Source organism: Klebsiella sp. AqSCr, assembly GCF_008452795.1.
GTDB classification, from domain to species: domain Bacteria; phylum Pseudomonadota; class Gammaproteobacteria; order Enterobacterales; family Enterobacteriaceae; genus Klebsiella; species Klebsiella pneumoniae.
In genome coordinates this window covers 823,901-880,733 of sequence record NZ_MJDM01000005.1, presented here as the reverse complement: position 1 = coordinate 880,733, position 56,833 = coordinate 823,901, and the positions used below count along the sequence as shown (strand labels likewise).

55 protein-coding genes and 1 pseudogene (2 of these 56 cut by a window edge) are annotated in these 56,833 nt (G+C 58.2%); 34 read left to right on the top strand and 22 right to left on the bottom strand.

The features are described from left to right. Positions 1–29, top strand: partial view of an ABC transporter substrate-binding protein gene (locus tag BHE81_RS08240; protein WP_073545859.1) — the final stretch only. 949 nt of this gene lie to the left of the window's left edge; 29 of the gene's 978 nt are visible here — the last part of the coding sequence; its start codon lies beyond the left edge, outside the window; the stop codon is at positions 27–29. Further along, a pseudogene (locus BHE81_RS08235) lies at positions 1–928 on the top strand (MurR/RpiR family transcriptional regulator) (it extends 6 nt beyond the left edge of the window). The gene BHE81_RS08240 and the pseudogene BHE81_RS08235 overlap by 35 nt, the downstream one beginning before the upstream one ends. Positions 929–1,020: 92 nt before the next feature. Beyond that, positions 1,021–1,788, top strand: a complete 768-nt coding sequence (locus tag BHE81_RS08230) for a basic amino acid ABC transporter substrate-binding protein (RefSeq protein WP_002908376.1) — start codon at positions 1,021–1,023, stop codon at positions 1,786–1,788. 63 nt (positions 1,789–1,851) lie between these two features. After that, a complete protein-coding gene (locus BHE81_RS08225) occupies positions 1,852–2,616 on the top strand; it encodes an amino acid ABC transporter permease (RefSeq protein WP_004151161.1) in 765 nt (254 codons plus the stop codon). Next, a complete protein-coding gene (locus BHE81_RS08220) occupies positions 2,603–3,325 on the top strand; it encodes an amino acid ABC transporter ATP-binding protein (protein WP_020805118.1) in 723 nt (240 codons plus the stop codon). Before BHE81_RS08225 ends, BHE81_RS08220 begins: the two co-directional genes overlap by 14 nt. Positions 3,326–3,623: 298 nt before the next feature. Continuing rightward, positions 3,624–4,211: a DUF1062 domain-containing protein gene (locus BHE81_RS08215; RefSeq protein WP_024622674.1), complete on the top strand. Its 588-nt coding sequence runs from the start codon at positions 3,624–3,626 to the stop codon at positions 4,209–4,211. Between the two features lie 128 nt (positions 4,212–4,339). Here the strand turns inward: BHE81_RS08215 and BHE81_RS08210 are convergent, their stop codons facing one another. The 4 genes from BHE81_RS08210 to BHE81_RS08195 all read right to left on the bottom strand — a co-directional run bounded on the left by BHE81_RS08210 (position 4,340) and on the right by BHE81_RS08195 (position 8,316). Then, on the bottom strand, positions 4,340–4,732 hold the full coding sequence (locus BHE81_RS08210) for a VOC family protein (protein WP_002908370.1): 393 nt from the start codon (positions 4,730–4,732) through the stop codon (positions 4,340–4,342). A 36-nt stretch (positions 4,733–4,768) separates the two neighbouring features. Further along, a complete protein-coding gene (locus BHE81_RS08205) occupies positions 4,769–6,001 on the bottom strand; it encodes a multidrug efflux MFS transporter MdtM (protein WP_032737854.1) in 1,233 nt (410 codons plus the stop codon). 565 nt (positions 6,002–6,566) lie between these two features. Further along, positions 6,567–7,001 carry a VOC family protein gene (locus tag BHE81_RS08200; protein ID WP_004180313.1) on the bottom strand — a complete coding sequence of 145 codons (435 nt, stop codon included), beginning with the start codon at positions 6,999–7,001 and terminating at the stop codon, positions 6,567–6,569. 115 nt (positions 7,002–7,116) lie between these two features. Beyond that, complete coding sequence (locus BHE81_RS08195) at positions 7,117–8,316, bottom strand: MFS transporter (RefSeq protein WP_004148650.1); 1,200 nt, start codon at positions 8,314–8,316, stop codon at positions 7,117–7,119. Positions 8,317–8,610: 294 nt separating this feature from the next. On the opposite strand from BHE81_RS08195, the gene BHE81_RS08190 reads away from it, so the two are divergent. Beyond that, positions 8,611–9,768 carry a M20 aminoacylase family protein gene (locus tag BHE81_RS08190; RefSeq protein ID WP_004175721.1) on the top strand — a complete coding sequence of 386 codons (1,158 nt, stop codon included), beginning with the start codon at positions 8,611–8,613 and terminating at the stop codon, positions 9,766–9,768. Between the two features lie 42 nt (positions 9,769–9,810). Here BHE81_RS08190 and fdhF read toward each other — a convergent pair whose 3' ends face one another. Next, positions 9,811–11,961, bottom strand: a complete 2,151-nt coding sequence (fdhF, locus tag BHE81_RS08185) for a formate dehydrogenase subunit alpha (RefSeq protein WP_023280222.1) — start codon at positions 11,959–11,961, stop codon at positions 9,811–9,813. Positions 11,962–12,208: 247 nt separating this feature from the next. Beyond that, complete coding sequence (locus BHE81_RS08180) at positions 12,209–13,288, bottom strand: malate/lactate/ureidoglycolate dehydrogenase (RefSeq protein ID WP_004148647.1); 1,080 nt, start codon at positions 13,286–13,288, stop codon at positions 12,209–12,211. A 302-nt stretch (positions 13,289–13,590) separates the two neighbouring features. Between BHE81_RS08180 and BHE81_RS08170 the strand changes: the two genes are divergently transcribed. The 3 genes from BHE81_RS08170 (at position 13,591) to BHE81_RS08160 (ending at position 17,585) form a co-directional block, all read left to right on the top strand. Then, positions 13,591–14,679 carry an ABC transporter substrate-binding protein gene (locus BHE81_RS08170; RefSeq protein WP_023301830.1) on the top strand — a complete coding sequence of 363 codons (1,089 nt, stop codon included), beginning with the start codon at positions 13,591–13,593 and terminating at the stop codon, positions 14,677–14,679. Positions 14,680–14,752: 73 nt separating this feature from the next. Further along, entirely contained in the window at positions 14,753–16,522 is a 1,770-nt protein-coding gene (locus tag BHE81_RS08165; RefSeq protein ID WP_002908294.1) for an ABC transporter permease, read from the top strand. Further along, positions 16,515–17,585, top strand: coding sequence for an ABC transporter ATP-binding protein (locus BHE81_RS08160; RefSeq protein WP_002908292.1), 1,071 nt, complete (start codon positions 16,515–16,517; stop codon positions 17,583–17,585). Before BHE81_RS08165 ends, BHE81_RS08160 begins: the two co-directional genes overlap by 8 nt. Before the next feature lie 7 nt (positions 17,586–17,592). Here BHE81_RS08160 and BHE81_RS08155 read toward each other — a convergent pair whose 3' ends face one another. Further along, positions 17,593–17,964: a VOC family protein gene (locus BHE81_RS08155; protein WP_002908289.1), complete on the bottom strand. Its 372-nt coding sequence runs from the start codon at positions 17,962–17,964 to the stop codon at positions 17,593–17,595. A 501-nt stretch (positions 17,965–18,465) separates the two neighbouring features. On the opposite strand from BHE81_RS08155, the gene BHE81_RS08150 reads away from it, so the two are divergent. The 14 genes from BHE81_RS08150 (at position 18,466) to BHE81_RS08085 (ending at position 31,582) form a co-directional block, all read left to right on the top strand. Further along, positions 18,466–19,221, top strand: a complete 756-nt coding sequence (locus BHE81_RS08150; protein WP_004175724.1) for a gluconate 2-dehydrogenase subunit 3 family protein — start codon at positions 18,466–18,468, stop codon at positions 19,219–19,221. Between the two features lie 2 nt (positions 19,222–19,223). Beyond that, positions 19,224–21,008 (top strand): GMC family oxidoreductase, encoded by a 1,785-nt coding sequence (locus BHE81_RS08145; protein WP_023301832.1) that lies wholly within the window; start codon positions 19,224–19,226, stop codon positions 21,006–21,008. A 10-nt stretch (positions 21,009–21,018) separates the two neighbouring features. Next, on the top strand, positions 21,019–22,359 hold the full coding sequence (locus tag BHE81_RS08140) for a c-type cytochrome (RefSeq protein ID WP_031591384.1): 1,341 nt from the start codon (positions 21,019–21,021) through the stop codon (positions 22,357–22,359). An 83-nt stretch (positions 22,360–22,442) separates the two neighbouring features. Continuing rightward, a complete protein-coding gene (gene ccmA, locus BHE81_RS08135) occupies positions 22,443–23,066 on the top strand; it encodes a cytochrome c biogenesis heme-transporting ATPase CcmA (RefSeq protein WP_004151165.1) in 624 nt (207 codons plus the stop codon). After that, positions 23,063–23,722: a heme exporter protein CcmB gene (gene ccmB, locus BHE81_RS08130; protein ID WP_032428317.1), complete on the top strand. Its 660-nt coding sequence runs from the start codon at positions 23,063–23,065 to the stop codon at positions 23,720–23,722. Before ccmA ends, ccmB begins: the two co-directional genes overlap by 4 nt. Before the next feature lie 49 nt (positions 23,723–23,771). Beyond that, positions 23,772–24,509, top strand: a complete 738-nt coding sequence (locus tag BHE81_RS08125; protein WP_004189553.1) for a heme ABC transporter permease — start codon at positions 23,772–23,774, stop codon at positions 24,507–24,509. Beyond that, a complete protein-coding gene (gene ccmD / locus BHE81_RS08120) occupies positions 24,506–24,736 on the top strand; it encodes a heme exporter protein CcmD (protein WP_021440285.1) in 231 nt (76 codons plus the stop codon). Before BHE81_RS08125 ends, ccmD begins: the two co-directional genes overlap by 4 nt. Then, positions 24,720–25,178 (top strand): cytochrome c maturation protein CcmE, encoded by a 459-nt coding sequence (gene ccmE, locus BHE81_RS08115; protein ID WP_021440284.1) that lies wholly within the window; start codon positions 24,720–24,722, stop codon positions 25,176–25,178. The genes ccmD and ccmE overlap by 17 nt, the downstream gene beginning before the upstream one ends. Then, a complete protein-coding gene (locus BHE81_RS08110; protein WP_021440283.1) occupies positions 25,175–27,127 on the top strand; it encodes a heme lyase CcmF/NrfE family subunit in 1,953 nt (650 codons plus the stop codon). Before ccmE ends, BHE81_RS08110 begins: the two co-directional genes overlap by 4 nt. Beyond that, complete coding sequence (locus BHE81_RS08105) at positions 27,124–27,678, top strand: DsbE family thiol:disulfide interchange protein (protein WP_002908216.1); 555 nt, start codon at positions 27,124–27,126, stop codon at positions 27,676–27,678. The genes BHE81_RS08110 and BHE81_RS08105 overlap by 4 nt, the downstream gene beginning before the upstream one ends. Positions 27,679–27,689: 11 nt before the next feature. Beyond that, on the top strand, positions 27,690–28,136 hold the full coding sequence (locus BHE81_RS08100) for a cytochrome c-type biogenesis protein (RefSeq protein WP_014599186.1): 447 nt from the start codon (positions 27,690–27,692) through the stop codon (positions 28,134–28,136). After that, on the top strand, positions 28,133–28,975 hold the full coding sequence (ccmI, locus tag BHE81_RS08095) for a c-type cytochrome biogenesis protein CcmI (protein ID WP_032428316.1): 843 nt from the start codon (positions 28,133–28,135) through the stop codon (positions 28,973–28,975). Before BHE81_RS08100 ends, ccmI begins: the two co-directional genes overlap by 4 nt. A gap of 397 nt (positions 28,976–29,372) precedes the next feature. Further along, entirely contained in the window at positions 29,373–30,410 is a 1,038-nt protein-coding gene (locus BHE81_RS08090) for a S66 family peptidase (protein ID WP_032428315.1), read from the top strand. Between the two features lie 236 nt (positions 30,411–30,646). Further along, positions 30,647–31,582, top strand: a complete 936-nt coding sequence (locus BHE81_RS08085) for an ATP-grasp fold amidoligase family protein (RefSeq protein WP_004148636.1) — start codon at positions 30,647–30,649, stop codon at positions 31,580–31,582. Here the strand turns inward: BHE81_RS08085 and ccrB are convergent. Further along, complete coding sequence (ccrB, locus tag BHE81_RS08080; protein WP_021440280.1) at positions 31,579–32,640, bottom strand: HAMP domain-containing histidine kinase CrrB; 1,062 nt, start codon at positions 32,638–32,640, stop codon at positions 31,579–31,581. The two genes, BHE81_RS08085 and ccrB, sit on opposite strands and share 4 nt — an antisense overlap. Continuing rightward, the gene (locus BHE81_RS08075) at positions 32,637–33,341 is read right to left on the bottom strand and encodes a response regulator (RefSeq protein ID WP_004151175.1); all 705 of its coding nucleotides are present in this window, start codon (positions 33,339–33,341) and stop codon (positions 32,637–32,639) included. Before BHE81_RS08075 ends, ccrB begins: the two co-directional genes overlap by 4 nt. 282 nt (positions 33,342–33,623) lie before the next feature. Here BHE81_RS08075 and BHE81_RS08070 point away from each other — a divergent pair, with 282 nt between their 5' ends. From BHE81_RS08070 to BHE81_RS08055, 4 genes are all read left to right on the top strand, one after another. Continuing rightward, entirely contained in the window at positions 33,624–34,013 is a 390-nt protein-coding gene (locus BHE81_RS08070) for a hypothetical protein (RefSeq protein ID WP_032414267.1), read from the top strand. Positions 34,014–34,242: 229 nt separating this feature from the next. Then, a complete protein-coding gene (locus tag BHE81_RS08065; protein WP_004151176.1) occupies positions 34,243–35,127 on the top strand; it encodes an ABC transporter six-transmembrane domain-containing protein in 885 nt (294 codons plus the stop codon). 37 nt (positions 35,128–35,164) lie between these two features. After that, positions 35,165–38,281: a multidrug efflux RND transporter permease subunit KexD gene (kexD, locus tag BHE81_RS08060; RefSeq protein ID WP_004151177.1), complete on the top strand. Its 3,117-nt coding sequence runs from the start codon at positions 35,165–35,167 to the stop codon at positions 38,279–38,281. 75 nt (positions 38,282–38,356) lie between these two features. Then, positions 38,357–38,893, top strand: coding sequence for a GNAT family N-acetyltransferase (locus BHE81_RS08055; RefSeq protein WP_004151178.1), 537 nt, complete (start codon positions 38,357–38,359; stop codon positions 38,891–38,893). A gap of 128 nt (positions 38,894–39,021) precedes the next feature. Here BHE81_RS08055 and BHE81_RS28670 read toward each other — a convergent pair whose 3' ends face one another. The 4 genes from BHE81_RS28670 to budA all read right to left on the bottom strand — a co-directional run bounded on the left by BHE81_RS28670 (position 39,022) and on the right by budA (position 43,320). Next, complete coding sequence (locus BHE81_RS28670; protein ID WP_023301838.1) at positions 39,022–39,663, bottom strand: hypothetical protein; 642 nt, start codon at positions 39,661–39,663, stop codon at positions 39,022–39,024. 394 nt (positions 39,664–40,057) lie between these two features. Continuing rightward, complete coding sequence (locus tag BHE81_RS08045; RefSeq protein WP_004151179.1) at positions 40,058–40,828, bottom strand: (S)-acetoin forming diacetyl reductase; 771 nt, start codon at positions 40,826–40,828, stop codon at positions 40,058–40,060. A gap of 23 nt (positions 40,829–40,851) precedes the next feature. Continuing rightward, entirely contained in the window at positions 40,852–42,531 is a 1,680-nt protein-coding gene (gene alsS / locus BHE81_RS08040; protein ID WP_004200174.1) for an acetolactate synthase AlsS, read from the bottom strand. 9 nt (positions 42,532–42,540) lie between these two features. Continuing rightward, on the bottom strand, positions 42,541–43,320 hold the full coding sequence (budA, locus tag BHE81_RS08035) for an acetolactate decarboxylase (protein WP_002908205.1): 780 nt from the start codon (positions 43,318–43,320) through the stop codon (positions 42,541–42,543). Positions 43,321–43,426: 106 nt separating this feature from the next. Here budA and BHE81_RS08030 point away from each other — a divergent pair, with 106 nt between their 5' ends. Continuing rightward, positions 43,427–44,299: a LysR family transcriptional regulator gene (locus BHE81_RS08030; RefSeq protein ID WP_004145376.1), complete on the top strand. Its 873-nt coding sequence runs from the start codon at positions 43,427–43,429 to the stop codon at positions 44,297–44,299. Positions 44,300–44,318: 19 nt separating this feature from the next. Here the strand turns inward: BHE81_RS08030 and BHE81_RS08025 are convergent, their stop codons facing one another. Genes BHE81_RS08025 through BHE81_RS08000 form a run of 6 tightly spaced genes read right to left on the bottom strand, consistent with a single transcriptional unit; the run spans position 44,319 to position 50,043 of the window. After that, positions 44,319–45,089, bottom strand: a complete 771-nt coding sequence (locus tag BHE81_RS08025) for a 3-hydroxybutyrate dehydrogenase (RefSeq protein WP_004189574.1) — start codon at positions 45,087–45,089, stop codon at positions 44,319–44,321. A 23-nt stretch (positions 45,090–45,112) separates the two neighbouring features. After that, on the bottom strand, positions 45,113–46,507 hold the full coding sequence (locus tag BHE81_RS08020) for a GntP family permease (protein ID WP_196543521.1): 1,395 nt from the start codon (positions 46,505–46,507) through the stop codon (positions 45,113–45,115). Positions 46,508–46,551: 44 nt separating this feature from the next. After that, entirely contained in the window at positions 46,552–47,475 is a 924-nt protein-coding gene (locus tag BHE81_RS08015; protein WP_023316960.1) for a 3-hydroxyacyl-CoA dehydrogenase family protein, read from the bottom strand. Positions 47,476–47,486: 11 nt separating this feature from the next. After that, a complete protein-coding gene (locus BHE81_RS08010; protein WP_004151182.1) occupies positions 47,487–48,668 on the bottom strand; it encodes an acetyl-CoA C-acetyltransferase in 1,182 nt (393 codons plus the stop codon). A 9-nt stretch (positions 48,669–48,677) separates the two neighbouring features. Continuing rightward, complete coding sequence (locus tag BHE81_RS08005; protein ID WP_002908192.1) at positions 48,678–49,334, bottom strand: CoA transferase subunit B; 657 nt, start codon at positions 49,332–49,334, stop codon at positions 48,678–48,680. A gap of 1 nt (position 49,335) precedes the next feature. Beyond that, a complete protein-coding gene (locus tag BHE81_RS08000) occupies positions 49,336–50,043 on the bottom strand; it encodes a CoA transferase subunit A (protein WP_023342764.1) in 708 nt (235 codons plus the stop codon). Between the two features lie 140 nt (positions 50,044–50,183). On the opposite strand from BHE81_RS08000, the gene BHE81_RS07995 reads away from it, so the two are divergent. Then, positions 50,184–51,074, top strand: a complete 891-nt coding sequence (locus tag BHE81_RS07995; RefSeq protein WP_004180250.1) for a LysR family transcriptional regulator — start codon at positions 50,184–50,186, stop codon at positions 51,072–51,074. A gap of 45 nt (positions 51,075–51,119) precedes the next feature. On the opposite strand, the gene BHE81_RS07990 is transcribed toward BHE81_RS07995, so the two are convergent. Continuing rightward, positions 51,120–51,260, bottom strand: coding sequence for a hypothetical protein (locus tag BHE81_RS07990; protein WP_002908189.1), 141 nt, complete (start codon positions 51,258–51,260; stop codon positions 51,120–51,122). A 289-nt stretch (positions 51,261–51,549) separates the two neighbouring features. On the opposite strand from BHE81_RS07990, the gene BHE81_RS07985 reads away from it, so the two are divergent. Then, positions 51,550–52,458: a DUF535 family protein gene (locus BHE81_RS07985; protein ID WP_004180248.1), complete on the top strand. Its 909-nt coding sequence runs from the start codon at positions 51,550–51,552 to the stop codon at positions 52,456–52,458. A gap of 82 nt (positions 52,459–52,540) precedes the next feature. On the opposite strand, the gene BHE81_RS07980 is transcribed toward BHE81_RS07985, so the two are convergent. After that, the gene (locus BHE81_RS07980; protein WP_004189586.1) at positions 52,541–53,758 is read right to left on the bottom strand and encodes an MFS transporter; all 1,218 of its coding nucleotides are present in this window, start codon (positions 53,756–53,758) and stop codon (positions 52,541–52,543) included. Positions 53,759–53,935: 177 nt separating this feature from the next. Continuing rightward, a complete protein-coding gene (locus BHE81_RS07975; protein WP_009307678.1) occupies positions 53,936–54,397 on the bottom strand; it encodes a winged helix-turn-helix transcriptional regulator in 462 nt (153 codons plus the stop codon). Positions 54,398–54,457: 60 nt separating this feature from the next. Between BHE81_RS07975 and BHE81_RS07970 the strand changes: the two genes are divergently transcribed. From BHE81_RS07970 to BHE81_RS28665, 3 genes are all read left to right on the top strand, one after another. Next, complete coding sequence (locus BHE81_RS07970) at positions 54,458–54,706, top strand: tautomerase family protein (RefSeq protein WP_004175772.1); 249 nt, start codon at positions 54,458–54,460, stop codon at positions 54,704–54,706. Positions 54,707–54,892: 186 nt separating this feature from the next. Further along, on the top strand, positions 54,893–56,086 hold the full coding sequence (locus BHE81_RS07965) for an MFS transporter (protein ID WP_223177837.1): 1,194 nt from the start codon (positions 54,893–54,895) through the stop codon (positions 56,084–56,086). A 128-nt stretch (positions 56,087–56,214) separates the two neighbouring features. Beyond that, positions 56,215–56,833: chromate resistance protein ChrB domain-containing protein (locus BHE81_RS28665; RefSeq protein ID WP_228268725.1), on the top strand; the 619-nt coding region annotated here is incomplete at its 3' end.

The following is a 56,833-nucleotide window of genomic DNA, read 5'->3' as shown; positions in this document are numbered from 1 at the left end:
GCAGGCCGATCCCGGCGGAGGCCAAATGAAAAGCGCGTTAAAAAAAGAGAAGGGCAAAGTCGATCTTTTCGGCGAACGCTATCGCGCCCGGGCGCACCAGCTCTCCCCCCGGCTGCGGGCGGTGGTCAGCTATATCAACGACAACCGCGAGGTGGTGCTGGAGCATACGGCGATGGAGATCGCCACCGCGACCCAGACCTCCGACGCCACGGTGGTGCGCGCCATCCAGGCGCTGGGCTTCGCCGGGCTGCGCGAGCTTAAGCAGACCATGGAGCGCTGGTTCGGCACCTCGGTCACCTCGGCGGAAAAGATGCGCTCGACGGTTACCGCGCTCTCCAGCGACGTCAACTCCAGTATTGATTTTGTGCTTGAAGGCCATCAGCGGGTGTGCGAGGTCCTGTCGCGGGCCGACAACCGCGCGGCGGTGGCTCAGGCGGTGGCATTGCTCAGCGACGCGCGCCAGGTGGGGATCTTCGGTATCGGCGCCTCGGGGATCCTCGCTGAATACACCGCCCGGTTGTTCAGCCGTATTGGCCTGCCGGCGTACGTGATGAACCGCACGGGCTTTAGCCTTGCCGAACAGCTTATCGGCCTGCAGCGCGGCGATGTGCTGATCATGATGGGGCAAAAATCCCCCCATCGCGAAGGGTTGACCACCCTGCGCGAGGCGAAGCGGCTGGGTATTCCGACCATCCTGCTGACCCAGGCGGTGGACTCGCGCTTCAGCCAGGAGGCGCAGGTGGTGATCGACGTCCCGCGCGGCGGGGACAGTAGCCGGATGCCGCTGCACGGTACGGTGCTGGTCTGTCTCGAGATGATTGTCCTGTCGGTGGCCTCTACCACGCCACAAAAAACGGTGAAATCCCTGAAACGAATCAACGATCTGCATCGGGCTATCGGTAAATCCGGCGGTAAACGGGGCCATTGAGAAGATAATTCACCAGCGGGAAGGTTTCCGGTTGCATATAAAAGTGAGTGTGTGTATTTTTATGCAAAATAAATGCATAAAAAGGAAATCTCATGGTCAAGAATTTGCTCAAAGCGTGTTGCATGATAGCCGCGCTGACGGCTGCCGGACAGGCGGCTGCGGAAACCTATACCGTCGGCTCCGGCGGCACCTACCGGCCGTTTGAATTTGAAAACAGCCAGAAACAGCTGGAAGGTTTCGACATCGACATCATCAAAGCCATCGCCAAAGCCGAAGGCTTTGATGTTAAGCTGGTCAATACCCCATGGGAAGGCATCTTCGCCACGCTGAACACCGGCGACCGCGACATCATCATCTCCGGGATCACCATCACCGATAAACGCAAACAGATGGTCGATTTCTCCGCGCCGTACTTCCCGGCTGAACAGTCTATCGTCGTCGCTCAGGACTCGCAGGTGGATTCGCTGGCGGCCCTGAAAAACGAGAAGGTCGGGGTGGTGAACTCCAGCACCGGCGATATCGTGGTTTCTGAGGTGCTGGGTAAAAACAGCACCGCGATCAAGCGCTTCGACAATACCCCGCTGATGCTCCAGGAGCTGTTTGAGGACGGCGTCAGCGCCGCGGTTGGCGACGTCGGGGTGGTGAAGTACTACATCAAACAGCACCCGGAGAAGCAGTTCAAGCTGGTGCCGGATGCCAAATTTGAGCGTCAGTATTTCGGTATTGCGGTGGCGAAAGGCAACAGCGAACTGCTGGGCAAAATCAACGCCGGGCTGCAAAAGATCGTTGCTGACGGGACTTACGCCAAAATCTATAAAACCTGGTTCGACGACAACGTGCCGACGCTGCCAGCGCAATAATCCACCTTTTTCAGTGACCACGGCTATCGCCCAGGCGATAGCCGTATTTTTTAGGGAAGGACTATGACGGGATTCCGTTGGGAGATCATCGAGGAGTACGGCCCGCTGTTTGTGGACGGCGCCCTGATGACGATTAAATGTACCATTATCTGCGTGATCCTCGGGACGCTGTGGGGGTTAACTCTCGGTCTCGGGCGGATGGCGAAGGCCGAGCACGGGCCGTGGAAATATATTCTCCGCTACCTGGTGCAGTTTCCGGTGCGCTTTTACGTCAGCGCCTTCCGCGGCACGCCGCTGTTCGTGCAGATTATGGTGGTGCACTTTGCGCTGGTGCCGCTGTTTATCAACCCGCGCGACGGCCTGCTGGTGACCAGCGGCCTGATGAGCGCCGACTTTGCCCGCGAGCTGCGCGCCAGCTACGGGGCGTTCCTCTCCTGCATCGTGGCGATCACCCTTAACGCCGGGGCCTATGTGTCGGAGATTTTCCGCGCCGGCATCCAGTCGATCGACAAAGGGCAGATGGAGGCCTCCCGCGCGCTGGGCATGCCGTGGTGGAAAACCATGCGCAAGGTGATCCTGCCACAGGCGTTTCGCCGTATTCTGCCGCCGCTGGGCAATAACGCCATCGCCATTGTCAAAGACTCGTCGCTGGCCTCGGCGATTGGCCTGGCCGATCTGGCCTATGCCGCGCGCACCGTCTCCGGCGCCTACGCCACCTACTGGGAACCCTACCTGACCATCTCTCTGGTCTACTGGGTGATCACCTTCCTGCTGGCGCAGCTGGTTAACCGTCTGGAAAAGAGGTTTGGCAAAAGTGATTCACATTAATAACTTACATAAGCGCTTCGGCGACAGCCACGTGCTGCGCGGCATCAGCTGCGATATTAAACCGCAGGAAGTGGTGTGCATCATCGGCCCGTCCGGCTCGGGGAAAAGCACCTTCCTGCGCTGCATGAACGCCCTGGAGACGGTCAGCGAAGGCGAGGTGGTGGTTAACGGCTTTGCCGCCCACGACCGGACCACCGACCTCAACAAGATGCGCGAAAGCGTCGGCATGGTGTTCCAGCGCTTTAACCTGTTCCCGCACATGACGGTGCTGGAAAACCTGATCATGGCGCCGATGAATCTGCGCAATATGCCGCGCCAGCAGGCTATCGACCTGGCCGAAGCCTTGCTGGCGAAGGTGGGCTTAAGCGATAAGCGCGACGCCTGGCCCTCGAGCCTGTCCGGCGGCCAGCAGCAGCGGGTAGCCATCGCCCGCGCGCTGGCGATGAAGCCGTCGATAATGCTGTTCGATGAGCCCACTTCGGCGCTGGATCCGGAGCTGGTGGGCGACGTGCTGGAGGTGATGAAAAACCTCGCCAGCGAGGGGATGACCATGGTGATCGTGACCCACGAAATGGGCTTTGCCCGCGAAGTGGCCGACCGGGTGATCTTCATCGACCAGGGCGTGATTCAGGAAGAGGGCAAGCCGGGGCAGATCTTTAGCGCGCCGAGCAACCCACGCACCGCCGCGTTCCTCAGCAAGGTGCTGTAAACCGGGCGGGCTGGCGCGATGCCAGCCCGCTGAGCATTCCGGGTGTATTGACGAAGCTTTTAATCATCCGCGCAAACATTGACTGGGCTCATATATCCCGCGATAACCCCTTTGTTAATCTCAGGGTGTCGATTAGGACTTCTCCAGGAAAATAACGTTGGAAATCTTTTTTTAACCCACTGAAAAATAGCGATTAACTATTTTTCATACGCCAAAAATCATGGTCCGTTAATCACGGACTCGGTTTCGTATGGGTTAAAAAAGGTACGTTATGACAGTTACATGGACGGTCACGCCCGTGGGGTATCAGCACATTGCCAAACGCTGCCCCGCCTGCAATGTAAAACGCGACTTTGCGCCTTCCGGCGCCATCCGGGTGAATTCGCAAAAGAAGCTGCTGGATATCTGGAGCATCTATAAATGCACGCACTGCGATTACACCTGGAATATCGCCCTGTTTTCCAGGCTGCACGTCAGCAAGATAAACCGTGAACTGCTTCAGCGCCTGCTGCAGAACGATGCAGCCATGGTTCACTATTATGCCGCTGACCTCGCGACGCTGAAGCGCAACCGCGCCGAGCCGTCGGGGCAACCTGATTTTCGTATTCACGAGCAATGGTCGGTTACGTTGATGGCATATCAGCGGATAACGGTGCGCGTCAGAGTCAGTCAGCCATTTCGCATCAGCCTGCTATCAATACTGAAAAAACAGCTCAAGCTGAGTACGGCTGAAATCCGGTGGTTGGTCGCGACAGGGCATATCGAGGGTATTTCACTAAAACAGCTCAAGACGAAAAAGCTGAAGGCGATGGAATATGATTTTCAGCTGGCGGCGGAAACGCTGTATGCGCGACGCCGGATTACGTTATCACTTTGCGGTAGATAACTTGCCGGGAAGATAAGCCGCAGCGCTTGAGCTGCTGGCTTTTTTATTCCTCGGTGAATAAGGACGGCGAAGTTGGCCGTCCTGACTCCCTTATCTCCGTCTGCATAAGCCACCTCCGCTGCAGCCATTCAATCTGCAGACGCATAGTAAACAAACGCCAGCTTATTGCCGTCGGGATCGCGGACGTAGGCGCTGTGAAAACCGTCGCCATACTGCGGCCGGTGACCGGGACCGCCTTCGTCACGTCCGCCGAGTTGCAGGGCGAGGGCATGCAGTTCCGCAATATGTGCGACGGAGCGGGCGTTAAGCGCCACCATCGTTCCATTACCCACCCCGGCAGGCTGCTGGTCAAAAGGAACACCTACGCACAGCCCGCAGGTGTGATTGCCGTTGAAGGTGCCCCAGGACGCCCCCTGTTCGTTACGGCCGGCTTTGACGTGCCCCAGCAGCGCCATTAACGGGTCATAGAACTTGATGGCGCGTGGCAGATCGTTCGTTCCCAGCATAATGTATGAAAACATAGTGTTCTCCTGTTGCGGGCAAAAAGGCCTAAACCTTCAGGCTGGCTGAAGGAGATGTTGTTGACGGAGTTTTAACAAGCGCGAGACCAGCATGATGACGACGATTCCTGCTATCAGCGCCAGGCAGTGAAAGGCTATTCTGCCGCCAGCCTGGAAGTAAACCCAGCGCGCTACTTCCACCGAGGCCGCCATAAAACTGAGCGCCACAATGTTGATGGTGGCTGAAACCGTCCCTTTCGGCAGGGAGTGGGAAAAAAGCGGAAAACGGAATAATACGGGGAACAACAGGCCTGTTCCGAGGGCATAGAGACTCGTTCCTGAAACGGACCACCACCAGGTATGGGGCCATGCAATATTTCCCGCCAGTAATACCAACAACCCGGTCAGCTGTATCGGGATAGTGCGCCAGATAAAGCGGGGAGAGGTCGGATCCTTGATAAAACGGGCCACGATGATGCTGGCAATAATAACGCCGCCAAAGACAGGCACCTGGGTCCAGGCATAGGCGCCGCGCGACATCCCGCCGTCATCGATCAGGATCACCGGAGAGAGTGCTACCCAGGTGATTATCGGCAGGTTACTGAATGACAACGCCAGCGCGCCCGTGAGCACCACCGGCTGTTTAAAGGCGCGGACAAACTCGGAAAATACCTCTCCCGGACGAAACCCCCGGCCCTGAGAGGTGACCGTTTCTGGCATGTTAAAAATCAGTAACGCCCAGGCCAGCAAGCTCATGGCGCCGATGATCGCAAACAATAACTTCCAGTGCAGGAAATTCATCAGGCCAGCGCCCGCCAGGGGCCCGATTACCGGCGCCAGCAAAACGATGGATGTCAGCGCCGCCATAATGCGGATAGACTCTTTTTCATCAAAAGCCTCCTGGATGGAGACATAACCGACTGTCGAAATGAAGCAGATACTGGTTCCCTGGATAAAACGGGCGATAAGATATTGATCACTCGACGTGACAAAGATCATGCTGAAGCAGGCCAAAGCAAAGATGATGGCTCCGGTCAGTAGTACGGGGCGGCGACCAATGCGGTCGGAGAGCGGCCCCAGCAGCCACTGTAATGCCAGCCCCCCGGCTAAATAGAGGCTGACAGAGGCCGGGGCTAACGCAACATCAGCCTCAAATTCCCGGATGATGTGGATAATACCCGGCTGAATGAGATCGGTAGTCAGATAAGCAGAAAAATCATAGATAACCATCGCCAGCGGAAATAACAAGATTCTGCTAAAACGGATGTACGGTCCCAACGCTAATTTCATACGCGAAGACTCCCTGGTCGGTGACGGTTTCCCTGGTATCGGGGCCTGGTTGATGTGGATCCCTTGCGGCTGTCGTCACAGGCTGGCCGCGGAATGACAAACCGAAAGATAAAATTCGCCTGGCGACTGTCATTGGGTAAGGCAACGCAACGGCATGCAGAGGGAGTGATCGAGCATGGCACAGGGATAACGCACCGGGTTAACTGGCTGGGGGTGACGTTTCTTATGCGAGGGAGGGGTCTCGCTGCCATCGCGTGGATGTGGAGCGTTTGTCCGCAGGGGACGAGAATGAATAAAGTCGCTTGCTCCTGAGGGGAAACATTCATACCGGGAAACCTTTGTCATCATCATGGGCAAAATAGGCGAACACTCGCCAGTGTCCGCATTCGATTTCAGCGCAGTGATAATCAGTCCGGCCAGTGATGGTCGGAAGTCTGATTATCAGATGATTAGGTTTTCCAGCATCGACGCCTCAGCTATGGGTATGAATTATTCATTAAGGAAATGATAACACCCACATTTATTATGGGAATTGCGCAGGTAAGAAAATGTGACTTTCGCCCGCTTACTGCGTGAAGCTGATCGCAACAGACCCGGCGCTGCGCTCAGCCTTGCCATGGTACACCGCCTCAATATTATTCCCCTGCGGATCCAGCACAAAAGCGGCATAGTAACCAGGATGATAGTGTCGTTCGCCAGGCGCGCCGTTATCACGTCCGCCATGGGTCAGCGCCGCATGGTAAAAAGCGTCCACCATGTCACGATCTCTGGCCTGGAATGCCAGGTGGTGGCGCCCAGTCAGTTTCCCGGCAGCCTCCGGGCTGTGGCGTGAGGCCAGCACCAGTTCGTCGGCCAGCAAGTATTCATTGGCGGTGGTGATAACCGGGATCTCCAGCGCCGACAGTACGGCGGTATAGAAGTTTTTGCTTGCCTCAAAGTCTTCGACAACCAGCAGAATATGATCGATCAATCTGCCACGATGTAAGGTATTACTTTCCATGGGATTTCCTCTCGGCTGGGGGCCGGCAATGGTTAACAGCAGTGAGCCAGCAAGAACAGGATACCCTCCGGTGAGGGCCATAAAAAAGGGCTGGCGCCAGGCCAGCCCGTGAGGACTACCGTGCGGACTCCGTCGCCTCGTCCATGTCATCTTCCTGCTCACTGGCAAGCAGGGTTTTCTCGTTTTTGCACAGACACTGAATCAACAGGAACAGCACGCCGCTGGCCACCAGGGTGACGATCAGGCCATCGTAACCAGTGATGCCGATCAGCATGCCGCTGACTACCGGCCCGGCAACGCTGCCGGCGGACCAGAAAAAGCCGAACAAGGCGTTAATCATAATCAGCTTCTGCCCATTGAAGGTTTTCCCCGCCCGCACCAGCGACAGGGTATAAAGCGCGCCCGCCGCGGCGCCCAGCAGCAGACAAATGGCCATCAGCTGAATGCGCGAGCCGAGCATCAGCGGCAGGGCCAGCAGCGACAGGCTGAAAACCACCGCGCAGCTCAGATGCACGCGGCGAATCCCGACCCGGTCGGCCAGCCAGCCGAGCGGGGTCTGGAACATCGCATCTCCGGTCAGCACCACGGTGACCAGCAGCACCGCCAGCCCTTCATTCAGCCCTTTGTCCATGCCGTACAGCGGCAGCAGGGCGAGGATGCTGGCGTCAAAGAAGGCGAAGCAGAAGACCCCGGAGGCCAGTACCGGCAGAAAGGCGCCGAGGCTGCGCCAGCTGGCGCGCTCCCCGAGGCTTTCACGAGTGCCGGTGGGCAGATGGCGCAGCATCAGCAGGCAGACGGCGGTGACCGCGACAATCGCTATCAGCGCTGAGGTCTGCCAGGCGGGGCCGACGGAGATCAGCAGCGGCCCGGCCAGCTGGCAGCCGGTAAAGGCCGAGGCGTAGAGACCGGTGAGGGTAGCGCGCTGGCTGCCCGCCGCGCCGCCGGTGATCCAGCTTTCGCCGAGTACGATAATGACCCCGGAGGCCAGGCCGGTCAGCAGGCGCGGCAGCAAAAGCAGCGTCATATCGGTAGTCATGCATGAGGCGATGGTCGCCAGCGCCAGCAGGATCAGACTGCCGCTCAGCAGCACGCCCATTTCAACGCGCCGGCACAGCGCAGGAGAGAGGAAAGAGGAGATCATCATGCCGGCGGGCGGCAGGGCGGCCAGCAGGCCGACGTACAGCGGCGCGATCTGCTGCTGCGCCAGCTCAAGACTGATTAACGGCACCGTATAGCCGGTGATAAATCCCACAAGCGACGCGGCCATGATCATCGCCAGCGTGGGGGCAAGACGATTCTGGTCTGGGTTAAACATTTTATTTCCGATGACGGAGAGGTCAGTAGTGGATCCTTCGGCAAATTGCCGTCCTGAGTTGCATAATAATTAATCGACTGGCCGTTGTCACCGTTGAAATCACTACCAAAAAAGGGCCGCAGGGCGGCAGGTGGGCTGTACGCCGCGCCGCCGCCGCATTTCATGACGTTGTCAGCGTGGTAACGACAGGATATAACGGAGGGAGCGGTAGCGCCCCGACGCCGGTGAGCGACGGGGAAAACGCGACGCATGACCGATTATTCAGCATTACGCTATGCAGGAAAGGAGTAATACATGGCCGTATCGCCGTCACTGATCGCCGAAGCCGTTGGCTGGCGACGTGAATTTCACGCCGCGCCTGAGCTCGGATATCAGGAGCAGGAGACCTCGCGCCGCGTTGCGGAGCTGCTGGCCTCGTTTGGGCTGCAGGTGCATCGCGGGCTGGCCGGCACCGGCGTCGTGGCGACGCTGGAGAACGGCCCCGGGCCGGTTATCGGCCTGCGCGCCGATATGGACGCCCTGCCGATCACCGAGCTGGGGAGCGTCAGCTACCGTTCACGCCGCGCCGGGGTGATGCACGCCTGCGGCCACGATGGCCATACCGCGATGCTGCTGGCGGCCGCCGCCCATCTGGCGCAGTCCCGCCATTTCAGCGGCACCGTCCACTTTGTCTTTCAGCCGGCGGAAGAGAACCTCGGCGGTGCGCGCAAAATGGTGGAGGAGGGGTTGTTTGAGCGCTTCCCGATGGACGCCATCTACGCGCTGCATAACTGGCCGGGGATCCCTCTTGGCGAAGTGGCGCTCAGCGATGGCGCGATGATGGCCTCACTGGACGCCTTCGAGATAACCCTGCGCGGAAAGAGCTGTCATGCGGCGATGCCGGAGAGCGGGGCCGATCCGATCGTCGCGGCGGCGCAGCTGATAATGGCGCTGCAGACCATTCCGTCCCGCCGCTTGTCGCCGCAGGATTCCGCGGTGGTCAGCATCACCCAGATAAACGGCGGCGAGGCGATCAACGTCCTCCCGGACACCGTGGTGCTGCGCGGTACCTTCCGCTGTCTGAGCAATCGCGTTCGCGCCCGCGTGCGGGAGCTCATCGAAAGCTATGTGGCGACCCAGCCGCAGGTGTCCGATGTGCAGGGCGAGATTAGCTGGTTCCCGGGTTATCCGGTGACCAAAAACCATGCGCTGCAGGCGCAGCAGGTGCGCGAGGTGGCCGTCGCCACTCTCGGCGCGCAAGCGGTGCGCTGGAATCAGGCGCCGTCGATGGCCTCCGAAGATTTTGCCTGCATGCTGGAGGCCTGTCCGGGGGCCTATTTCTGGATAGGCACCGACGGCGAAACCCCGTCGAAGCCGCTGCATAACGCCAGCTATGACTTTAACGATGCGCTGATCGGCCCCGGCGTCGCCATGTGGGTGGGGCTGGTGGAGAAACAGCTGCCGGCGGCGTAACCCACCGGCAGCGGCAGAGGGAGCGCGCTGCGCTCCCTGAGGTCAGACGTCGGCAGCGGCTTTCAGTCGCGCTTTCATGTCGCTGTAGGCCGTCCAGGCATAGCGCTCCGCCCATTGCTGGTCGGCAATCGCTTCCACTTTCACCGCACAGTATTTGGTTTCCGGCGTTTTGGAGATCGGATCGAGGTTATCCTGGGTCAGCTCATTGCAGGCGCCCACCCACCACTGATAGGTCATATAGACCGCCCCCGGATTGATGCGATCGCTGAGGTCGGCGCGGGAGATCACCTTTCCGCGCCGGGAGCTGACCCACACCAGCTGTTTGTCGGCGATCCCCAGTCGTTGCGCATCCGCGGGATTCATCTGCACCCGTCCCGGCTCGTCGGCCAGCGACTGCAGCGCGGCGCAGTTGCCGGTCATCGAGCGGCAGGAATAATGCCCGACTTCCCGCACGGTGCAGAGCACCAGCGGCCACTCGTCATCCGGGCGCTCCGCCGGCGCGCGCCAGGCGGTGGCGAACAGCTGCCCTTTACCCGAGGGGGTGTCGAAGCGGTTGTCTTTATACAGCCATGGCGTACCGGGATGATCGAGGGTCGGGCACGGCCACTGGACATGGCCCATATCGCCCATTTTCTCCCAGGTCACGCCGTAGAACAGCGGGCAGAGCTCGCGCATCTCGTCCCAGATTTGCTGGTTGTTCTCATAGTGCATCGGATAGCCCAATTCGCTGGCCAGCAGGCTAATGATCTCCCAGTCGCGCTTCACATTTCCCGCCGGAGGGATCGCCTGTTCAAACCGCTGGAACCCGCGGTCGGCGCAGGTGAAGACGCCGCCGTGCTCGCCCCAGGAGGTGGCCGGCAGCAGGACATCGGCCATTTCCGCTGTTTTGGTCATGAAGATGTCCTGCACGACCACGAAGTCCAGCGCCTCGATGCCTTTGCGCACCAGGCCGAGGTCGGCTTCGGTCTGCAGCGGATCTTCGCCCATGATGTAATAGGCTTTGATCTCGCCGGTCAGCGCTTTATGCGGCACCTCGGTGATGCGGGTGCCGACCTGGTCGTCCATCAGCGCCGGGTCGATGCCCCAGGCGGCGGCGAATTTCGCCCGCACGGCGGGGTCGGTGACCTCCTGATAGCCGGGGAACAGGTTCGGCAGCACGCCCATATCGCAGGCGCCCTGTACGTTGTTTTGCCCGCGGACCGGCCCCACGCCGACGTTGGGCCGTCCCAGGTTGCCGGTGAGCAGCGCCAGGCTTGCCAGGCCGCGCACCACGTCCACCGCCTGGCCAAACTGGGTGACCCCCATGCCCCACATAATGGTGGCGGATGGGGCGGCGGCGAACATGCGCATCGCCTCCCGGATTTCCCGCGCGCTGACCCCGACAATCCCTTCCATCGCTTCCGGGGCGTAATCCTTCACCGCCTCGCGGTAAGCATCCAGCCCTTCGGTATAGCGTTCGACATAGGTTTTGTTGTACAGCTCCTCCTCCAGCAGCACATAGCCGAAGGCATTTACCAGCGCCATGTTGCTGCCGTTGTTGAGCTGCAGATGACGATCGGCAATGCGCGCGGTTTCAATGCGCCGCGGATCGCAGACGATGATTTTGGCGCCGTTGTCCCGGGCCTTGATTACCCGGCGGGCGACGATGGGATGGGAGTCGGCGCAGTTGTAGCCAAAGACCAGCAGGCACTTCGAGTTTTCGATGTCGCTAATCGAGTTGCTCATCGCCCCGTTGCCCAGCGCCTGCTGTAGCCCGGCGACGGAGGGGCCGTGGCAGACGCGGGCGCAGCAGTCGACGTTATTGGTGTTCAGCACCGCGCGGGCGAACTTTTGCATCACATAGTTGGTTTCGTTGCCGGTGCCGCGCGAGGAGCCGGTGGTCATGATGGCGCGCGGGCCATGCTTCTCTTTGATCTCCCTGAGCTTGCTGGCGGTATAGCGAATCGCCTCCTGCCAGCTGACCGGCGTGAAGGCGCCGCCTTTCTGGTAGCGGATCATCGGTTGTTTAAGACGGGGCGTCAGGAGCTGCGTATCGTTAAGAAAATCCCAGCCGTAGTAGCCTTTCAGGCACAGCTGGTTCTGGTTGGTGACGCCGTCGGCGGCTTCCGCGCGAATGATTTTATTGTTGTCGACAACCAGTTTAAGTTTGCAACCCGCCCCGCAGTAGGGGCACACGCTCGTGATTTTTTTCATCAGTAACAGACCTGTTAACAGTGAACTGAGGATCGCTGTCGCGCCGGGCCCGACGGGCAACGATCGCGGTATCGCCTGGTGGTGATGCAGACGCAGGCCTGTTGCGCTATGCAGGTCTTGTGCCAGAATTTAAACTCTTGATCTGTATTGAAAAATGAAAAGAGATTGATGACGGGAGCATGACCTCGTCACTAATGACGATGACGCAGAGCGCCGACGTCAGACGCTCTGCGGGAGTAAAACGCGGCTAGGCGAGAGGGCGGCAGCGGTCGAAGTGCGATTCGCTCAGGCCGACGTCGCGCGCGGCGGCGCAGATAGCCTGCCAGCTGCCGGCATCCAGCGGGATCCCCTGTGCCAGCCGCGCTTCGCGGTTGGCGGCCTCCCATTCGCCGGGCGCCAGCACCGGGGCATCGGCATCGTGCGGCGACTGCTTACACCATGCGATAAAGGCCTCCGTCTGCGCCTGGCTGTCCGGGGCATCGAACGCGTCCGGGCGCAGGATCACCGTGGTCATGCAGTTAAAGATGGCGTCGACGCTGGTCTGCAGGCTCTCCTGATGGGTGGTTTGCCCGCCGGAGAGCGCGCCGCCGAGCACTTCGCACAGCGTCGCCAGGGCATAGCCTTTGTGCTGGGCGAAGGTGAGCAGGGCGCCCAGCGGCGAGGTCTGCATCACCGCCGGGTCGGTGGTGGGTCGACCCTCGGCGTCAATCAGGCAGCCGGGGGCCACGGCTTCGCCTTTATGCCAGGCGACGCGGGTTTTACCAAAGGCGATGGCGCTGGTGGCGTAGTCCAGCAGCAGCGGCGGATGGCCCGCGCGGGGAAACACCACGCACAGCGGGTTGGTGCCGAAGCGGCTGTCCTTCCCGCGGAACGGGGCGACCATCGGGTCGCCGATGACGCTGACGAAGTGAATGGAGATCAGCCCGGCGGCGGCGCACTGTTCGGCCCAGTAGCCGATGCGTCCGACGTGATGCGCATTGCGCAGGGCGATAGCCGCCATACCATGCTGCTTCGCCTTTTCAATGCCTAACTGCATCGCTTCGTGGGCGACCACCTGGCCGAAGCCGGCGTTGCCGTCGAGGGTGACCACGGCGCCGGCGTCTTTGGTCACCGTGGCGTGGCGGTTGAGCTGCAGAAAACCACCGGCGTGGGATTTGACGTAGCTGGGGATCATCCCGACGCCGTGGGAGTCATGCCCGGCAAGATTGGCGGCGATCAGATGGTCCGCGACGAGGGTGGCTTCCCCTGGGGTACTGCCGAGATGGGTAAACAGTGAGACGACAAACTGATGCAGATCCGTCGCCAGAAAGCGGTGTCCTGTAGGCACTGATTCTCTCCTGTAGTCTGTTGTTATTTTGTTATGTTTGCCGTTTCATGCTGCGCCGCCCGGCGCAGAAGGTCAAGGGCGGCGTCTCCCGGCGACATGCCGCTGCGCCAGCGCCTGCGCATACGACAGACGATAAAAAACCGGGCCGGGATCGCGTTTTAATTAACGCCATAAACACCACATTTTTAAATTCTGCCAGTGTCACAAAAGCCAGAAAAAAGCCATCCCCGTCGTTGCAAGGGGAGCTGATACCACTATATGTTAAATTTGTGTTTATTAATTGATGATTAAAGGTTGGTATCATGTATAAGAAAATAAGTGGTTTAGTGGTTTCACTGACGGCCGTTTTCGCCTGTGCCGCCTGGGCGGAGATGCCTGCGGGCTATCCCGCGGATTATCAAAAAACGGTTGATGCCGCCGTAAAAGAGGGCAAGGTGGTGGTCTATTCCACGACCGATACCAAAGCGGCCGGGCCGTTAATTAAGGGATTTGAAGCGCAATATCCGGGCGTCAAAGTCGAATATAACGACATGAACAGTACCGAGCTGTATAACCGCTATATCAGCGAACAGGCCGCCGGGGGCGGCAGCGGGGATGTGGTGTGGAGCTCATCGATGGATACCGCGCTGAAATTAGCCACCGAATACGCCGAACAATATGCCTCGCCGGAGGTGAAGCAATTACCCGACTGGGCGGTCTGGCAGCAAAAAGCCTATGGCACTACCTATGAGCCGGTGGTGTTTATCTATAACAAACGGCTGATCCCGCAGAATGAGGTTCCGGATTCGCATACCGCGCTGGCAAAACTTATCGCCAGCCAGGCCGATAAATTTAAAGGCAAAGTCACCACCTACGATATCGAAAAATCGGGCCTCGGCTTTATGCTGGCGGTACAGGACAGCCAGGCCGACGCGAACTATTTTGCCGACCTGGCGAATATCGCCAAAGGCGGCCTGACGGTGCAGTCTTCCACCGGCACAATGATGGAGCGCGTCTCCTCCGGCGAAAACCTGATCGGCTATAACATTCTGGGCTCTTATGCCGAAGCGCGGGCGAAAAACGATCCCTCTTTAGGTATTGCCTATCCGAAAGATTACGTGCTGGTGCTCTCCCGCGTCTCGTTTATTAGCCAGGAGAGCGAACATCCCAATGCGGCGAAATTGTGGCTGGATTATGTCCTGTCGGAAAAAGGCCAGCAGATCCTCGCCAGCCAGGCGGATATTCCCTCTATTCGTCGCGATATTGCAGGTAAAAATGATATCGACGGCATGACCGCGCTGCTGGGCAAAGCGTTAAAACCGATCCCGGTCAACGAAACGCTGCTCGATTATTTACAGCCGCAAAAACGTCTGCAGTTTATTAAACAATGGCGCAGCGCCGCCGCGAAATAATCCTCCCCTGGGGCATCGCCGATGCCCCTATTCACACCCGGCGGGTTTATTCACCTGACCGAAGGGATGAACCATGAACGTATTACGCAGAAAGTGGCAGGGGCTGCCGCGCGGCGTGGTGGTGTGCATCACGGCGCTGGTGATTTATGTCCCACTGTTATTTATTGTGGTGCAGAGTTTTCTTTCGGCACCGTTCTTTTCCCGCTCCAAATCGTGGAGTCTGGAAGCCTTCGCCTTTATTTTTACCGACCCGGATTTTTATCTGGCATTAAGGTCAGGTTTTATTCTGGCCTTTGGCCTGGTGATTATCGCCATTCCGCTGGGCGGTATTTTGGCGTTTCTGATGGTGCGCACCGATTTACCCGGCCGGCGGATCATTGAGCCGCTGATCCTGGTGCCGATCTTCGTCTCGCCGATGGTGCTGGGCTTTGGCTACGTGGTGGCCGCCGGGCCGGTAGGCTTCTTTTCCCAGTGGGCGCAGCAGCTGATCGGCTTTGTGCCGTGGAATATCTACTCGATGTTCAGCATTGTGGTCATCGCCGGCTTAACTCACGTTCCGCATGCCTATCTCTATATCTCTTCGGCGCTGCGCAGCGTCGGCTCCGACGTGGAAGAGGCGGCGCGCACCGTCGGCGCCACGCCGCTGCAGGTGATGACCTCGGTGAGTCTGCCGATGGTGCGGCCATCCATTCTTTACGCCTGCGTGTTGCTCTTTTTTCTCGGTCTGGAAGTCTTCGGTCTGATGCTGGTGCTGGGCGACCCCGAGGGCAACATGGTGCTGGCGACCTATCTCTACAAGCTGACTAACAAGCTCGGCACCCCTTCCTACCATCTGATGGCGGCGGTGGCGGTGGTCCTGATCTGCATCACCATCCCGCTGGTGATGCTCCAGCGAAGGCTGATGCGCACCGCCAACCGCTTTGTCACCATGAAGGGCAAGGCGTCCCAGGCGCGGGCGCTGCCGCTGGGCAAATGGCGCTGGGTGGCCGGGGCGGTGGTGGTGGCCTGGCTGACGGTGACCATCGGCGTACCGCTGCTCGGCGTGGCGCTGCGCGCTTTTATCTCCAACTGGGGCGTCGGCGTGTCGCTGTGGGATGAGCTGTCGCTGGCGACGTTCCACAATATCTGGCAGCAGCCCAACCTGCTGCGGGCGATCGTCAACTCCATGGCTATCGGCATCATCGGCGGCGCGCTGGCGGTGATCTGCTATCTGTTTGTCGGCATCGCTATGCACCGCAAAGCGGATAACGTCACCCGCTTTCTCGACTACAGCGTGCTGGTCCCGCGCGCGGTACCGGGGCTGCTGGCCGGCCTGGCCTTCCTGTGGGTATTCCTGTTTGTGCCGATGTGGCTCGATCAGTCGCTGAAGCACGGCTGGCTCTCGGCGCTGCCGGTGGCCGACTGGCTGCGGGAGCACCTTATCGTGCAGCTGCGCGCCCTGCGCAACACCATCTTCAGCGTCTGGCTGGCCTACACCGTGGTGTGGATGGCCTACGGCCTGCGGCTCATCTCCTCGACGCTGCTGCAGGTGGGCCCGGAGCTGGAGGAGGCGGCGCGTAGCACCGGCGCCTCGCGGGGGCAGATAACCCGCCACGTGACCGTTCCGCTGTCGCGCTATGGGCTGATTGGCTCCTGGCTGCTGATGTTCCTGATCTTTGAGCGCGAGTATTCCACTGGCGTCTATCTGCTGTCGCCGGGTACCGAAACCATCGGCTCGATGCTGGTGTCGCTGTGGGCGGCGGGGGCCATCGATATCGTCGCGGCGCTCTCCTTTATCAATATTCTGCTAGTGGTGATTGGCCTTGGTATCGCCCTGCGCTTTGGAGTGAAATTACATGATTGAGTTATCGGTAGAAAATCTGCATCTCACCTATGGCGACAACCCGGTGTTGAAGGGGGTGTCCATGACGCTCGGCCGGGGGGAGGTAGTATCGCTGCTGGGGCCTTCGGGAAGCGGCAAAACCACGCTGCTGCGGGCGGTGGCCGGGCTGGAAAAACCGACGAGCGGACGGATCGCCATTGGCAACCGCACGGTGTACGACGGCACGCCGCGCAGCGAGATCCCGGCCGAAGAGCGTAACCTCGGCCTGGTGTTCCAGTCCTATGCCCTGTGGCCGCACAAAACGGTGTTCGACAATGTGGCCTATCCGTTGAAGCTGCGTAAAGTCGCCGCCGGGGAGATAAAAGAGCGGGTGCAGCGTGTGCTGGATCAGCTGGGGCTGGGGCACCTTGGCAACCGCCATCCGCACCAGCTCTCCGGTGGCCAGCAGCAGCGGGTGGCCATCGGTCGGGCGCTGGTTTACAACCCGCCGGTGATCCTGCTGGATGAACCGCTCTCCAACCTCGACGCCAAGCTGCGCGAAGAGGCGCGGGTGTTTCTGCGCGAGCTGATCATTAAGCTGGGCCTGTCGGCGCTGATGGTCACCCACGATCAGAATGAAGCAATGGCCATCTCCGATCGTATTCTGCTGCTGAACAATGGCGTCATTGAGCAACAGGGGACGCCGCAGGAGATGTACGGCAGCCCGGCGACGCTGTTCGCCGCTGAGTTTATGGGCAGCAATAACCGCCTGCACGGCAAAGTGATGGCGCTGGAGAACGGCAGGGCGCGGATCGAAGGCGCCAGCTGGAGCCTGTGGGGGCGAGCGGGCGAGGGGGTTAGCGTTGGCGAGCCGGCGACGGCGGTGATCCGCGTCGAGCGCCTGCGACTCGACGGCGCAGCGCAGGATAACAGCCTCCAGCTACCGCTGCTGACCAGCATGTACCTCGGCGACCGCTGGGAGTACCTGTTCCGTACCGAAGGCGACGACTTTCCGCTGCGCGCCTACGGAACGGCGCTGCGCGATGCCGAACACTGCCATCTGACGCTCCCGGCGGAGGATGTGTGGATTTTTCCGCAGCGGTAGCCGCCCGTTACCCCGCCAGATGGCACACGGCTTCAATATTGTGTCCGTCTGGCGCAATCACAAACGCGGCGTAGTAACTGGCGTGGTAGTTTGGCCGTAGCCCCGGCGCGCCGTTGTCCTTTCCTCCGGCGGCCAGCGCCGCCTGCCAGAAGGCATCGACCTGCTCGCGGCTGTCGGCGCGAAAGGCAATGTGCAGCGGCGCCGGTTTTTCCGCACTTTGATAGAGGCATAGAGAAGCATCGCCGCTGCCGGCCAGCTCTGCGCCGTAGCTCGGTTCGCCTTCGCCGACCAGCGTTACGCCAAGCGGGGCCAGGGCCTGCAAAAAGAACGCTTTGCTGGCGGCATAGTCGCTAACGCCGAATTTCACATGATCGAATATATCTTCTCTTCTCCTGTGGATGGTATATCACCAGCTGAAGGCGCTAGCCGGACAATAGATACAAGATAGTTAACAACGGTTATTAACTTTTTTAACAGCTCAAAATGTTTAATTATTCCTAATACGAGTATTTACAGACGTTTAATCTGCCATGTACCATAAACAAAAAATAACATTTGTGATACAAGTCACTCTTTTTTGGCGCATGGGTAAGCTCAGCGCGGTGTGAATGCCGCTGGTTTACCGCCTCAAGGTTATGGCAGCACTCTTCTCACGATGACAGACCGGTGAATTTCTCTCCGATTTCCCGCGTTTCGTTGAGAATCGTCTACTATCCAAACGATAACCCTATAAATGATATCGCCTCTGGCGATGTTTTATCCGACTTGCCGGGCCGGGCCAGACGCTAAGCGGTTTAAAAGCGCAATGGTACCGGTTCCAGCACGACATTCACTGGTTTTGTCAGCGACAAAAACAGTAATTTTCAATGACAGGAATGTGATGATGTCGAGCGAGAAAACCAACAATTCCAGGCGTGATTTCCTGGTGAAATCGATGGCGCTGATCCCGACGGTGGTGATCGGCGGCGCGGGAGCAGGGGCTATTGGCGTGGCCACCAGCGCGACCGCGCAGGCGGCCCCCGCTTCAGAGCCAGCCTCCGGGAACACCGCGGCGGCCAGCGACTGGAAGCCGCAGTTCTTCAACGATCGTGAGTGGGCGTTTATCAACGCCGCCGTCGCTCGCTTAATCCCGGCGGATGAACTTGGCCCCGGCGCCAAAGAGGCCGGCGTCCCGGAGTTTATCGACCGCCAGCTCAATACCCCTTACGCCACCGGCTCCATCTGGTATATGCAGGGGCCCTTCAATCCCGACGTGCCGAAAGAGATGGGTTATCAGCTGCCGCTGGTGCCCAAACAGATCTATAACCTCGGGATCGCCGACGCCGAAGCGTGGTGTCAGGACAAATATCATAAAACCTTCGCTGAACTGAGCAGCGAGCAGCAGGACGAGGCGCTCGGCCTGTGGGAATCGGGTAAAGCCGAGTTCAAACAGCTGCCGGCCTCGCTGTTCTTCACCTATCTGCTGCAAAACACCCGCGAAGGGTTCTTCAGCGACCCGATCCATGGCGGCAATAAAGGCATGGTCGGCTGGACGCTGATTAATTTTCCCGGCGCGCGCGCCGACTTTATGGACTGGGTTGAACGGGGCGAACGCTACCCCTTCCCACCGGTATCAATTAATGGGGAGAGGGCGTAATCATGGCCACCGTATTGAAAAAAACCGATGTCGCGATCGTCGGCTTCGGCTGGGTTGGGGCGATCATGGCCAAAGAGCTGACCGAAGCGGGGCTCAACGTCGTCGCGCTGGAGCGCGGCCCGATGCGCGACACCTGGCCGGACGGCGCCTATCCGCAGGTGATTGATGAGCTGACCTACAACATCCGCCGCAAGCTGTTCCAGGATCTGTCGAAAAGCACCGTCACCATCCGGCATAACACCAGCCAACAGGCGGTGCCCTATCGCCAGCTGGCGGCCTTCCTGCCGGGTACCGGCGTGGGCGGCGCCGGGCTGCACTGGTCCGGCGTCCATTTCCGCGTCGATCCCATTGAGCTGCGGATGCGCAGCCACTATGAAGAACGCTACGGCAAAAACTTCATCCCCCAGGATATGATCATCCAGGATTTCGGCGTCACCTACGACGAGCTGGAACCGTTCTTCGATAAAGCGGAAAAAGTATTCGGTACCTCCGGGACCGCCTGGTCGATCAAAGGCAAGGTCGTCGGCAAAGGCCGCGGCGGCAACGCCTTCGCCCCGGACCGCTCGGACGACTTCCCGCTGCCGGCGCAGAAAAACACCTGGTCGGCGCAGCTGTTTGAAAAAGCGGCGCTGGAAGTGGGGTATCACCCCTATAACCTGCCGTCGGCCAACACCTCCGACTCCTATACCAACCCCTACGGCGCGCAGATGGGCCCGTGCAACTTCTGCGGTTTCTGCAGCGGCTACGCCTGCTACATGTACTCTAAAGCCTCGCCGAACGTGAACATTCTGCCGGCGCTGCGCCAGGAAAAACGCTTTGAGCTGCGGACTAACGCCAACGTGCTGAAGGTCAACCTGACCGACGACAAATCCCGCGCCACCAGCGTGACCTACGTCGACGGCCAGGGGCGCGAAATGGAACAGCCGGCGGACCTGGTGATTATCGGCGCCTTCCAGTTCCACAACGTGCACCTGATGCTGCTCTCCGGGATCGGCAAACCGTACAATCCGGAGACCGGCGAAGGGGTGGTGGGGCGTAACTTCGCCTACCAGAACATGACCACCATCAAGGCCATTTTCGACAAAGACACCTATACCAATCCGTTTATCGGCGCGGGCGGCAACGGCGTCGGCGTCGACGACTTCAACGCCGACAACTTCGACCACGGCGCGGCGGGCTTTGTCGGCGGTTCGCCGTTCTGGGTCAACCAGGCCGGGACCAAGCCCATCTCCGGTTTCCCGGTACCGCCGGGCACCCCGGCGTGGGGCAGCAAGTGGAAAGCGGCGGTGGCCGACACCTACACCCATCACCTGTCGATGGATGCCCACGGCGCGCACCAGTCCTATCGGCAGAACTACCTCGATCTTGATCCGAACTACAAAAACGTCTTCGGCCAGCCGCTGCTGCGCATGACCTTCGACTGGCAGGAAAACGACATCAAGATGGCGCAGTTTATGTTCGATAAGATGGCGCCGATCGCCAAAGCGATGAAGCCGAAATATATCCTCGGCAGCCCGAAAAACGCCAACAGCCACTTTGATACCACCACCTACCAGACCACCCATATGAACGGTGGGGCGGTGATGGGGGAAGATCCGAAAACCAGCGCCGTGAACCGTTATCTGCAAAGCTGGGACGTGCATAACGTCTTCGTCATCGGCGCCTCCGCGTTCCCGCAGGGGCTGGGCTACAACCCAACCGGCACGGTGGCCGCGCTGGCCTACTGGTCAGCGAAGGCGATCCGTGAGCAGTATCTGAAAAATCCGGGTCCCCTGGTGCAGGCATAAAGGAAGGCAGATGATGAAAATGCAATGGTTATCGGCCCTGGTGCTTGGGGCATTGAGCTGCGCGGCCTTCGCCGAAGAGGCGCCTGCGGACAGCAATCTGATTAAGCAGGGGGAGTATCTGGCGCGGGCGGGGGACTGTGTCGCCTGCCACACCAACGGCAAAGCGGGGAAACCTTTCGCCGGCGGTTTGCCGATGGAGACGCCGATCGGCACCATCTACTCCACCAATATCACGCCGGATAAAGAACACGGCATTGGCGGGTACACCTTCGAAGAGTTCGACGACGCGGTGCGCAAGGGCGTGCGGAAAGACGGTTCCACGCTCTATCCGGCGATGCCGTATCCCTCGTTCGCGCGGATCAGCGAAGCGGACATGCGCGCCATGTACGCCTACTTTATGCACGGCGTGGAGCCGGTGAATGTCGCCAACAAGGACACCGACATCCCATGGCCGCTGTCGATGCGCTGGCCGCTGGCGTTCTGGCGCGGCATCTTCGCCCCGACGCCGAGCGACTTTGTCGCCAACCCGCAGGTTGACCCGGTGCTGGAGCGCGGCCGCTATCTGGTGGAAGGTCTGGGCCACTGCGGCGCCTGTCATACCCCGCGTAGCCTGACGATGCAGGAAAAAGCGCTCAGCGAAAGCGAAGGCGATGATTACCTGGCGGGCAGCAATGCGCCGATTGACGGCTGGGTCGCCTCCAGCCTGCGCGGCGAAAACCGCGACGGTCTGGGGACCTGGAGCGAAGCCGAGCTGGCCGAGTTCCTCAAAACCGGACGCAACGATAAATCGGTGGTCTTCGGCGGCATGAGCGATGTGGTGGAGCATAGTCTGCAGTATCTCTCTGATGACGACATCACCGCCATCGCCCGCTACCTGAAATCGCTCCCGCCGCGCGGCGGCAAACAGACCCCAGCCCCGGTGGAAGACAGCGTGGCGAAAGATCTGTGGAAGGGTAACGACAGCAAAACCGGCGCCGCGCTGTACGTCGATAACTGCGCCGCCTGCCACCGTACCGACGGCGCGGGCTATAAACGCGCCTTCCCGTCGCTGAAGGGCAACCCGGTGGTACAGACGGAAGATGCCACTTCGCTTATCCACATCGTTCTGACCGGGAGCACCACGCCGGCGGTGAAAGATGCGGTCTCCAACCTGACCATGCCGTCGTTCGGCTGGCGCCTGGACGACCAGCAGGTGGCGGATGTGGTCAATTTCATCCGCACCAGCTGGGGCAACAACGCGCCGGCGGTCAGCGCCAGCGATGTGGCGAAGGTGCGTAAGGAGACCGCGGCGCACGATGAGAAGACGTTAGGCAACGCCGATATCTCGAAGCTGCCGGGGGCCGGACAGTAACCGTCAGGGTTGCGTCGCCCGCGCGGCGCAACCCATACTTAGCGACGACGTAAAATACTGTCTGAATCAAGGAGTTTGCCTTCATGCTGCATGCAGAGCGACTGACCTGCATCGTTGACGATCGACCGCTGTTTGCGGCGCTGACGCTGTCCCTCGCTGCCGGCGAGCTGCTGCAGGTCGCCGGTGATAACGGCGCGGGGAAAACCTCGCTGCTGCGGATCCTCTGCGGCCTGGCGCGCCCGGAAAGCGGGGTGGTGAGCTGGCAGGGCCAGCCGCTGGCGAAGGTCCGGGAGTCATTTCACCGTCAGCTGCTGTGGCTGGGCCATAAACCCGGCGTTAACGCGGCGCTGACCGCCGATGAAAACCTGCGTTTCTTCTTTCCGGCCAGCCGCCTTCAGCAGCGGGAAAGCGCCCTCGCCGCCGTCGGCCTGGCGGGCTATGAAGATCTCCCCTTGAGCCAGCTCTCCGCCGGGCAGCAGCGCCGGGTGGCGCTCACCCGCCTGTGGTTAACCGACGCGCCGCTGTGGATCCTCGATGAGCCGTTCACCGCCCTCGACGCCACGGCGATGGAAACCCTGACCCGTCGCCTGGAGCAGCACGCCCGGCAGGGGGGATGCGCCATCCTCACCACCCACCAGCCGCTGCGGCCGCTGGGCTGTCCGTTGCGCACCCTGCGCCTCGGCGGCGACGCTGGAGGCGGGCAATGATGCGTGCGCTGTTGGCCCGGGAACTGCGCCTGGCGTGGCGCAGCGGGGCGGAGATCCTCAATCCGCTCTGGTTCTTTCTGATCGTCATCACCCTGTTTCCGTTCGGCGTCGGCGCCGCGCCGCAGCTGCTGGCGCAGATTGCGCCGGGCGTGGTGTGGGTCGCCGCGCTGCTGGCGGCGCTGCTGGTGATGGATCGGTTGTTTCGCGACGACTGGCAGGACGGTTCCCTGGAGCAACTGATGCTCCTGCCGACGCCGCTGGTGGCGGTGGTGCTGGTGAAGGTGGTTGCCCACTGGATGATGAGCGGCCTGCCGCTGCTGATCGTCTCGCCGCTGGCGGCGCTGCTGCTGGGGATGAGTCTGCATGACGCCGGTGTGCTGGCGCTGACCTTGCTGCTTGGCACCCCGACGCTCAGTTTTCTCGGCGCGGTGGGGGTTGGCCTGACGGTCGGCCTGAAGCGCGGCGGCGTCCTGCTGAGCCTGCTGGTGCTGCCGCTGGCGGTGCCGCTGCTGATTTTCGCCACCGCGGCCTGCCAGGCGGCGGCCGCCGAGCTCCCGGCCAGCGGCTATCTGGCGATGCTGGCGGCGTTCTTAACCGCCAGCGCCACCCTGTGTCCGTTCGCCACCGCCGCTGCGCTGCGGCTGACCGTGCGATAACTCGCTGCGCCTGCGGGCGCGGCCATCATAACCGTGTGAGTAAGCGTCTATGTGGAAAGCGTTACATCAACTGGCGATCCCCGAGCGGCTGTACCGCCTGTGCGGATGCTGGATCCCCTGGCTGGCGGCGTTGAGCGCGCTGTTGCTGGTCATCGGCCTGGGGTGGGGCTTTGGCTTCGCCCCCGCGGACTATCAGCAGGGGGAAAGCTACCGGATCATGTACCTTCACGTTCCGACGGCGATGTGGTCGATGGGGCTGTACCTGGCGATGGCCGTCGCGGCCTTCGTCGGGGTGGTCTGGCAGATCAAAATGGCCGATCTGGCGATCGCCGCCCTGGCGCCGGTGGGGGCGGTCTGCACCCTGGTGGCGCTGGTCAGCGGCGCGGCATGGGGCAAGCCGATGTGGGGGACCTGGTGGATCTGGGACGCCCGTCTGACCTCGGAGCTGGTGCTGCTGTTTCTGTATGCCGGGGTCATCGCCCTGTGGCACGCCTTTGACGACCGGCGGCTGGCCGGGCGCGCGGCGGGGATCCTCGTGCTGGTCGGGGTGGTCAATCTGCCCATCATTCATTACTCGGTCTACTGGTGGAACACCCTGCACCAGGGCTCGACCAACCTGCAGCAAACCATCGACCCAAGCATGCGTCTGCCGCTGCGGATCTGCATCTTTGCCTTCCTCACGCTGTCGGTCACCCTGACCCTGATGCGCCTGCGTAACCTGATCCTGCAACTGGAGCGCCGTCGACCGTGGGTGGTGGCGCTGGTGAATAAAGGAGCCGCCCGATGAGCCCCGCCTTTTCGTCTTTCGCCGCCTTCCTGAATATGGGCGGCTATGCCGTGTACGTCTGGCTGGCGGTGGCCGTGACCGTCGCCGCCTTTGCCCTGCTGATGGTGCACACTCTGTGGGCGCGGCGGGCGCTGTTCCATGAGGTACGACGCCAGCAGGCGCGCGAGCGGCGGATCGCTGCCGCCCGCGAACATGACAAGGAGGCCGCGGATGCAAGCGCGTCGTAAAATCCGGCTGTATATCGTGCTGGCGGTGCTCGCCGGCCTCGGGCTAACCGTCAGCCTGACGCTGTACGCCCTGAGCAGCAATATCGATCTGTTCTACACCCCGGGGGAAATTATCTACGGTAAAACGGAAACCCGGGCGCTGCCCCATACCGGGCAGCGCCTGCGGGTGGGGGGCTACGTTCAGCCGGGCTCCCTGCAGCGCGACCCGCAAACTCTCGATGTGCGCTTTAAGCTGTATGACGCCCGCGGGGTGGTGGACGTCAGCTATAAGGGCATTTTGCCGGACCTGTTTCGTGAAGGGCAGGGCGTGGTGGCCCAGGGCGTGCTGGACGGCGAGCGGCATATTACCGCCCAGCAGGTGCTGGCCAAACATGATGAAAATTACACGCCGCCGGAGGTGAAAAACGCCATGACGCCGGAGAAAACGGGGACGCAGCCATGATGCCGGAGCTGGGCAACTTTTTATTGTGTCTGGCGGCGGGGCTGGCGCTGCTCCTGAACGTCTATCCCCTGTGGGGCGCGGCGCGGCAGGATCGGCCGCTGATGGCCCTGGCGCGGCCGCTGGCCTGTGGGCTATTCGCCTGTATCGGCGGCGCCTTCCTGCTGCTGGTGCACGCCTTTGTGGTCAATGACTTTACCGTCCGCTACGTGGCGGAAAACTCCAACAGCGCGCTGCCGGTGTGGTATCGGGTGGCGGCAACCTGGGGGGCGCACGAGGGCTCGCTGCTGCTGTGGGTTCTGCTGCTCAGCGTCTGGACCTTCGCCGTCGCCATCTTCAGCCGCCGGATGCCGCTCGACGCCGTCGCCCGGGTGCTGGCGGTGATGGGGATGATCGCCTTTGGTTTCCTGCTGTTTATCCTCTTCACCTCCAATCCGTTCAGCCGCGGCCTGCCGCAGTACCCCATTGATGGCCGCGACCTCAATCCACTGCTGCAGGATATCGGCATGATTTTCCATCCGCCGATCCTCTATATGGGTTACGTCGGCTTCTCGGTGGCTTTCGCCTTCGCCATCGCCTCGCTGCTGGCGGGCCGGCTGGATACTGCCTGGGCGCGCTGGTCGCGTCCCTGGACCCAGGCGGCATGGATGTTCCTCACTCTCGGCATCGTGCTGGGCTCGGCGTGGGCATACTACGAACTGGGCTGGGGCGGCTGGTGGTTCTGGGACCCGGTGGAAAACGCCTCGTTTATGCCGTGGCTGGTGGGAACCGCGCTGCTGCACTCCCTGGCGGTAACCGAGAAGCGGGGCAGCTTCCGCGCCTGGACGGTGCTGCTGGCCATCGCCGCCTTCTCCCTGTGCCTGCTGGGCACCTTCCTGGTGCGCTCCGGGGTGCTGGTTTCGGTGCATGCCTTCGCCTCGGATCCGTCGCGCGGGCTGTTTATTCTGGTACTGCTGATTGTCGCCATCGGCGGATCGCTGCTGCTGTACGCCCTGAAGGGCGGCCGGGTGCGGGCGCGGGTGGAACATACGCTGTGGTCGCGCGAGTCGTTCCTGCTTGGCAACAATATCTTGCTGATGGCCGCGATGCTGGTGGTGCTCCTCGGGACGCTGCTGCCGCTGGTGCATAAAGAGCTGGGCCTCGGCAGCATCTCCATCGGCGAGCCGTTCTTTAACACCATGTTCACCGCCCTGATGGCGCCGTTTGCGCTGCTGCTGGGGCTGGGACCGCTGATCCGCTGGCGGCGCGATGACGTCGCCAGGCAGATTAAGCGCCTGATTATCGCTCTGCTGGTGACGTTGTCACTTTCTCTGGCGCTGCCGTGGCTGCTGCAGGACCGTATCACCGCCATGGCGGTCATAGGCCTGATGATGGCCCTGTGGGTGCTGATCTTCGCCCTGATGGAGGTTCACGAACGGGCCACCCATCGCCACGGCTTCTGGCGCGGCCTGCGCACGCTGACCCGCAGCCAGTGGGGGATGGTGCTCGGTCACGTCGGCGTGGCGGTGACCGTTATCGGCATCACCTTCAGCCAGAACTACAGCGTGGAGCGCGATGTACGGATGCGCCCCGGCGACAGCATCGATATCCACCGCTATCACTTTGTGTTTAACGGCGTGCGCAATATCGTCGGCCCCAACTGGACCGGCGGCGAAGGCATTATCGCCGTGACCCGCAACGGCCGCCCGGAAACGACGCTGTATGCCGAGAAACGCTTTTACACCGCCAGCCGGATGATGATGACCGAGGCGGCGATCAGCGGCGGGCTGACCCGCGATCTGTACGCCGCGCTAGGGGAAGAGCTGAGCGACGGCAGCTGGGCGGTGCGTCTGTACTATAAACCGTTCGTTCGCTGGATCTGGTACGGCGGGGTGCTGATGGCCCTCGGCGGTCTGTGCTGCATGCTCGATCCGCGCTACCGGATGCGTAAGAAGCTGCAGGAGGCCTCATGAACCGGAAGCTATTGTTTATCCCGCTGGTGCTGTTTCTGGCGCTGGCCGCCGCGCTGTTCTGGCAGCTGATGCGCAACGCCGATGGCGATGACCCGACGACCCTCGAGTCGGCGCTGATTGGCAAACCGCTGCCGGAATTTCGCCTTGAAGCGCTGAATACCCCCGGTCAGACGCTGGACCGACGGACGCTGATTGACGGCAAGCCGCTGCTGCTCAACGTCTGGGCCACCTGGTGTCCAACCTGTCGCGCCGAGCATCAGTTTCTCAACGGCCTGGCGCAGCAGGGCGTGCGGGTGGTGGGGATGAACTACAAAGACGATCGCCAGAAGGCGATGAGCTGGCTGCAGCGCCTGGGTAATCCCTACAGGCTGAGCCTCTACGACGGCAACGGCATGCTTGGCCTGGATCTCGGGGTCTATGGCGCGCCGGAGACGTTTCTCATCGACGGTCAGGGCATTATCCGCTGGCGGCACGCCGGCGACCTGAACGAACGGGTGTGGCGCGAGGAGCTCCAGCCGCTGTGGGATCAATACAACCGGAGGGCGGGCTGATGAGAGGGGTAATGGTCATCCTGCTGGCGCTGATGCTGACCGGCCAGGCGTGGGCCGCCATCGATACCTGGCAGTTTAAGGATGAGGCCCAGGAGCAGGCCTTCCGCGAGATCACCTCCCAACTGCGCTGCCCTAAATGCCAGAACAACAGCATCGCCGACTCAAACGCGATGATTGCCGCTGATATGCGGCAGAAGGTGTACGAGCTGATGCAGCAGGGTAAAACGAAAGGGCAGATCGTTGACTATATGGTGGCCCGCTACGGTCATTTTGTCAGCTATGAGCCGCCGCTGACCGCGGGCACGGTGCTGCTGTGGCTGGGACCGGGGTTGTTCGTGCTGGCGGGCGCGGGAGTGATTATCGCCCGCGCCCGCCGTCGCGACATTCCTGACGCGGCGCTCAGCGCCGAAGAGCGCCAGCGGCTGGCGGCATTATTGAAAGAAGGAAAAGAACGATGAGCCTGTTGGTGGTTATCGTCGCGCTGCTGCTGGCTGGCGCGCTGGGGCTGCTGTACTTCCCGTGGTCGGGCAAAGGGGCGGTAGACCGCGATGCCCTCAACCGCGCCCTGTACCAGTCGCGCCTGCAGGAGCTGGCGCAGGAGCGCGGCGAGGACAACCCGGCGCTGGTCGTCGAGCTTCAGCGCACGCTGCTGACCGATATCCCGCCGCAGCCGCTGCCTGGCGAACGGCCGCTACGCCGCTGGGCGTTGTTTCCGGGCGCGCTGCTGCTGGTGGTCCTGAGTCTCGGCCTGTATCTGAAAACCAGCGATATTGGCCAGGTGCTGCTCTGGCAGCAGGCTGAACGGCATTATCCTGCGCTGTTGCAGCAGGTTAAGGACCCGACGGCGGCGCCGCTGCGAATGGATGAGCTGGCGGAGCTGCGGCTTGGCCTGCGCAGCCACCTGCAGGATACCCCGAACGACCTCGCCGGCTGGCAGCTGCTTGGGCGGCTGGGCCTGTTGTTAAACGATGGCGAGACGGCGATCGGCGCCTTTGGCCGGGCGCATGCTCTGGCGGCGGATGACCCGGCGGCGGCTTTCGATTACGCCAGCGCGCTGGTACGGGCGGGAGATAGCGGCCAGGTTCGGATGGGCGAGCTGCTGCTGCGCGACCTGCATCAGCGGCAGCCGAACAGCCTGCCGGTGCTGGAGATGCTGGCCCTGAGCGCGGTGCGCAATGAAGATTACCCCGAGGCCGTGGCGGCCCTGCAGGCGTTACTGGCCCGGCTGCCGAAAGGGGATGCGCGGCGCGAGGCGATCGTCCGCCAGCTGGCGCAAGCGCAGCAGCAGGCACAATAACTGCCCGGCGGCGCTGAACGTGGGGTCTGCCGCGAGGGCGGTACGGTCAGCCCTGGTTTTGTAGGCCGGGTAAGGCGCAGCCGCCACCCGGCACCCGGCACAAAATCGGCTCCGTGCCCGCTGTCCTTGCCCGGCGGCGCTACGCTTGCGCGGGCCTACGAAGGGCGCGAATAGAGCGCCAAATCGCGGGTAGCCTTTGTAGGCCGGGTAAGGCGCCAGCCGCCACCCGGCAACATATTGGGCACGGAGCCTGATTTCTTGCCGGCGGTGGTGGAGACTATTATCGGTTTCCTGGTTCTCAGCCCGGGAAAGCGTTTCTCACGCGTGACTTCAGCGTACTCTGTGCTCCCGCTTCGTGGTGCTATGGAATTCTATATGTTCTGAAAAGGATCTATCCATGAGTGTCCTCTTTCCACCCAGGCTGGCTCCAGGAGATGTTATTGGTGTAACCGCTCCCTCTTCTGGCGTACCTGAACATCTGCATCCCAGACTGGAACTCGCCATAAAAAACCTAAAGAAAAGAGGTTACCAGGTCCGCGAAGGACGCTGCTTACGCTCGCAGTACAAAAATAAAAGCGCAACTAAATTTTCTCGCGTTGAAGAATTAATGTCTTATCTTACTGACCCAGATATAAAAGCTGTTATGCCACCTTGGGGCGGTGATCTGGCGATGGAATTACTTGATTTGATTGATTTTGATCTGTTGTCCCGGTCTAAACCAAAATGGTTTGTGGGCTTTTCAGATCTTAGTACACTTCATTTCCCACTGACGACGATATCGGGCTGGGCTACTTTGCATGGGCCGAACCTCATGGATCTTGGCGCTCAAAAGTTAGATGCCACCACTCAGGCCGTATGGGAAATTCTGGAATCGAATCGGGGAACTGTAATCAAACAGTACTCTTCAACAGCATTTCAAGCGGATGAAAATCAATGGGGAACAGCGTCAGACGGAGGTTTCAATCTGACCCAAAAAACACAGTGGAAACGCCTTGATGGTGTTACATCTTCTCTGACATTTAGCGGGAAACTGATCGGCGGCTGCCTCGAAATAATATCCAGGTTAGCAGGTACACCATTCGGGAATGTGCCCTTGTTCAAGGCGAGCAATAGCCCTCAAGGAATAATCCTCTATTTTGAAAATGTGGAAATGGCTCCCTGTGAATTAACACGCGCATTATTTAGCTTACGATTACAGGGTTGGTTTGATAACTTAAATGGTGTTCTTATCGGCAGAAGTGCTGCACCCGACGTAAGCGACCCGACTAAACATAATTATCTGGATGCCCTTAAAGCCGCTTTTGAGAATATTGCCGTGCCCGTACTGTATGATGTTGATATTGGCCACATACCTCCTCAAATATCCCTGGTCAATGGAGCCGATGCGACGGTATTTTTCGCTGAAAATGGTAGCTGGGTAACTCAGCAGTTGTAGATAAGGCATTATTAATAATAAAGGCGGGCCTTGCTGTTCTTTTGCACTGAAGATCCGCTCTTCGTTCAGAGCGGATCTTCAGTGCAGTTAACTTTTCCGATTCGTGCAAGGCGCGGACAATGGTCCGGATTAATTTCTGTTAATAAAGAAGCAAGTCGGTCCATATACTCTCCATAATTTGCAAAAAATAAATCAACAAACCTCTGTCAGAATTTCCTTTCTGAACCGGAGGCGTTATGAACAAAATAAACTATCAAATCAAATACATTGAATATTTGTTGAGAAAATGCAGAACAATTTTGACTAATGACATTTCATTTCATGCAGACAGGTTAAGAGAAATATCTGGCACATATCCGGATTTACTCAACCCTGTAACGCTTAATGAGAAAATTTGCCATCGCATTTTATTTATCCACAACCCATTTTATACATTGCTTGCTGATAAACTTCTGGTCAGGCAGTATGTTGAGAAACGGACTAATTTAATTAAGCTTATTCCTTTAGTAGGTGTTTATAATAGAGTTGATGATATTGATTTCGACAAACTTCCCTCAAAATTTGTTTTGAAATGCAATCATGATAGTGGTAGCGCGGTCATATGCACGGATAAAACGAATATTGATCCCGCTAAGGTTAAAAGCAAATTAAAACTATCTCTTAAAAAGAATATGTATTATACGACCCGAGAATGGCAGTATAAAAACATACCACCCGTGATCCTATGCGAAATGTATCTGGATCTATTTTCCAGTAAACACCGGAATATAACTCCGGAAATGATAAGAATACATTGCTTTCACGGTGTGGCATGTTTTATCGAGGCCGACTTTACTGACAGCGATGGAAACGAATTCATTAACGTTTATGACAGAGCGTGGAATTTACAACCCTTTCAGATGGAATACCCAAACACGCCATTGCCGGTTGATGAACCAGAATCATTTCATAAATCCGTTATTGCCGCCCAGGACTTAGCAAAAGAAATAGACTACTGCCGCGTCGATCTTATGCTAAAAGGAGATGATATCTATTTCAGCGAAATAACATTAAGTCCCAAAAGAGGCAAACTTAAAATCACCCCATCAATTTGGGACGCAAAACTCGGCAGTATGTGGGATCTGTCTCTTGCTAAAACAGGTTCGATCGAGCCTGTGTATTCATGCCCTTAAACAGGCCATGAGAGTTTGAAAAGTGAGCCATTTTCTGGTGTTAAACTATAGCTAACGTCTCCACCGTGGGCGCACATAATGGCTTTAACTACCGACAACCCTAAACCACAGCCCTCTGGATTAATATTTTTGGCGTATTCTCCTCGCTGAAAAGGCTGGAATAAGGACTTCTGGAGTTCTTCAGGAATTCCAGGTCCTTTGTCCTGAACGATAATAAAATTATCGTTTCCTGCAATACCATTCTTTATTAACAGCGTTTGTGATGTGGAATATTTTAAGGCATTGTCAAAAAGAACGGTGAGGCACTGAATAATGCGTAAGGGATCGCAAACGCAATACTGATGGTTAATCTCAGTGACAATTTTGAAATGCTTTTTATCAAAGTCCGGCCAAAAGGTATCAAGCGCATTTGAAATCGTGGCCTTGAGATCGACTTCACTCAGCATCAAGGAGTACCCAGCGCCTCCTGACGAACTCACGACGCGGAGATCCTCAATTAAGTTGGTCAGACCTTCAGTTTGTTTAAGAAGGTTCCTGAATAACGACGGTTCTGGTTCGAACACGCCATCAACCAGTCCCTGAAGCCTCCCACGTAAGATAGTCACCGGCGTCCGGAGTTCATGAGCAATTGCAGCATTCCATAAATTTCGCTGCGCATCCAGCGTCTGTAACTTTTCAGCCATCTCATTAAAGTCATTGACGAGCCTATTCATCTCTCCCAACTTAGAACTGCTGTTAAATGCTCTGGCACTAAGGTTTCCCTGAGAGATTTGTTTCAGGCTGTATGCGACGTCATTGAGTGGGTTGAATATTCTTGCAGACAGCTTTACGGTAAAGAAAAGTGCAACGACCAGACTGGTAACGGACGCCATCAGAATCCACATCCAGTCAAGGAATGTCATAGCATCTTCACTGCCTTCGTTCATTCCACCCGGCAGGTAATAAATCAGGAAACTATAAAATAAGTAGGAACCGAGTATTGCAATGGCAATAATAACAAACGTTAACAACAACATATATGTCAAAATCTGACGGCTCAGAATCGTTTCTTTGTTCATTTTTTGTCACCCAACCGGTAGCCTAATCCTCGGATGCTTTCCGGAATGCCCTTCAATCCGGCATGTTCAAGCTTTTTCCGAAGTTTACTCATATGACTGTCTACAGTACGATCCAGCGAGTCTCCCTCAGGTAAACACGCATCGAGTAACTCTTCACGTGAACAGACTTTTCTCGGGTTTCTCGCCAAATAGGTTAAAAGCTTAAACTCAGTGGTGGTTAATACTGGCGTGGAAACCTCACCTTGTGCAGTGATTTCAACGTAAAACTCATCAGGATAAATCGTTAAAAAAGGCGTTCTTAAAGGCCGTGAATGTGTAGACTCTGCAACCGGTCTGGTTCTGCGAAGCACAGCTTCAACCCGGGCAATAACCTCAGATGGATTGAAGGGTTTTATCACATAGTCGTCAGCCCCGAGCCGTAGCCCCATCAGTTTATCAACGTCTTGATCCAGTGCTGTCACCATGATGACCGGTACATTCGTTTCCTTTCTTAACGTGGTGAGAACATTCCAGCCATCGTACACGGGCAGGTGGATGTCCAATAGCAGGAGATCAGGCTTGTTCAGACGGGTAAGATTGATTGCCTGCTCACCGTCTTCGGCTCTTAAGGTTTTCATACCTGCCTTACGTAAATAGCCTGTCAGTATGGCAGCGATGTCATCATCGTCTTCTGCGACGATAATCAGATTGTTGTTGTTCATATTTTCTTCCACAGTGCTGATGACAACATGCATTTTACCCTGAAAGCACTTTTATCGTCATGCTTAAAGCTCTTTAACTCAATTACAAACATTAATTTTCAATTTGATGTCTTTTGACAGGTACTTTTTGGAAAAGTTCATCAAGAAATTTTCTTAAAATTTTACCAGACTCACTCTCCATATTCACTACACATTTTATAAATAATTAATCAACATCGCTAAGTGATAATCTACAACCAGGTTAAGTGGTGCATGCAATATGTACTTTGTCTAAGGAGTTTTATGGTGCTGACTAAATGTTTTTTCCGGTGCGAGAATTTGATGGCCTCACTTTTATTTTGCATCGTTTCATATGGGTTGCTATCTACCTGGCTTTACCTTGTGCATTCAATTAATGAAAAAGTAGAATCAACATTACCCTCATCTTTACTGATTCGTGTTTTGATAATCATTACAGCATTATCATTTATTATTCAGAAAAAACCTGGAGTTTTTAAAAACTTCATTGCAATAACATTCGGTCTGGTTTTAGTGTTTATACACACCATCATTGTATTACATCTGCTTTTGAATACTTTTCCAGATATCTATGATTTTGTTTTTTATTATGAATTTTTTTTAATGGTTTTCTTTTGCGGACTACCTTTATGTTTATGTATAAGAATGGTTTGATATTATGCAATGTCAATATGATACATAACCTCAGGAGTGAGTACACATATCCTCCATAAAACATCCATTCACGATTGACATCATCACGTTACACTTAGCACATGGATTTATGACTGCTCTGTTCTGCTGTCTCGTTTCACTTAGCTGACATAATAAACCAACTGCAGAACCCTTTACACACAGATGTTTAATATAATTTATCATGATTTATAAAGGCAACGACAAACCTATGGCCCCCGGGGTTGCTATCTCACTTAAGAGACTTGCCTGGCGGCACAGAAAGAAATTGTGCATTACTTTCATGCTGGTTATTGCTGAAAACGTTGCATTCCTGCTCTACCCCGTTCTGGCGGGCATGGCGATAAATGCCATCCTGGGCGGACAGACGTCACATGCGGCCCTTTATGGCCTGATGGTTCTGTTCATGTGGTGCATGGGAGCCGCCAGACGTAGTGTCGATACGCGAACGTTTGCACGTATCTACGCAAGTCTTGCTGTGACTGTAGTATTATCCCAGCGAAAATATTCACTTAATCACTCGACTATTGCTGCGAGAGTCACTCTGTCGCGTGAATTTGTAGATTTCTTCGAGTTGCACCTTCCCGTATTGATCACCTCGATCATTTCCCTTTTCGGCGCAGCAATTATGCTGTTATGGATTGAATTCTGGACAGGTATAGCCTGTTTGATCATCGTGGCAATACTGATGTGTTTTGTCTCAAGCTATGCCAGCAAAAATGAGACATTCTACAGACGGCTGAATAATCGCCTTGAGAAAGAGGTCGATTATGTTAATAAGGCGTCTTTTGGTGCTCTTAAGCGACATTATGACACACTTGCTCGTCTGCGCGTGGTGTTATCCGACAGAGAGGCATGGGGATATTTATCAATAGGCCTTCTGGTTTCTGCTCTCTTTTCCATGACCATTATCAGGATGAGCATGGAATCCGGAATTAATGCCGGACATATTTATTCCGTCATGACCTATATGTGGATGTTTGCAACAAGCCTTGATGACGCACCACAACTTCTTGAGAAATTTTCCCAGCTCAGGGATATCGGTAAACGGGTTTCGACTGACGATGAGACCTCTTTATCAGGAAAACCATGCTGAACTTTTACCCTTTGTATGTTGACTGGAAGTACACCTGATGCCGCACTTTTTCATTGAGCGCCCCATCTTCGCATGGGTTATTGCCCTGTTTATTGTTCTGACGGGACTGTTGTCCATACCTCGTTTACCGGTTGCGCAATACCCTGAAGTTGCGCCACCCGGTATTATCATTTCAGTGAGTTACCCTGGAGCTAGCCCGGAAGTGATGAACACATCCGTCGTGTCTCTGATCGAGCGTGAAATTTCGAGTGTTGACAATTTACTCTATTTTGAATCTTCCAGTGACACGACAGGGATGGCGTCAATTACGGTAACTTTCAAACCCGGCACCGACATCAAACTCGCCCAGATGGATCTGCAAAACCAAATTAAAATTGTGGAATCTCGCCTGCCGCAGTCGGTAAGACAGAATGGGATAAATGTTGAGGCAGCTAATTCCGGTTTTTTAATGATGGTGGGGTTAAAATCGCCAAGCGGAGCCTATCAGGAAGCTGACTTAAGCGATTATTTTGCAAGGAATGTTACTGATGAACTCCGTCGCGTACCTGGTGTAGGTAAAGTCCAGCTTTTTGGCGGAGAAAAGGCACTCCGCATATGGCTGGACCCGATGAAATTACACAGCTATGGGCTCTCTGTTACGGATGTATTAAGCGCCATCAGTCAACAAAACGTGATTGTTTCACCGGGCAGAACCGGAGATGAACCCGCGACGAGCAGTCAAGAGGTGACCTATCCAATAACGGTAAAAGGGCAGCTCTCTTCGGTTGAAGAATTTCGCAATATCACGATTAAATCACAGGTCTCAGCCGCCCGGGTGACACTGGCAGACGTTGCCCGCGTGGAATCCGGGTTGCAAAGTTACGCATTTGGCATCCGTGAAAATGGCGTGCCTGCAACGGCTGCCGCCATTCAGTTGTCTCCTGGCGCAAATGCGATTAGTACTGCGTCGGGTATCCGCGCGCGGTTAACAGAACTGTCCGGTGTGCTTCCCGAGGGAATGACATTCACCGTGCCTTTCGATACGGCTCCATTTGTAAAGCTATCGATATTGAAGGTAGTTGAGACATTTGTTGAAGCCATGGTTCTGGTCTTTTTCGTGATGCTGCTTTTCCTTCACAAGATACGCTGTACGCTTATTCCTGCGATTGTGGCACCCGTGGCGCTGCTCGGCACATTTACCGTAATGCTATTAAGCGGTTATTCCATCAATATTTTAACCATGTTTGGAATGATACTGGCCATCGGGATTATTGTTGATGATGCTATTGTTGTGGTGGAGAACGTCGAACGACTGATGGAAGACAAAAAAATGTCTCCACAGGATGCAACGCGAGAAGCGATGCGTGAAATTACGCCGGCAATCATTGGTATTACGCTGGTGCTCACTGCGGTGTTTATACCAATGGCCTTTGCCAGCGGTTCTGTGGGTATTATTTATCGACAGTTCAGCATTTCGATGGCGATATCCATTTTACTGTCGGCATTCCTGGCGCTGACGTTAACGCCTGCGCTTTGTGCAACCCTGCTCAAACCACATGGTATTCATCAGGGTAAAAGCAGCGTATTTTCAGCGTGGTTTAACGCTCACTTTCATCGCCTGACTTCGTTTTACGCCACTGGTCTGGGATTTGTACTGAAGCGTACTGGCCGTATGATGATGATCTACGCTGCATTATGTTTGGCATTGTTTGCCGGGCTGTCCACCTTACCATCATCATTTTTACCCGATGAAGATCAGGGTTATTTTATGTCCTCAATCCAGCTTCCTTCTGATGCCACGATGCAGCGGACGCTTAAGGTCGTCGATACATTTGAAGAGGAGATCGCCCATCGGCAGGCGGTAGAAAGTAACATTATGATTCTGGGATTTGGTTTTTCAGGGTCAGGCCAAAATTCGGCCATGGCATTCACCACCCTCAAGGACTGGAGACAACGCAAAGGAACCACGGCACAGGAAGAAGCTGACCATATTCGGTCCCAAATGGCAAACGTGCCGGACGCCGTAACAATGAGTCTGCTGCCTCCGGCTATTTCTGATATGGGAACCTCATCCGGGTTCACTTATTATTTACAGGACAGAGGGGGGAAAGGCTATCAGGCACTCAAAAAGGCGGCCGATGAGCTTATTGTACAGGCAAATCATAATCCTCACCTTGCCGATGTCTATATTGATGGACTTGGTGAGGGAACAAGCCTTTCCCTGCATGTCGACAGGGAAAAAGCGGAAGCCATGGGGGTTTCGTTTGATGAAATAAATCAAACCATTTCCGTTGCAGCAGGTTCCAATTATGTTAATGACTATACCAATAATGGTCGGGTTCAGCAGGTTATCGTCCAGGCGGATGCGCCATACCGGATGCAGCCTGAACAACTTTTGGCTTTGTCTGTTAAAAACCGTCTGGGGCAGATGCTTCCATTATCCACTTTTGTGACGCTTTCGTGGAATGTTGCACCGCAGCAACTGATACGCTATCAGGGATATCCTGCCATACGCATAACCGGGAGTTCCGCACAGGGAAAATCGTCAGGTACCGCAATGGCGGCAATGGACAATCTGGCTAAGCACTTACCACCGGGGTTCGCCGGTGAGTGGGCGGGAAGTTCGTTACAGGAAAAAGAGTCTGCATCACAGCTTCCGGGTCTTATTGTGCTCTCGGTACTGGTGGTATTCATGGTGCTGGCTGCTCTTTACGAAAGCTGGTCCATTCCCTTCGCGGTCATGCTCGTTGTTCCTCTGGGGCTGCTCGGCGCTGTGCTGGCCGTATCCGTTACAAATATGACGAATGACGTCTTTTTCAAAGTGGGTCTGATAACCCTGATTGGACTTTCCGCCAAGAATGCGATTCTGATTATCGAGTTCGCGAGACAATTGATGAAAGAAGGAAAGAGCCTTATTGACGCGACATTGACGGCTGCAAAGCTACGCTTACGGCCAATTCTGATGACTTCTCTGGCTTTCACATTAGGTGTTGTTCCGCTGATGCTTGCCAGTGGAGCCAGCGACAGCACGCAGCATGCGATTGGTACCGGTGTATTCGGCGGGATGATTAGCGGAACGCTACTGGCCATTTTCTTTGTTCCGGTATTTTTCGTGACGATCACACGATTTACAGGCATGCGAAAATATAGACTGGGGAATAGCCGGAACGGCTAATCTCTGCCCTGTGTTCCGGCCAGTTTAAAGCAGACTTCTTGCTGAACTGGCTGGCATTACATTATCAAGGACATTATGACCATCATTACCACTCAAAGATTAATCATTCGCCATTTTAAGGAAGAGGATGCGGCAGCTCTTTTTGATTACCTCTCTTCACCACGTACTCCTTGCTTTAAGGATGAAAAGTTACATTCACTCGCTGAGGCAGAGGTCGACGTGGCTAAACGAGCCTCTGACCCAACACAGTTTGCCGTTTGTCTAAATGAAACCGATACGTTAATCGGACATCTTTTTGCGGACAATAGCAACGAGCCAGACAGCAATACCTGGTCAGTAGGCTGGCATTTTAATCAACGTTTTGAACATCAGGGATATGCAAGCGAGTCAGTTGCTGCACTGTTTGATTATTTATTTAAAGTAAAAGGCGCCAGACGTTTGTATGCCTGGGTGGAAGATTATAATTACTCCTCTCAAAAACTATGCGAGCGACTACTTATGCGACGTGAAGGATGTTTTAAAGAATTTGTCTCCTTTGAAAACGAGGAGGGTAAGGCAAGGTATGACGACACATACATCTATGCGTTACTGCATAAAGAATGGACGAAGTAGAGGACGAAGAAAAATGTCCGCTCCTCGCTCATGGCGGACCTTTGGCTCAGTTAACAGTTCGCGCCGTGCCAGAAGCGGATCTCGCTTACTGCCAGGTATCAGTATTTACGGGAAGCAGATCAGCCAGGCTAGGGATATCTATTATTGAGTATTGAACTGAAATCGTATGTCTTGGATTTAAAATCGTTTGCGGGTGGGATATAGGCATTGAGCTTTTTACTGATGCTTGATACTCTCAGAGCACAAGCAGCGACCCAACACCATACTATAAAAGCCACAATAACGACGTATAGAGATTTCAAAATCTCTATACCATCACTCTGTGAAGAACCTCTGTATATCTCAGCACCGATATATAATAGCAACGATATTAACACAGAAGGTATTATCCACTTATGGAATTTATGAGGGTATATATTCCCGTTAGTAATTGTGTACATGCCCTGATAACGCAAGACTGCCTTCAAGGACGGAATCAATGACTGTGCATAATCGGAACTCAAGCATATGATTTTATAAGATAAATGCCAATCTCTATGCAGTCCGAACGACTGTAGGCGGAACTGCTGTTCCGCCTTTGCTAACGGATCGGAGATGGGTACAGAAGAGGTTCTAAGCCATTCGACTGCTTTTATCTGCTCGGAGGATGAGCGTGAAAAAAAGTCTCTGCGATGAAACTGAATATACTTTTTTGTAATCGCTCCAATGATAGTAAGAATGACTGCGGAACCCACTTGGTTACTAAATAGGTCCTTTATTATCGATATCATAGCTTTTCTCCTGCTTATCTAATTTCTAAAAGAGATAATATTTTATTTTTTAAAAGCTAAAAAATTTGGTTCCTCAATTTTATAGCAACTACAGTTCCTTTCAAAAGATCTCAGTCTAAAGAATACTACTTTCTCCGGCAGCAACTCCATTACCTGTGGTTTAACACGTAGCATAAAGTCATCAATGGAGCTATCCCGTTCCCGAACTTCCGCTCCTCGCTCAAATCAGACCTTCATCCCAGTCAGATTGCCCACGTCGTGTCGAAGCGTAAGTGAGAACGCCAGAAGCCCTCAAATATCGATGCTTCGTTTCTCCGGGATGCTTACACTTACACCCAAACCAAAAAAAGCCCCTGCGCGAAAGCAGGGGCAAGCCATGTCAGAGCTTTTTTTATTAGTTAAACACCATCCCGCCGTCGATCAGCAATGACTGACCGGTCATATAATCAGAATCCGGGCTGGCAAGATAGGAGACGCAGGCGGCGACATCTTCCGGCTCGGACAGGCGGCCGAGGGTGATGCGTTTGGCGAACTCGGCGGTACCGTAGCCCAGCGGTTTACCGGCGGCTTCGGACACCTGGCGGTCAATTTCGGCCCACATTGGCGTTTTGACAATCCCCGGGCAGTAGCCGTTGACCGTGATGCCCAGCGGCGCGAGGTCGCGAGCGGCGGTCTGGGTTAAGCCGCGTACGGCGAATTTACTCGAGCTATATACCGCCAGCTCCGGGTTGCCGACGTGGCCGGCCTGGGAACAGGCGTTGATGATTTTCCCGCCGTGACCCTCTTTCTTAAAGGCCTCGACCGCCGCCTGGATGCCCCAGATCACCCCTTTGACGTTGATGTTGTAGACTTTGTCGACAATCTCCGGGGTAATGGACTCGATCGGCGTGGATGGCGCCACGCCGGCGTTGTTGACGATGACGTCGAAGCCGCCCAGCGTTTTGCGCGCCTGTTCGACGGCGGCAAATACCTGGTCGCGGTCAGAAACATCCACTTTCACCGCCATGGCGCGGCCGCCGGCCTGGTTGATTTCGGAGGCGACCGCTTTGGCGGTGGCGTCGTTATAATCGGCAATGGCCACGGCAAATCCATCCTTCACCAGACGAAGGGCGATAGCTTTACCAATCCCCTGGCCGGCGCCGGTAACAAGTGCGACTTTTTTCATTTTCCTTTCCTTATTGTGATGACTTACAGAATCTGACTCAGATGCAGCTGGCCCATCAGCAGCGGGTTATCGCGATAATCCACCGGAATGGCCACCACCGCCGGGCCGTCGACGTCCATCGCCGCGTGCAGGGTCGGCTCCAGCGCCTCGGCGCTTTCCACGGCAAACCCTTTCGCGCCGAAGGATTCGGCATAGGCTTTAAAATCCATCGGCCCGAACTCGACGCCGGACAGGCGCTGGTATTTTTTCTCTTCCTGAATGGCCACCATGTTGTAGCCGTTATCGACCCAGATCAGGTGCAGTACGTTGGCTTTCAGGCGGACGGCGGTCTCCAGCTCCATGCTCGACTGCAGGAAGCCGCCGTCGCCGGAGACGGAGACCACTTTTCGCTCAGGATTGACCAGCCAGGCGCCGATGGCCCAGGGCAGGGCGACGCCCATGGTCTGCTGGCCGTTGGAGATCATCACCTGACGGGCGCGGAAGCTGTACAGGTAGCGGGCAATCCAGATATGGAAGCTGCCCATGTCCACGGTCAACGTGACGTCGCTGTTGACGATGTCCTGCATGGCGCGAACGATACGCAGCGGATGCAGGGCAAACTGGTTCAGCTGCGCGCCGCGGCGGTCCAGCAGCTCGCGCTGGTGCTGGCGGTCGCGGAGGATCTCCGCCGCCTGCGGGGAGAGCACCAGCCGATGATCGATATTTTGCGCCAGCTTGTTGAGAGTGCCGGCGATATCGCCCACCAGCTCGACATCCGGGGTGTAGTTGCGCTCTTCATAGGCGGGCAGCACGTCGATGTGCACCAGCGTCGCGTTGCCGCTGTTCCACATCGCCGGTTCGTATTCCACCGGGCTGTAGCCGATGCAGATCACCAGGTCGGCGAGCTGCAGCAGACGGTCCCCGGCCTGGTTGTTAAACAGCCCAACCCGGCCGGCGAAGCGAGAGAAGTTATCCTGATTCACCGCTCCGGCGGCCTGATAGGTGCTGGTGACTGGAATATGGCTGGTCTCCAGCAAACGGCGCAGCGCCTTGCTGTTTTCCGGCTGGCTGGCCATCAGGCCGAGCAGGAAGATCGGGTTCTTCGCCTGGGCGATAAGCTTCGCCACCTGGTCGATGGCATCATCCGGCGCGGCGCCCATCTGCGGGGCCCCGCTGGCCGGCAGCACTTTGCCGCTGACCGGGCCATCGACCACATCCTGCGGCAGGCTAACGAACGCGCTGCCCGGCCGGCCCTGCTCGGCCGCGCGGAAGGCGTTGGAGACCACTTCCGCCAGCGCATCCGGCGCCGTCACCTCGACGGCGTATTTGGTGACCGGGCTGAACATCGCCACCGTATCCATACTCTGGTGGACCTGCTTCGCTTTATCGGCGCGTTTTACCGCGCCGCCCAGGGCCACCACCGGGTCGCCTTCGCTGTTCGCGGTGGCCATGCCGGTGATCAGGTTGGAACAGCCCGGACCGGAGGTGACCAGCGCCACGCCCGCTTTGCCGGTAATACGTCCGACGGCGGCGGCCATAAACGCGGCGTTGGCTTCGTGGCGCACCGGAATAATGCGAATCGAGGAATCCAGCAGTGAGTCGAAGACCTTGTCAATTTTGGCGCCGGGGATGCCGAACACCTGGCGTACTCCCTGAGCTTCCAGCTGACTGACGACGAGATCGGCGCCGTGCGCCCACTGGCGTACCGGATACTGTTTGTCCATGTGACCCCCTTAACTTTCTACGGAACGGATGGCGGCATCGAGATTATCGGGATGCAGATTAGCCTGCAGGAACGCGCTGTCGGCGGGCAGGTCGATCATCAGCTTGTGAATTTCGCCGAAGGTCAGCACCCCATGGTCGAGCTGGTAATCCAGCAGGTGACCGCCGCCTTTGCGGTCATCGGTAATAAAGTGCTCGTGATACCCGGCGACGTTGATCCCCTGCATATGCTGCGGGGTCCGGAAGCCGACCAGCACCCCTTCGCGCTGGTTAAAGCGGAACACCGGCTGATCGTCGAGGACGTCGGTCATCGCCCGGTACGGCGGCGTCTGGCGCGGCACGGTGCGGGTATGGGCATGGCGGAAATGGCCGTCGATGCGCAGGGCGCAGAACAGGTTGTCAGAGGGGATTTGCTGGTCGATCACCTCGTGCAGCTGCTGGCGGCTCACCGGATGGTCAAAGGTTTTCCGGTACTGCGGCTGGAACCAGGTCATCACCGCGAACGGCGTTTTCTGCTCCGGCTGGGCTTTGCGCGCGCTGCCGTCGGCGCGCAGCTGATAGACCTGACTGCTGAAGGCGATCAGCTCCCCGTCCAGCTCATTAAAGGTGCCGAGGCCGAAATCGCCGTGTTTCAGCAGGTCGGCGATGGTGGTGCTGCCTTCGTAAACCCCGCTCAGCAGGGCGCTCATGAGCGATGTCTGATAGAGCACGCTCTCGGGATGCTGCGCGGAAAACGCCCGCAGGGTTTCGCATAGACTCTCTTCGCAGGTGCATTCAGCAGAATGATTCATATACCACTTCCTCGTTCAACAAATATAAGAAAGGTTAAATAAATGTTGACCCGATTCAGCTCACAGTTCCAATATAGAAACCATGCTGGTTTGAGACGTTTTCGATATGGAACTTCGTTATCTTCGCTATTTTGTCGCCGTCGCCAGGACGCGGCACTTCACCCAGGCCGCCAAGGAGCTGGGTATTTCACAGCCTCCGTTAAGTCAGCAAATTCAGCGGCTTGAGCGCGAAGTGGGGACCCCGCTGTTCCGGCGTTTAACCCGCGGGGTGGAGCTGACGGAAGCGGGAGAGTCTTTCTATGAGGATGCCCGCCAGATCCTCGCCATGAGCGATGCGGCGCTGGAGAAGGCCAAGGGCATTGCGCGCGGGATGAACGGCAGCCTGTCGCTAGGCATTACCAGTTCTGATGCTTTCCATCCGCAAATCTTCACGCTGCTGCACCGTTTTCAGCTCGACCACCCCGGGGTGACCCTGCACCAGATGGAAGACAATATGGCCAATCTGATGACCGCCCTGAGCGAGGCCGAGCTGGATATCGCCTTCGTCCGCCTGCCGTGCGAGAGCAGTAAAGCCTTTAATCTGCGGATTATCGATGAGGAGCCGATGGTTATCGCGCTGCCGCGCGATAATCCGCTGGCGACGCAGCCGACCCTTGCCCTGGAGCAGCTGCGCGACGTGGCGCCGATCCTCTTCCCGCGGGAGGTGGCCCCCGGGCTGTATGAGCTGGTGTATAACAGTTGCCTGCGCGCCGGGATCGATATGGAGCGCGCCTGGCAGTCGTCGCAAATTTCATCGTCGCTGAGCATGGTCAATGCAGGCTTCGGCTTCGCGCTGGTTCCGCAGTCGATGACCTGCATCCAGCAGCCGAACGTCAGCTATCACCCGCTTAGCGGGGCGCCGCTGAAGACCGATATCGCCATCGCCTGGCGGCGCTTCGAGCGCTCGCGTACGGTGAAACGCTTTCTGGCGATGTTCTGATCTTCGCGGCGCCAGCGGCTTACTGCGCCACCCAGCCGCCATCCATGTTCCATGCGGCGCCGCGCACCTGGGCGGCGGCGTCGCTGCACAGAAACAGCGCCATTTCGCCCAGCTGTTGCGGGGTGACAAACTCCCCGGAGGGCTGTTTTTCCGCCAGCAGCTGGGCGCTGGCCTGCTCCGGGTCGACCCCCTCGGCGATGCGCTTATCGATCTGCTGCTGCACCAGCGGGGTTAGCACCCAGCCCGGGCAGATGGCGTTGCAGGTGATGCCGCTGCGCGCGGTTTCCAGGGCCACGGTTTTGGTGAGCCCGACCACCGCGTGCTTGGCGGCGACGTAGGCCGATTTCTCTTTCGACGCCACCAGGCCATGCACTGAGGCAATGTTGATGATGCGCCCCCAGTTGCGCTGGCGCATACCCGGCAGCGCCAGGCGGGTGGTGTGGAAGACGCTGGAGAGATTGATGGCGAGAATATCGTTCCATTTGTCCACCGGGAACTGCTCCACCGGGGCCACGTGCTGGATGCCGGCGTTATTGATCACGATATCGACGCCGCCGAAGGTGCTTTCGGCATAGTGCATCATCGCCTCGATCTGCCCGACGTCGCGCAGGTCGGCGTCGTGATAGCCGGGGATCTTGCCCAGCGCGGCGACTTCAGCCCGGGCGTGGCTGCTGTCGCCGAAGCCATTGAGCACCAGCTGGGCGCCTGCCTGCGCAAGCACTTTGGCGATCCCTAAACCGATGCCGCTGGTGGAGCCGGTGACCAGCGCCGTTTTACCGTGTAAGTTCATTGTATTACTCCTTCAATCTGGTATCAGACAATGCCGGTCACATAGAACGTGGCAATGACAAACAGTACCGCGAGGCTTTTGATCACCGTGATGGCGAAAATGCCGCCGTAGGCCTGGCGATGGCTCAGGCCGGTGATCGCCAGCAGGGTGATCACCGCCCCGTTGTGCGGCAGGGTGTCCATGCCGCCGCTGGCCATGGCGGCGACACGGTGCAGTACCTCGAGCGGAATATTGGCGGCGTGGGCGGCGGCGACAAAGGTCTCGGACATCGCCGCCAGGGCGATGCTCATCCCCCCGGAGGCCGAGCCAGTGATCCCGGCCAGCACCGTGACGCTGATCGCCTCGTTTAACAGCGGATTGGGAATGGCCGCGAGGGCTTTTGACAGCACCAGGAAACCCGGCAGGGCGGCGATAACCGCGCCGAAGCCATACTCAGAGGCGGTGTTCATCGCCGCGAGAATAGCCCCGCCCACCGCCGTACGACTTCCCTCCGCCAGCCGGCCGCGGATATTGCGATAGCCGCAAACCAGCACCAGCACAATGCCGGAGAGCAGCGCCGCCTGCACCGCCCAGATGGCGGTGATTTTCCCCACTTCGGTGACGACAGGCTTCGCCAGGCCCGGCAGGGTGAGCTCATGGCTAGCGCCGTACCACTGCGGGATCCAGTGGGTGAACAGCAGATTCAGCACCCCCACTAACAGCAACGGGGCGATAGCGATCAACGGATGCGGCAGATCGATGTCATCCGGGGTCTCCGGCTCATTTTGCAGGTCGGTCCCATAGCCTTCGCCGCTGGCCTGCGCTTTGCGGCGCTGACGCTCCAGCCACAGCAAACCGAAGATGATAATGAACAGCGAGCCGATAAGCCCCAGCCAGGGGGCCGCCCAGGCGTTGGTGCCGAAGAAGCTGGTGGGAATAATATTCTGGATCTGCGGCGTGCCGGGCAGGGCGTCCATGGTAAACGAGAATGCCCCGAGGGCGACGGTGGCGGGGATCAGCCGTTTGGGGATCCCGCTCTGGCGAAACAGTTCGGCGGCGAAAGGGTAGACGGCAAAGGCCACCACAAACAGCGACACCCCGCCGTAGGTCAGCAGGGCGCACACCAGCACGATCACCGGGATCGCGTGGCGGCGCCCAAGGATGCGGATGGCGGCGGCGACAATCGAACGAGAGAATCCCGACAGCTCAATCAGCTTGCCGAATACCGCGCCCAGCAGAAACACCGGGAAATAGAGCTTCACAAAGCCGACCATTTTTTCCATAAACAGGCCGGTAAAGGCCGGGCCGACCGCGCCCGGGTCGGTGAGCAGCACCGCGCCGAGGGCGGCGATCGGCGCAAAGAGGATCACGCTGTATCCACGGTAGGCTGCCAGCATCAGTAACGCCAGCGCGGCCAGGGCTATTATCACACTCATCACGACGTCTCACTCTCATTGTTATTGTAGGGGTACAGAACGCGATACTAGGGTTTCAGGGCGAAGCGCAGCTGGTGTTCCCGGCGCGACTGGATGCGCTGGTGCCGGGCCTCGTCCCAGCGGTAAAAGCCTTGCCCGCTGCGGGCGCCGGTGTCGCCTCGCGCCACTTTCTCCGCCACCAGCGACATCATCTCCGTGCCGCTGGCCAGCTCCGGCAGCAGGTGCTGGCAGATATCCTGGACCGTCGCCAGGCCGGTCATGTCCGCAGCCTCCAGCGGGCCGACCATCGCATAGCGGCGGCCCAGCGAGGCGCGCATCACCTGGTCCACCACCTCCGGGGAAGCGATGCCGCTGTGGACGATATGCAGCGCTTCGCGCAGCAGGGCGAACTGCAGCCGGTTGCCGACAAAGCCCGGCGCGGCGCGGTTGAGCACCACCGCCTCCAGCGCGCAGGCGGCGCAAAAGTCGCTCACCTGGCGTGCCAGATGAGGCAGCGTGGCGCTCCCGGGCACCACTTCCACCAGCGGGATCAGGTGCGGCGGATGCCAGAAATGAGCGATCAGTAGCCGTTCCGGGAGGCGCATGCCCTGCGCCAGCTGATCCGGCGGCAGGCCGCTGGTGTTGCTGGCGATAATCGCCTCGTCGGCGATCAGCGTTTCCAGCTCGGCGTACAGGGCGTGCTTCAGCGCCAGCCGCTCGGGGATCGCTTCAATCAGCAGCGTGGCATCGGCCAGGGCATTCAGCGTCGGGGTGGGGGTCAGACGGGCCAGCACCGCGTCGCGGTCGGCGGGATCCTGCTGACCGCTGGCCTCCAGCTCGCACAGGATGGCGCTGGCCACCGCCGGAACCTCAGCGAGACGCTGCGGGTCGGTGTCATACAGGCGGACGGCGTGACCGTGACGGGCGAAATGGCAGGCGATACCGACGCCCATCAGTCCCGCGCCGAGTACCGCCAGGCGTGATGTAAACATAGTGGCTCCTGTTAACGTTGTAGAGTCATGGCGATGCCCTGGCCGCCGCCGACGCACAGGGTTGCCAGCCCTTTGCTGGCGCCCCGGCGCTGCATCTCATGCACCAGGCTGACGAGGATCCGGCAGCCGGAGGCGCCGATGGGATGTCCCAGGGCGATGGCGCCGCCGTTGACGTTGACCTTCTCGCTGTCCCATTCAAGCAGCTGGCCGACGGCCAGCGCCTGGACGGCAAAGGCCTCGTTGGCTTCGATAAGGTCCACCTCGTCCAGCGTCCAGCCGGCGCGCTGCAGCGCCTGGCGGCAGGCGCTCACCGGGCCGATGCCCATCACCGACGGGTCGACCCCGGCGACCGCTGAGCTGACAATGCGCGCCAGCACCGGCAGCCCAAGCTCGCGCGCTTTATCGACGCGCATCAGCAGGACCGCCGCGGCGCCGTCGTTCAGCGACGAGGCATTCCCGGCGGTGACGCTGCCGTCAGCCGGGCGAAACGCCGGGCGCAGCTGGGCCAGCTGCTGCTCGCTGGTCTCCGGGCGCGGTTGCTCATCGTCAGTCACGACTCGCGGCGGCTTTTTGCCCTGCGGGACGCTGACCGGAACGATCTCCTCACGAAAGCGCCCGGCGGCGATAGCGGCCGCCGCTTTGCGCTGGGAGCTGGCGGCGAAGGCGTCCTGGCGCTCGCGGCTGATGTCGAAGGCGTCGGCGAGGTTCTCGGCGGTAATGCCCATGTGGTAGTCGTTAAAGGCATCCCACAGGCCGTCCTGGATCATGCTGTCCTGCAGGCTGGCGTGGCCGAAACGCAGGCCGTCGCGGGCGCCATGCATCAGATAGGGAGCATTGCTCATGCTCTCCTGGCCGCCGGCGATAACGATCCCGGCGTCGCCGCAGCGGATCGCCTGCACCGCCTGCTGAACCGCTTTCAGCCCGGAGCCGCACACCAGATTGACGGTGACCGCCGGAGTGTCGACCGGCAGGCCGGCCCGCAGCGCGGTCTGGCGCGCCGGGTTTTGCCCGCAGCCGGCGGTAAGCACCTGGCCGAAAATTAGTTCGTCGACCGCTGCGGCGGGCAGCTGGCAGCGTTCAAGCAGGCCGCGCACCACCGCTGCGCCGAGGTCGACGGCGGAAAGAGGGGCGAAGGCGCCGCGAAAGCTGCCTACCGGGGTGCGTACGGCAGCAACAATGGCAATATCGGTCATGGTCTCTCCTTAACTGAAGCGCATTTCGCGCACGTCGTCGGCGACGATCAGCCGTCCCGCCGTTTTACGTATCACCTCGTCGGGGCTGACCCCCGGGGCCACTTCGCGCAGGACAAACGCGCCGTCGACAATCTCCAGCAGGGCCAGATCGGTGAGTACCCGGCGAATACAGCCCACGCCGGTGAGCGGCAGGGTGCACTGCGGCAGCAGTTTGGATTCGCCGTTTTTTGAGGCGTGGGTCATCACCACGATGATGTTCTGCGCGCCGGCCACCAGGTCCATGGCGCCGCCCATCCCCTTGACCATTTTTCCAGGGATCATCCATGAGGCGATGTTGCCCGCGACGTCGACCTCAAAGGCGCCAAGAACGGTCAGGTCGACGTGGCCGCCGCGGATCATGGCGAACGACTGGGCGGAATCGAAGATCGCCGCCCCGGTTTGCGCGGTGACGGTTTGTTTACCGGCGTTAATCATGTCGGCGTCGATGGTTTCCTCATCGGGAAATTCGCCCATCCCCAGCAGGCCGTTCTCCGACTGGAGCATCACTTCAATGCCGGCGGGAATGTAGTTGGCCACCAGCGTCGGGATACCGATCCCGAGGTTGACGTAGTCGCCGTCGCGCAGCTCCTGGGCGACGCGCATCGCCATTTGTTCACGGGTCAGCATCTCAGTGCCCTCCGGCGCGCAGGGTGCGCTGTTCAATACGTTTTTCGAATTGCCCGACGATCAGCCGGTCGACATAGATCCCCGGAGTATGGATGGCGGAGGGGGGCAGTTCGCCCGGCGGCACAATCTCTTCCACCTCCACCACCGTAATGCGCCCGGCGGTGGCCATCAGCGGGTTGAAATTCTGCGCGGTGTGGCGATAGACCACGTTGCCGTACCAGTCGGCTTTCCAGCCTTTGACCAGCGCGAAATCGCCGCGGATCGCCTCTTCAAGGATGTAGTGTCGGCCGTCGAACTGGCGCACCTCTTTGCCTTCGGCGACCGGGGTGCCATACCCGGTGGCGGTGTAAAAGCCGGGGATGCCAGCGCCGCCGGCGCGGATTTTTTCCGCCAGTGTTCCCTGCGGGGTGAGTTCTACCGCCAGCTCGCCGCTGAGCACCAGCTGTTCAAACAGCGCGTTTTCCCCGACGTAAGAGGCCAGCACCTTGCTGACCTGGCGCGACTCCAGCAGCATGCCGAGACCGAAACCGTCGACCCCGCAGTTGTTGGAGACCACCGTCAGCCCCTGCACCTGGCGACGCTGCACCTCGGCGATCAAGTTCTCGGGAATGCCGCACAGGCCGAAGCCGCCGGCGAGCAGCGTCATGCCGTCCGTTAACCCTTCCAGCGCCGCTTCGTAACTGGCGACGCGTTTATCCAGTCCTGCCATCTTGTCTCTCCTGCCTTGCGATAGCCTTATCATTGGCGCAGGCGACTGATTTGATAATTTTGAATTTGTGACTCACTCATTTGGAATTTTAATTAATTTCCTGTTAACTAATTTTTTTCAATTAGTTAACAGGAAGAAAAATGAGAATGAGTGTCAAACAGTTACGCGCGTTTTTAGCGGTAGCTCACACTCTGAATTTCGCCCACGCCAGCGAAAGGCTGAATCTGTCGCAGCCAGCTCTCAGCCTGACCATCAAAGGGTTGGAGGAGGCGCTGGGCGGCGCGCTGCTGCAGCGCAGCACCCGCAAAGTGACCCTCACCCAGGAGGGGGAACTCTTTCTGCCGATGGCCCGTCAGCTGCTGGCCGACTGGGATAACGTCGAGGAGGCCATGCGTCAGAGCTTTACCCTGCAGCGGGGGAAAATTTCGGTCGCTGCGATGCCGTCGTTTGCCGCCAACGTTCTGCCGGAGGCGCTGAAAGCCTTCCGCGACCGCTATGCCGGGGTGAACGTCACTGTGCATGACGTGATTAATGAGCAGGTGATCGAGATGGTGCGCGAGGGGCGGGTGGAGATGGGCATCGCTTTCGAGCCATCGCCCAACCACAACCTGCTGTTTACCCCGCTGGCGGTGGACCGCTTCGTGGCGATCGTTCCCCAACAATCCCCGCTGGCGAAGAAAAAGCAGCTCAGCTGGCAGGAGCTGTTGACCCTCGACTTTATTACCCTGCAGCGCCCCTCGGCGGTACGCCTGATGCTGGAGGAGGCGCTGGCGCGCAGCGGACGTCAGCTGGACGTGGCGCTGGAGAGTCATCAGCTGGTGACGGTGGGGAGGATGGTGGCCAGCGGCCTGGGGGGCAGCGCGGTGCCGGCGCTGTGTAAAACGCAGATGGCATCGTTGGGCGCCGTCTGCATCCCGCTCAGCGATCCGCCGATTGAGAAGTGCGTCGGCGCGATCCATGCCGGACATCTGCCGCTGTCGAAGGCGGCGCAGGCGCTGCTGGATACGCTGAAAGGGTTTTTACCCACCTGAGGTGTGGGCGTCAAAAAAAAACCGGCCTGCTGGCCGGTTTGACAATCAGATTTTGCAGGCGTCGCCGCAGTCGTCGTCGGCAACGATCGCCTGGGCTTTTTTGTCCGCTTCTTCCAGACGCTCCGCGTTGCGCTCTTCCGCTTCATCCAGGCCGCTGAAGACCAGGTTGTCGAGATCAATTTCCATAAGTTACCTATCGTTGCTGGTTTTGAATCAGGGTCAAGTATAGGGCATAACCGCCAGCGGATGTAGCCGCGCTTCGCGCCGAAGGCACAGAGCGTTAAGTCGCTGAGCGGAGGGCGTTACCTACCATAAATAATCGTTGACAGAATAAGTTTAGCGACAAATAACGTCGCCAGGATAATTTCCTGCCTAAATATTAAATGAAAGGACAACGAAGGAGTAATTAAGCGTTGACGAAACGCTTTTATGTTAATATGGCCGCGATTATGGATGAATCTATGGATCTTAATCAATGGAACATACTGTTGCAGGCGCCATCAAAGAATGGCGTAAACATAATAAAGTGATCGGTCAGGTCAAAATAAGCTATAAAAAAATTTTACGAAAATGCAGAGAGCTCTCGCTCGCAGGAGGTAAATACAGAGAATATCAAGGACTTTGTGCGAAATATCAGTGCGCGCGGTTGACCGCGGTGACCAAAGGACTGGTGCCTTTTGAGGATAAACCGTTTAAAGCGTATCTCAATAAACGGCTGTCAAAACGACGCAAACTGGATATTGCCCATGGTTCACTGAATTTCATCGAGAAAACGTTTCACCCTGATGTCCTGCCGCAGCTCTACAATGTCGCGGATTTTGGCCGCGAGATGTTTTCTATTCCCTTGAAAAATGGCGATAAGCTTGACGTTAAGCTGCTGGCCTCGCCGTTTCAGGAGGAAGGGGAGCTGATGCTGCAGCTGTTTCTTGGCGACCGGCGCGTCTATAGCGTCTGTTTTTCCTGCACCGACGATGGCCGCGCTTATATCGGCGGCATCCAGGGCGGGAAAGATATCACCAATGACGAAGTGAAGGTGCTGACTAAAGAGCTGCATGGCGCGCGGCCGAAAAATATCATCATGAGCGTGCTGTATGGTTTGCTGCGATATTTCAACATCTCCACGGTCTACGCCATCGATTCTGATTATCACGTGAAAAGCGATCTGGTGAAAGCCAGTTATTCATCGCTGTGGCTGGAAATGGGCGGTGAGAAACAGGCTCGCGGCTGGTATAAACTGCCGGCGCAAGAGATCAAAAAGAGTATTGAAGAGGTGAAAAGTAAGCACCGGAGCCAGTTTATTAAGCGCGAAGGTCTTAAAGAGCTGATTCAGATTAATATGGCGAATGCCCTGCAGCAAATTACCTTGCCTGCGCGGGTGAATTAACGCCACTCACACGTCAGGCGGGCAGCAGGGGGCTGCTGCCCGGCTGGCGATTTCCTCTCTCCCCAGGTCGCTGTGCCGTAGGTTACTGCCCGCTCTCGCCGACTGGCGGTGACGCGGAGACGGTGAGCAGCGGAGCGCTGCGCCACCATACCATCAGGGCGACAATCGCGATAACGCTCAGCACGCCGAAGGCGGTGGCATAGGAGTAGTGCCCGGCGATAGACCCGGTTAACGCCGGACTCATTGCCGCCCCGGCGCCCTGCATCAGCATCACCACGCTCTGTCCAGCGTTAACGTGCCCGCTGCCGCGCAGCAGCGAGACGATAAAGCTGGGCACCGCCACCCCCAAAATCCCTGCCGCCAGGCCATCAAGAATTTGCACCGGGACCATCATCGCCGGGGCGTCGCTGGACGCCGCCAGCGCCGCCCGGATGGGCATGATCAGCAGCGCCAGCAGGATGCATCGCCAGTAACCGTATTTGTCGATGCTGCCGGCGACCCGGATGGCCACCGGGATCATCACCACCTGCGAAATAATCACCGTGGCGGCGGCAAACAGTCCGGGATTGAGGTGTCCCGGCGCGGCGGCGATCCGCATGCTCAGCATCGGCAACAGTGCGGCATTGGCGAGATGGAACAGCATCAGGGTTACGCCGGCGATCAGCAGCGGCGTATGGCGGAACAGGATGGCAAACCCCGGCAGGGAGGGCGTGGATGCCGCTTCGATGCCGCGGGCGGCATCATCGTCGATATCGCCGCCGCGGATCGCCAGCAGGGCGACCAGGGTAAGCAGCGTGGTACAGGCCATCAGAATGAAAATGCCGCCGATGCCCCAGTACCAGGCGATAGCCCCGGCCATTAGCGCGGTGAAGAAATTTCCCGCGTGGTTGAAGGCTTCGTTTTTCCCCATCTGGGCGCTAAAGCCGCGCTGTCTGGCAAGACCGAGGGTAATCCCGGCGATCAGCGGTCCGACAAAGGCCGCGCAGATGCCGCTGGCGACTTGCGAGAGGGCGACCACGCTGGTCTTCTGACTAAACCAGAGCAGCAGGGTGGTGAGGGTGATCACCAGGCAGACCCCGGCCAGCAGCAAGCGCTTATGCCGCGAGCTGTCGGTGATGAAGCCGGCGGGCAGGGTCGCCAGCAGGCCGGCGATACCGCCGACGGACATCAGCAGGCCAATGTCCTCCGCCTGCCAGTGACGCTGGGTGAGAAAGATCCCCAGAAACGGGCCGAGGCCGTCGCGCACGTCGGCAATAAAAAAGCTGGTCAGACATAAAGCCCGCAGAGAACGAAGCGACATTTTCTACCTTTAGCATGCGCGATCTGCACGTCGGAATGGTCACCGGATACCTTCATCCTTTATCGCACAGTTCGATGAAACAAAAATGTCCCGCGCTCGTCGGGTACCGTGGCTATGCAACATACCCGCTTGCGGCGGCTTTCGCCAGAGGCGTACGAAAGTTCTGTAGCGGCGCTATTAGCGTTCGTCTGCCTTGACGATCTGCAGGGCGGCGGGGCTCGCCACGGTGCCGCTGGCAGTAATAAACCCCGGATGGACAGCCTCGCCGCTGGCGCTGTCCACCAATGCTATATGCGGCGCACTGTGCAGCACGTGCTGGTGGCCCCATTCCATCAGGGCGAACAGCACCAGCGCCAGGCTACGGCTTTTATCAGTCAGAACATATTCATACCGTTCGCGGGAGCCGGCTTCCCGGTAGGGCACTTTGCTGAGCAATCCCGTTTCGGTCATGGTTTTTAACCGGGTGGTGAGCGTCTGGCGGGTAATATGGGTGTGCGACAGCATCGTTTCAAAGCGCGTCACGCCGTAAAACGCCTCGCGGAGGATCAGCAGCACCCAGCGGTCGCCGAGTATTTTGGCTCCTTCCGCCAGGCCGCACAGCGCCGGGTCGAGGTAGGGCAGTGATTTATTTTTTGACATCGCGAGATTGACCTTCTACTCTGAGTTTGAATTTTAGACTTAGATGCTAAGGAGCATAGCGTGCCATTTGTTAACGTGCAAACCATTAAAGGGATCATGACCGCGGAACAGAAAAGTGAACTGCTGCGACGGATGACCGATCTGCTGGTGGAGATTGAGGGGCAGGGCGATCCGCAGTTCCGCCAGTCCGTCTGGATCCGCATTGACGAACATGACCCGGAGCAGTGGAGTCTGGGGGGCGTCCAGCCGACGGCCGCGATGATCGCGGCGAAATTTGCCGCCGCGCGACGCGACGGATCCCCGGAATAAAACGGGCGGCGAAGCCAGGCCCGGCGGTCTGGCGCAGAAGAGGGGCCAGATCGCCGGGTAATATTGCGATTCGCTATGATGCAAAAGCGTATTTTGCGGCTAAGGTAACGGTCAGGGAACCCAACAAACAGGGCGCGATGCCAGACGGCCAGCCTGGCGCCACTCTCAAACCGGTGAAAACAACGGATGTCTACAGAACACATGCTGCCGCTGGCGGTGCAGAACAAAAATATCCTTCGCCTGGCTGCCGCTCAGGCGCTGGCCGGCGCCAACTCGGTGGTCTTCTACGCCACCGGCGCCATTGTGGGTAACGCGATTGCCCCCAGCCCGTCGCTGGCCACGCTGCCGATCACCCTGTTTGTGCTGGGGATGGCGGCCTCGATTCTGCTTTTCGGCGCGCTGGCGCGTAAGCGGGGCCGCAAAGCCGCGTTTATGGCCGGAACCGGCGCCGGGGTGGTCACCGGTCTGGCGGCCGCTCTGGCGGTGGTGCTGGGCTCTTTTCTGCTGTTTTGCTTCGCTGCGATGCTTGGCGGCGCCTATGCCGCGGTGGCGCTCAGTTTTCGCTTTGCCGCCACCGACGGCGTCGCTCCGGAACGTCGTGCCCGCGCGCTGTCGCTGGTGATGGGCGGCGGCGTGGCCGCCGGGATCATTGGCCCGATGCTGGTCACCGGCACCATGCACCTCTGGCCGACTCATACCTTTGCCTTCACCTTTCTCGCTCAGGCGCTGGTGGCGGCGCTCGCCGCCATTCTGCTGGCAGGCGTGACATCGGCGGAGCCCGCGGCGGCCAGCGTGCGCGGAGGGCGGCCGCTGCGCGAGATTGTCCGCCAGCCGGGTTTTGCCACTACGGTATTCAGCGGCGCGGTGGCCTATATGGTGATGAATTTTCTGATGACCGCCGCGCCGCTCTCCATGCATATGCACGGTCTTTCCCAGCAGGCCGCCAACCTTGGGATCCAGTGGCATGTGATGGCGATGTACGGCCCGGGATTTTTCACCGGCCGGCTGATCCAGCGCTTCGGCGCAGTGCGAATGGCGGCGGCGGGATTGCTGATCACCGCCGCGTCGGTGGCGGTCGGCCTGAGCGGTCTCGGCGTGTATCATTACTGGCTGTCGCTGATTTTGCTCGGCATCGGCTGGAACTTTGGCTTCACCGGCGCCTCGGCGAAAATCATCGATTTCCACCGCCCGGAAGAGAAGACCCAGGTTCAGTCGCTCAACGATTTTCTGGTCTTCGGCGTGATGATCGTGGGGTCGTTTTCGTCCGGGGTTCTGCTCAACGCCTTCGGCTGGAACGCCGTGCTGTGGGGCTCCCTGGTCCCGGTTGCGGTGGCGTTGTTGACCCTGCTGCTGCGCCCCTTATCCCCATCCCGCGCTTAGCGCCTGGCCTGCCGCTGCGCAGGCCGTCTTTTGCTTTTTTCAGCTATGCATTGCTGAAATTCATCTGACTCCTTGCGCGTAAAAACGTCACAGACGCTACATGCTGTAGTAATCTCTACAACATGACAATGCATCTCTTGATCCTTAACCTGACAACGTCTCAAGCCACGCTGCGCATGCGTGTCTGGCGAACCCTGAAGCAGAGCGGGGCAGCGGTCCTGCGCGATGGGGTCTATCTGCTGCCCGACGTGAGCCAGGGCTATGACACTTTCCTCAGCACCTGCCAGGCGATCCGCGCGGAAGGGGGGACCGGGTATGTTTTCACGATTGAGGCGGCGGAAGAAGAGGCGCTCAGGCCGCTATTCGATCGTCGTGAAAAGTACGACGCGCTGTTGCAGGATCTGCAGGCGCTGCAGGGGACGTTATCCAACGACGAACTGGCGGCTCAGCTCAAACAACTGCGTAAAATTCAGCGTGACTACCGGCGGATCGAGGCCATTGATTTCTTTCCGGGGGCCGCCCGGGAGCAAGCCGCTGAGCGACTGGCCACTATCGAGCAGGTCATTAATCAGCGGCTATCGCCGAACGAGCCGCAGTCGGTGGCGGGCGAACTGAGCCTGCTGGACAGAGGCGCCTTTCGCGGCCGGCTGTGGGCCACCCGCCGACGCCCGTGGGTCGATCGTCTGGCCAGCGCCTGGCTTATCCGGCGCTTTATTGACGACGAGGCGCGGTTCCTGTGGCTGGGGG

Excerpts from the sequence above, each read along its gene's own strand:
- BHE81_RS08160 (WP_002908292.1), top strand. The coding sequence starts at position 16,515 with ATGATTGAGTTATCGGTAGAAAATCTGCATCTCACCTATGGCGACAAC.
- BHE81_RS08145 (WP_023301832.1), top strand. The coding sequence starts at position 19,224 with ATGGCCACCGTATTGAAAAAAACCGATGTCGCGATCGTCGGCTTCGGC.
- BHE81_RS08015 (WP_023316960.1), bottom strand. The coding sequence starts at position 47,475 with ATGTTTACATCACGCCTGGCGGTACTCGGCGCGGGACTGATGGGCGTC.
- BHE81_RS08205 (WP_032737854.1), bottom strand. The coding sequence starts at position 6,001 with ATGAAATTAGCGTTGGGACCGTACATCCGTTTTAGCAGAATCTTGTTA.
- BHE81_RS28670 (WP_023301838.1), bottom strand. The coding sequence starts at position 39,663 with ATGATATCGATAATAAAGGACCTATTTAGTAACCAAGTGGGTTCCGCA.
- BHE81_RS07975 (WP_009307678.1), bottom strand. The coding sequence starts at position 54,397 with ATGTCAAAAAATAAATCACTGCCCTACCTCGACCCGGCGCTGTGCGGC.
- alsS (WP_004200174.1), bottom strand. The coding sequence starts at position 42,531 with ATGGACAAACAGTATCCGGTACGCCAGTGGGCGCACGGCGCCGATCTC.
- BHE81_RS08005 (WP_002908192.1), bottom strand. The coding sequence starts at position 49,334 with ATGCTGACCCGTGAACAAATGGCGATGCGCGTCGCCCAGGAGCTGCGC.
- BHE81_RS08090 (WP_032428315.1), top strand. The coding sequence starts at position 29,373 with ATGAGTGTCCTCTTTCCACCCAGGCTGGCTCCAGGAGATGTTATTGGT.
- ccmB (WP_032428317.1), top strand. The coding sequence starts at position 23,063 with ATGATGCGTGCGCTGTTGGCCCGGGAACTGCGCCTGGCGTGGCGCAGC.
- BHE81_RS07990 (WP_002908189.1), bottom strand. The coding sequence starts at position 51,260 with ATGGAAATTGATCTCGACAACCTGGTCTTCAGCGGCCTGGATGAAGCG.
- BHE81_RS08075 (WP_004151175.1), bottom strand. The coding sequence starts at position 33,341 with ATGAACAACAACAATCTGATTATCGTCGCAGAAGACGATGATGACATC.
- BHE81_RS08070 (WP_032414267.1), top strand. The coding sequence starts at position 33,624 with ATGGTGCTGACTAAATGTTTTTTCCGGTGCGAGAATTTGATGGCCTCA.
- BHE81_RS07965 (WP_223177837.1), top strand. The coding sequence starts at position 54,893 with ATGTCTACAGAACACATGCTGCCGCTGGCGGTGCAGAACAAAAATATC.
- BHE81_RS08045 (WP_004151179.1), bottom strand. The coding sequence starts at position 40,828 with ATGAAAAAAGTCGCACTTGTTACCGGCGCCGGCCAGGGGATTGGTAAA.
- BHE81_RS08010 (WP_004151182.1), bottom strand. The coding sequence starts at position 48,668 with ATGACCGATATTGCCATTGTTGCTGCCGTACGCACCCCGGTAGGCAGC.
- BHE81_RS08140 (WP_031591384.1), top strand. The coding sequence starts at position 21,019 with ATGATGAAAATGCAATGGTTATCGGCCCTGGTGCTTGGGGCATTGAGC.
- BHE81_RS08170 (WP_023301830.1), top strand. The coding sequence starts at position 13,591 with ATGTATAAGAAAATAAGTGGTTTAGTGGTTTCACTGACGGCCGTTTTC.
- ccmD (WP_021440285.1), top strand. The coding sequence starts at position 24,506 with ATGAGCCCCGCCTTTTCGTCTTTCGCCGCCTTCCTGAATATGGGCGGC.
- BHE81_RS08150 (WP_004175724.1), top strand. The coding sequence starts at position 18,466 with ATGATGTCGAGCGAGAAAACCAACAATTCCAGGCGTGATTTCCTGGTG.
- fdhF (WP_023280222.1), bottom strand. The coding sequence starts at position 11,961 with ATGAAAAAAATCACGAGCGTGTGCCCCTACTGCGGGGCGGGTTGCAAA.
- BHE81_RS08165 (WP_002908294.1), top strand. The coding sequence starts at position 14,753 with ATGAACGTATTACGCAGAAAGTGGCAGGGGCTGCCGCGCGGCGTGGTG.
- BHE81_RS07995 (WP_004180250.1), top strand. The coding sequence starts at position 50,184 with ATGAGAATGAGTGTCAAACAGTTACGCGCGTTTTTAGCGGTAGCTCAC.
- BHE81_RS08225 (WP_004151161.1), top strand. The coding sequence starts at position 1,852 with ATGACGGGATTCCGTTGGGAGATCATCGAGGAGTACGGCCCGCTGTTT.
- BHE81_RS08190 (WP_004175721.1), top strand. The coding sequence starts at position 8,611 with ATGGCCGTATCGCCGTCACTGATCGCCGAAGCCGTTGGCTGGCGACGT.
- BHE81_RS07980 (WP_004189586.1), bottom strand. The coding sequence starts at position 53,758 with ATGTCGCTTCGTTCTCTGCGGGCTTTATGTCTGACCAGCTTTTTTATT.
- BHE81_RS08065 (WP_004151176.1), top strand. The coding sequence starts at position 34,243 with ATGGCCCCCGGGGTTGCTATCTCACTTAAGAGACTTGCCTGGCGGCAC.
- BHE81_RS08230 (WP_002908376.1), top strand. The coding sequence starts at position 1,021 with ATGGTCAAGAATTTGCTCAAAGCGTGTTGCATGATAGCCGCGCTGACG.
- ccmI (WP_032428316.1), top strand. The coding sequence starts at position 28,133 with ATGAGCCTGTTGGTGGTTATCGTCGCGCTGCTGCTGGCTGGCGCGCTG.
- BHE81_RS08025 (WP_004189574.1), bottom strand. The coding sequence starts at position 45,089 with ATGAACTTACACGGTAAAACGGCGCTGGTCACCGGCTCCACCAGCGGC.
- BHE81_RS08055 (WP_004151178.1), top strand. The coding sequence starts at position 38,357 with ATGACCATCATTACCACTCAAAGATTAATCATTCGCCATTTTAAGGAA.
- BHE81_RS08000 (WP_023342764.1), bottom strand. The coding sequence starts at position 50,043 with ATGGCAGGACTGGATAAACGCGTCGCCAGTTACGAAGCGGCGCTGGAA.
- ccrB (WP_021440280.1), bottom strand. The coding sequence starts at position 32,640 with ATGAACAAAGAAACGATTCTGAGCCGTCAGATTTTGACATATATGTTG.
- ccmE (WP_021440284.1), top strand. The coding sequence starts at position 24,720 with ATGCAAGCGCGTCGTAAAATCCGGCTGTATATCGTGCTGGCGGTGCTC.
- BHE81_RS08100 (WP_014599186.1), top strand. The coding sequence starts at position 27,690 with ATGGTCATCCTGCTGGCGCTGATGCTGACCGGCCAGGCGTGGGCCGCC.
- BHE81_RS08200 (WP_004180313.1), bottom strand. The coding sequence starts at position 7,001 with ATGGAAAGTAATACCTTACATCGTGGCAGATTGATCGATCATATTCTG.
- budA (WP_002908205.1), bottom strand. The coding sequence starts at position 43,320 with ATGAATCATTCTGCTGAATGCACCTGCGAAGAGAGTCTATGCGAAACC.
- ccmA (WP_004151165.1), top strand. The coding sequence starts at position 22,443 with ATGCTGCATGCAGAGCGACTGACCTGCATCGTTGACGATCGACCGCTG.
- BHE81_RS08195 (WP_004148650.1), bottom strand. The coding sequence starts at position 8,316 with ATGTTTAACCCAGACCAGAATCGTCTTGCCCCCACGCTGGCGATGATC.
- BHE81_RS07985 (WP_004180248.1), top strand. The coding sequence starts at position 51,550 with ATGGAACATACTGTTGCAGGCGCCATCAAAGAATGGCGTAAACATAAT.
- BHE81_RS08105 (WP_002908216.1), top strand. The coding sequence starts at position 27,124 with ATGAACCGGAAGCTATTGTTTATCCCGCTGGTGCTGTTTCTGGCGCTG.
- BHE81_RS08085 (WP_004148636.1), top strand. The coding sequence starts at position 30,647 with ATGAACAAAATAAACTATCAAATCAAATACATTGAATATTTGTTGAGA.
- BHE81_RS08030 (WP_004145376.1), top strand. The coding sequence starts at position 43,427 with ATGGAACTTCGTTATCTTCGCTATTTTGTCGCCGTCGCCAGGACGCGG.
- BHE81_RS08125 (WP_004189553.1), top strand. The coding sequence starts at position 23,772 with ATGTGGAAAGCGTTACATCAACTGGCGATCCCCGAGCGGCTGTACCGC.
- BHE81_RS08110 (WP_021440283.1), top strand. The coding sequence starts at position 25,175 with ATGATGCCGGAGCTGGGCAACTTTTTATTGTGTCTGGCGGCGGGGCTG.
- kexD (WP_004151177.1), top strand. The coding sequence starts at position 35,165 with ATGCCGCACTTTTTCATTGAGCGCCCCATCTTCGCATGGGTTATTGCC.
- BHE81_RS08210 (WP_002908370.1), bottom strand. The coding sequence starts at position 4,732 with ATGTTTTCATACATTATGCTGGGAACGAACGATCTGCCACGCGCCATC.